Raw genomic sequence first — 47,485 nt, 5'->3', positions numbered from 1 at the left:
GTCTCCCTTTTGTTGTTTTTGCGTTGGCTCTCATTCTTGTCCGTCCGCGACGCGGTCCGCGTCTATTCGCAATAATATTCGTTATAAAATTTGCCCGACAAGGCATTCAGCGCGTCCCGCAGATCAATCAAATCAGCCGGAGAGCCGGGCACGTTGGTGAATGAAGGAACGCCGCCATAAAACAACAGCCAATGCCGGCTAATGCGCCGGCGGGCCTCCTCAACCTCGCTGGTCCGGGCTGTTTCATCAAAATCGCCATCATCCAGCGGATCCGTTTCATGCTCAATTTCCCACCCGTCGGACAGCCCGTCGCCATCGGTGTCGGCATTGAGCGGGTTTGCGCCGAGCTGATATTCCTGGAGGTTCGTTAACCCATCGCCGTCAGAATCCGGGTCGGCGTCATTCGCCAATGGGTTTAAGCCATTTTCCACTTCCCAGCCGTCCGGCATACCATCATCGTCCGTATCCGAATCCTGCGGGTACGTGCCGGCCAGGCATTCCCCGAGATTGCTCAGGCCGTCGCCGTCCGGGTCGTCATCCGCGTCATATTCCAGCGAGGCGAACCATTTCATTTCCCACCAGTCCGGCAATCCATCCGAATCCGTGTCCGGATCGGCCAGGACAATATCGGCGTTCACGACCGCGGCGGAGAGAGAAACCGGGTTGGAGAGGCAGTTGCCCTGCGCCTCCCAGAAATCATTGGAATTATTCCCGTTGGAATCGCGCCATGATGCCAGCCAGTAATCCCGCAGGGCGGGAAGGTTGGTGAAGGCAAACGCGCCGGGTTGGGCAAGTGATCCGGACTCCAGAACAGCGTCCTGGACAGAGTTCGTGGAAAGAACGACGTAAATGTTCCCGGTCTGCGGGCCGGAATATGTTACCGAACCGGAGATGGAAGCGCGGGGAAAAGACAAGGCCGAGAGGGGATCGGCGCTCCATTCAAATTCCACCAGGTCGGAATAACCGTCGCCATCGGTATCGGGGTTATGGGGGTCGGTCCCGAGCTGATATTCCTGGAGGTTGGAGAGGCCGTCGGAATCAGCGTCCTCGGAAGCGTCGGAAGGGTCCGAAGGATTAAAACCATGGGAATCTTCATATCCGTCAGTCAGACCGTCGCCGTCGGAATCAGGATTATATGGATTGATCCCGAGTTCCGCTTCCCGCCAATCGCCAAGGCCGTCCCCATCCGTATCTTTTGCCGAGTCAAAGCTGAACACATACTTGGCCTGGCCGATGTTGGCGACGGCAAAATCATTGGTTTGCGGCGCGTTGCCCCACGGATAATATCCCGGCATATTGGCCGGGAAGGTATTGGTCAGGTTCAATGCATACAGGCGGTCATAAAAGCGGCTGCCGACATATTTAAGCTGTCCGATATTGGCGAGACGGTATCCGTTCGTAGCGGAGAAGGTGTTGATCATGGCCATTATTTCCGTCCCGGCGCCCATGAGCGACTCCATTTCGCAGTAAGCGCAATAGGCCATCCACTGCAACTGTCCCTGCGCGAGCGGCGCGTAATTGTTGGGGACGGCATTGGATGAAATCAGGCCGCGGGTCTGCCACCAGGCCGGGGTCTGAGCGGAAAGAAAAGATGGCAGAAGGCAGAAAGCGGCAAACAACAGGATCAGAAGGGCCGAAGGAAAAACTGAAGCCGGAAGACGGAAGAAGGAAAACAAAAGACGAAAGGCAGAAACCAGGATAGGTTTATTTTTATTGTTCATTGGAAATTTTAACCCCGATCCTCTGATTTCTTTCTTCCGACTTCTTGATATTCACGGTCCGGAGTAAATGATGAAATTGACTTTCAGGTAAGGCGGCATGTTTTCATGGGATTGAGACCCGCCGGCGGTTTTGGCTTGCATATTTGCAAACCACGAATAAGACGAATCTCTATAACCATCCGAAGCAACATAATGATACCGCCAAGCATTAGTTCCTCCAGTGCGAGCATCAACACCAATAGGATGAGTATGTGCCGGCATTTCACTTGTTGTCAAAGTGACCCTTTCCACACCGCCCGTTCCTCCGAGGTTATTGACTGCTCCCAGGGCGAAGCGCTGGTATAGGTTCGGCACATTGAAGGTTGTGCTGCCATCTCCCGCGCCATAGCTCGTGCCGATGACGGCGAACAGATTGCTGTAGCTTGTCCTGCTTACGGCCGCGCCGTTGCACAAGAGCCATCCGGCCGGCGCATTGGCGGCGGCGAACATATGAATCGCCCCGATCGGACTGGCGCCGGGTATCATGGAAAGCGGGTTGGGAGAAGAACCGCCGCCGTACTGGTTCGTATAAGGCCCCATGGGCACGTCGCCGCCGGGCGCGTAGGAATTCACCTCTCCATAAAACGAGGCGTTTTCCTCAACCGCCAGATTGTCCACCGTCAGATCGCCCGCGAAAGCCGAGATGGCCGGCAGGAGAGCCGCTAAAATTATCATCTTTTTCATATTCTTCAGACCTTTCTTGTTTTACCCGCCAAACACGCCAATTGACTCTAAATTTTTCCGCCAGCGGCGGATCTGCCTGCGGCATGAAAAGACGAATATTTTCCGCAATTTTTCTTCTGCGCCAAGCACGGAAAATAAATTGCGGAAAAGGCTTAATTGCGCAACGTATAATTCGCGTCCTTTCGCGGGCTATCGCTTACAATCGCACCTTCCCTTCTATAATCACTTTTATGTTTTTGCCGGAAATATTCAGGTCTTCGCCATAATTCCCGGGCTTGATGACGAGAGTGTCGCCTCTTCCCGCAATCGCCAGGCCCGCCCCGACAGTCTTCTTCGGCCCCTTCGCCTGCTCGCGCGAAACCAGGCCGGACGAGCGGCCGGTGAATTGATCGTCGCCTACGGCCTGGTCCACGTAGATGATTTTCCCGCTTTTATCCGTATCATCCTCTTCGTCGTTCCCCTCATCATCGCCGTCCTCGTCCGGGTGGTTGGTGGAACTGCCGGTATTAAAACATTCGTCATAATCGTTGGTGCCGTTGTTATTACTGTCAAGACGGTAATCCGAAGTCCCAAGCTGGCGTTCCTGGTCCGCGTCCAGCCCATCCCCATCCTCGTCAATATATAACAGACCTTCATAAACAATAATCCCCTCTTCCTCCTCCGCGAGGGCCGCGGAAGATTCTTTTCCCGCGCAATAAGCTTTCAATTGAATCACGGCCGCCTCCGGAAATTCTGCGGTGGGAATGCTGAAAACAAGGGCTACTCTATTGGAATATGTTCCCGCATTCGAGGAAACAACGGCCCCGTTGCCGGCCTCCAGGAGGTTGCCAAAGAGATTTTCACCAGTCACGCCGTCGGCACAGCAGGCGAAATTGCCGTTCGTGTCAAGGAGATTAATGACAAGCGCTGCGCCAGAAACGGCGGAGCGGGCCGCCCCGGCCCTGCCATAAAAATAATGGACAGCATAGCGGAGATTGTTCGTCAGAAGGGTTCGGTCAAGGTCAACATTCAAACTGGCCGTTCCAACCGTTACGCGCCAGCACGACTGCGTTGTTGCCGCGTCAACAAACCATTCCCCGCCGGCCCTGTACGCGCCCAAAAGCCAGGCCGGGTGCGCGTATTCGTATTCGTCGCCGCTCGTGAATTGCGGGGCGCCCCACCGCAAATAAGCCCGGCTGATTTTCCCATCCAGGTTGTCCGAAAATCCGTCCCGGTCAGTGTCCCGGCAAAAGGGGTCGGTTAGCTTCCCGCTTTCTTCAAGGTTGGCAAGACCGTCGCCGTCATAATCAAAACCGGCGTCATCGGAGCAGGAGGGATCAAGCCCGAAGAAAATCTCATAAGCGTCATTCATGCCGTCGCCGTCCGCATCCCGGGCCGGCTCGGAACCGGAAAACGCCTCAAATTCCCGGGAGGAAAGCGCCGGATTAAGCAGGATAAAGGATAAGACCATCACCGGCGCGGACAGCAGCAACGCCCTTTTCCGCCCCGGTTTTAAAAACCAATGGATCATTATAAATCCCAGGCTTTACCACATTAAACAGCAACCTCCGCGCATCGGCGCCAGAATAATACGACACAAAATTAAACAGAATTATATTAAATACATTTCTCTACGGAAATGTCAATAAATTTTCCCGGTTTGTCTGATTATTGTCCGGTGAAATATTTGCCGCAAAAACATTTGACTTCCGGCCGTTTATGTAATAATTGTATGAGCGTTCGCTTAGTTAAATAAACATCAATATTTTACAGAGAGGGTGAGGACATTGTGGTTGAAATAAAACTTAAAAAAGGCGAAAGCGTGGAAAAAGCCCTGCGCCGGCTCAAGAAAAAAATGGACAAGGAAGGCACGATGAAGGAAATCCGCGGTCATCGTTACTTTGAAAAACCAAGCGAAAAACGGCGCAAAAAAGCGGCGCGCGCCAGGATAAATTCGCGCATTGCCGCGCGAATGAGTTATTAAACCGGGAATCAGAGTGGAACTCAGCGACCGGCGGACAGGGTGAAGTAAAAAACCGTCCTTTGGGCGCTCATTTTTTTGCCTTATGAAAGCATTAATCAGCGGCATTACCGGCCAGGACGGCTCCTACCTGGCGGAATTTCTCCTGGAAAAGGGTTATGAAGTCTACGGCATGGTCCGCCGCTCCAGCACCGAAAATTTTGAGCGGATCGCCCACCTGACCGGAAAAATCAAGCTCCGCCAGGCCGATCTGCTGGACCAGTTGTCCTTGATTGAAATGATGGCGGAAATTCGTCCTGATGAAATTTACAATCTCGCCGCCATGTCCTTTGTGCCGACCTCGTGGACGCAGCCGATGCTGACCGGCGAATTTACGGCCATCGGCGTTACCCGGATGCTGGAAGCCATGCGCCAGGTCTGCCCCAAGGCAAAATTCTACCAGGCATCCAGCAGTGAAATGTTCGGCAAAGTGCGTGAAGCGCCGCAGAACGAATTGACTCCTTTTCACCCGCGCAGTCCCTACGGGGCGGCCAAGGCCTACGGCCACTATATCACGGTCAATTACCGCGAAAGCTACGGGCTTTTTGCGGTTTCCGGCATTCTTTTCAACCACGAAAGCCCGCGGCGCGGAAAAGAATTTGTCACCCGCAAAATCACCGACGGCGTGGCGCGCATCAAGCTCGGGCTGGCCAAGGAACTGCGCATGGGCAACCTGGATGCCGCGCGCGACTGGGGTTTCGCCGGCGACTACGTCAAAGCCATGTGGATGATGCTGCAACAGCAAAAAGCCGATGATTACGTCATTGCCACCGGCATCGCCCATTCGGTGAGGGATTTTATTGAGCTGGCTTTTGCGCACGTCAACCTTGACTGGAAAAAATTTGTTGTCCAGGACCCGCAGTTCATGCGGCCGGCCGAAATTGATCATTTGCTCGGCGACAGCTCCAAGGCGCGCCGGGAGCTGGGCTGGCAACCCGCGGTTGATTGCACCGGACTGGCCAGGATGATGGTGGATTCCGACCTGGCGCGGCTCAAACAACAAGTCAATGGCCGTTAACAAATGCGCGTTCTGGTTACAGGTTCGCAGGGTTTCGTGGGCCGTCATCTGGTTGAAGAATTGCGCCGGCAGGGCTGGACAATCGGCGCTTTTGATCTTCCCGCGCCCGGCGGACTAGGCAATGAAATCCGCTACTACCAGGGCGATATCCAGGACCGGCAGGCCGTTGACCAAGCCGTCAAACTTTTTCTCCCCGAGGCCTGCATTCACCTGAGCGGGATAGCGTTTGTGCCCATGGGATGGACAAACGCCGAGACCCTTTTTGCAATCAACGTCTCCGGCACGATCCATCTGCTGGAGGCCTGCCGGAAACATGCGCCCGCGGCGAGGGTACTCGTGATATCTTCCGCGGAAGTCTACGGCCGGCAGACCGGCCGGGACGCGGCGGATGAGGACAGTCCTTTCCACCCCGAAAACCCCTACGCGGTTTCCAAGGCCGCGGCCGACCAGACCGCCCTGCTTTATGCCCGCCAATATTCCATGCCGGTCATGGCCGCCCGGCCGGGCAATCACATCGGGCCGGGCCAGTCCCCCGATTTTGTCGTCCCCTCGTTCGCCCGGCAGCTGGGAGAGATTGCCGCCCGCAGAAAAAAAGCGGTGATCAAGGTCGGCAATCTGGACAGCACGCGCGATTTTACCGATGTGCGCGACGTGGCGCGGGCTTACCGTCTGCTGATTGAAAAAGGGCGGGCGGGAGAAGCATACAACATCGCTTCAAACCGCGAAGTATCCATCCGTTTCATTCTGGACCGGCTCTGCCGCATAGCGGGCATTGACCCGGATATTGAGGTCGCGCCGGAGCGTTACCGCCAGCCGGAACAAAGGGCGCGGCTGGCCACCTCAAAAATCACGCGGGAAACCGGATGGAAACCTGAAATCAGCCTGGAAACGAGTTTGCGCAACATCATGAAGGAATATATCAACTCCGGAAATAAATAACACGGTTCATAGTTCAGATTAGCGGTCTTTGCGCTATAATTTTTCCGGGGCCGAAGGCCGCTTTTGGAATGAAAAAAACGATCAGAAAATTATCCGGCGGGCTGCTGCGGCTCGGACTCGGCCTGGGCATCATCCTTTTCCTCCTGTTCAAAATCAACCTGAAGGAGATGCTCTCCATTCTGCGCGAATGCCTCCTGCAATGGCCATGGCTGGCACTGGGCACGCTGTGTTACGCGGTCTGCGTCTGGATCGGCATCGGGCGCTGGAAAATAATCCTGAACGCCCAGGGACTGCGCATGGCGTGGTCGCGCGTCTTCTGCGTTTCATTCATCGGCCAGTTTTTCAATTCCTTCATGTTCGGCTCAACCGGCGGCGACCTGGCGCGGGCTTACTACGCGGCCAAGGAAACCCACCACAAAAAGACCGAGGCCGTGGCGACGGTGGTGATTGACCGGATGGTCGGGCTGGCGGCGCTTGATCTTATCGCCGGCGTTATGCTGCTTGCGCGCTTCAACTTTTTCAGACAACACTGGTCAACGCACCTGCCGGCGCTGATCCTGGTGGGGATGATTTTCATGACCATCGCAGCCATGCTGATTATTTTCAACATCAGGATATTCAAAAACTGGCCGGTTTTCAGGTTTGTTGCGCATCATCCCACGCTGGGGCCGCTGGTCCGCCGCCTCCTTATTTCAATTTATCTTTACCGCCGGCGCACAAAAATCCTGTTAAAAACGGCCTTGCTCTCGTTTGCAATTCATTTTCTGATCATTCTGCAATGCTACTGCCTCGGAAAAAGCCTGCAAATCAACATCACGCTTATTGATTACATCACCGTCATTCCCCTGATCATGTCCATCGCGGCCCTGCCGATCACACCGGGCGGACTGGGAATCAGAGAGGGGCTGGCCGTCACCATGCTGGGCGCCATGAACGTGAGCGCTTCCCAGGCCCTGCCGCTTTCACTCATGGTTTATTTCACCGCCGTCATTATCAGCCTGATTGGCGGCTTTATCTTTCTGGGGTATACCGCCGGGGCCGGCCGCACGGTGCATGATGAAATCGTTGAGCTTGAGGACGAAACCGCGGACGAAAACCGGTAAATCCGGGTCCCGGGCGCCCATGAATAAAACCGCGCCGCCGGCCGATGCCGATTCCAGCAAAACCGGAAGCAGCTCTTCATAATTTTCGGCATAGCCGGCCGCCACCCCGTTCCGCGCCAGGTCCTCAACCAGCATAGCCGCGGTAACTTCCTTGCGGGCCGTTCCGCCCGCGAAATAAACGCCCATGATAATGAGGCGGTCGCCCGGCCGGAGAAGTTTTGAAAATACATCCGCCAGTTCCCGGCGCATGAGCGCCAGCGGTCCGTACCCGTGCGGACGCCAGACCGCGGTTATTCTGCCGGCCAGCGGCTCCACCGCCCGCCAGGCCGCGGCTATCTTGGCCGGATTGTGGGCGTAATCATCAATCACGGCAACACCCCCGCTCCGGCCGGCCACCTCCAGCCGCCGCTCAATGCCGGCGAATTTTTCAAGAGCGCGGCTGACATTTCTTAAATCAAGGCCGAGCTTTTCACACAGCATGACGCAATGCAGGGCATTCTCGGCATTATGTTTTCCAAGCAAAGATAACTGGAATTTAACGTTCCGGTATTGGAACGCCACGCCGCGCTCCGTAATCTCGGGCTGAAAATCAATTGCCGGCTTCACGATGCCCATAAATGTAGGGGCCGCGCTTGCGCGCGCCCACCCGCCTGCAATGCTTCGCGTAGCAATGGGCAGGTCTTCGGAACGGTCTCCGACAAGCGGAGACCCTACAAAATTGTCCTCCGCAGGCGGATCCGCCTGTGGCGGAAAATTCCTATACGTTAAGGGATCATAACCGATAATCGGGTTTTTCACCTGCTTTGCGAATGCAGCAAACAGCGCCCTGACTTCATCCAGCTCAAAATGATCCTTGGAAACATTCGTGATGACGGCCCAGTCCGGGTGAAAATGCAGAAGGGAACGGTCGCTTTCGTCCAATTCCAGCACCCAGATATCCGAATTCCCGCCGCGGAAATTTCCGGGGCTTTGCCCGCTCACCCAGTTCAAGACGGCGGCGCCGTTGACCACGGTCGGATCCAATCCCAGCTCGGCAAGCGTCCAGCCGATCATGCCGGCGACGGTTGACTTGCCGGCCGTGCCCGTAACCGCGATGCATTTTTTACCGCGCGCCAGCGCGGCCAGCAGTTCGGCGCGATGCATCACCGGAATGGAAAGAGCGCGCGCGGCCAGGAGGTCGGGGTTATCGTCTTCCACGGCCGCACTGAATACGACCGCGGTCAAATCACGGCTGACCGCGCGGCCGTCCTGGGCCGTCAAGGCCAGACCCAGCGATTGCAGCTTCTTGATAAGCGGCAGGTCGCGCCCCTGGTCATGATAGCGGTCCGATCCTGAAACGCGGCAACCCGCGGCCAGCAGTAATTGCGCGAGCGCGCTCATCCCCACCCCGCCCGCGCCGACCAGATGGAACTTGCGCAAAGCGCCGTTCTTACCCCGTGAAACGCGATGCGTCACGAGATACGCTCCGCATTCTTCATGCTGTATCCTGACTGCCGGCTTCCGACTTCTTTTTTTGTCATGGATATTTAGGCGGCTGGCACAAGCCCTCGTTTTCCGCCAGCCCAAAGAGCAGATTCATGTTCTGCAGGGCGGACCCGGCCTGGCCTTTCAGCAGGTTGTCTATATGGGAGATGATTCTGACGCGGTTGGTCCTTTCATCCAGGTCAACAATCAGTTTGCAGAAATTCGTGCCGCGCGCGTGGGAACTGCCGATGCCGGAATCACGGTCATAAATCTGGACAAAGAAACTGTCCTTGTAAAAATCCCGGTAAAGATCAACAAGCCCTTTGCGATCGCAGGGGTTGTTCAATTCAGCGTAAAGGGTGGACATGATGCCCCGGCAGACCGGCACGACCTGGGCCGTGAAAGTGATTTTCACGCCCTGCTTTGCGAGCAGGGAAAGCTCCCGTTCAATTTCGCAGACGTGCTGGTGCCCGGCAAGTTTATAGACGTTCATGTGATCATAACGGGCGGGATAATGAAAAGCGGCGCTCGGTTTCTTGCCGGCGCCCGAAACGCCCGTTTTACAATCGCAGATAATGCTTTCCAGCCGCGCGATCCGCCGTTTGACAACCGGGGCCAGCCCCAGAATGCAACTGACGGCAAAACAACCCGGATTGCCGACAACCCGCGTTTTCCCGTTCAATTTATCCCGGTATAATTCGGCCAACCCATAGACCGCCTCCGGCAGGAGATGGGCGGAAGCATGGACGGGGTCGCGCCCGATTCTTCCGGCGTAATCGGCGTAAGCTTCCGGCGTGTTAAAACGGAAATCGCCGCTGTAATCAATAATCTTCGCGCCCCGCTCCAGTTCGGCCGCGGCCGCTTTCATCCCGACCCCGTCCGGCGTGGCAAAAAAGACAACGTCAACCGGCGCCGCCGTCTTGGCGTCCGAGACGGCCGTTATCGGCAAATCGCAGAACCCGGCCAGATGGGGATAGAGCCGGCTGATGGGCGCGCCCACGTCGTTGATATCGGCCAGGCAGGCGATCTCGGCCTGTTTATGCCCCAGCAACAGCTCAACAATTCCGGCGCCGCCGTAACCGCCGGCCCCGACTATTTTCACTCTGATCATCATAATTTCCTTTCATTTACCCCGACAGATTAATCCCCTGATCTTGTTATTGACAAAGCAACCGTTTCATACTACCAATATTCTCCATGCACGAACAAAAGACAACAAAAAAAATACTGGTAACCGGCGCAGCCGGTTACATCGGCTCCATCCTGGTGCCGCATCTCCTGCGCGAAGGTTACGCAGTCGTTGCGCTTGATAATTTCATGTATAACCAGACCTCCCTGCTTGACTGGTGTTTTGAGGAACGGCTGGAAGTGGTGCGCGGCGACGCGCGCGACAAAACTCTCGTGCGCAAGCTGGCTGCCGGTTGCGACTGCATTATTCCCCTGGCCTGCCTGGTCGGAGCGCCGGCCTGCGACGCAAAACCCGACGAGGCCCGCGCCGTGAATCTTGATGCGATCAAGATGCTGCTGGATATCGCCAGCCCCCGACAGGAGATCGTCATGCCGACCACCAACAGCGGTTACGGCGTGGGGCGCTCGGGCGCGTTCTGCACGGAAGAATCCCCCCTCAATCCCATCAGCCTTTACGGCCGGCTGAAAGTTGAAGCCGAAAAGGCAATCCTGGACTCCGGACACGGCATTTCTCTGCGCCTGGCGACCGCCTTCGGACTCAGCCCGCGCATGCGTCTTGACCTGCTGGTGAACGATTTCACCTACCGGGCCGCAACCGACCGTTTCATCGTTCTCTTTGAAGCCCACTTCAAGCGCAATTACATCCATGTCCGCGATATCGCCCGCGCGTTCTCGCATGCCCTCGCCAACTTCACGACAATGCAAAACAATGCCTTTAACGTGGGACTGAGCGACGCCAATCTTTCCAAGCAGGAACTCTGCGAGGAAATCCGCCGGCAAATTCCCGGCTTCACCTTTCTTGAGGCCAAAGTCGGCAAAGACCCCGACCAGCGGAATTATATTGTCAGCAACGATAAAATTGAAAAAACCGGCTACAAGCCCCTGGTTTCCCTGCCGCGGGGCATCGGGGAACTCATCAAGGGTTACCGGATAATCCGGAGAACACAGTTCAGTAACATCTGATGAAGTCAGAAGTCAGAAGTCAGAAGCCAGAATTTCACCGCATCCTCGTAACCGGCGCGGACGGTTTCCTGGGGCATCACATCGTCCCCGTTCTGCAGAACGGTTTTGCCACGGAGATTTTTACCCCGGGAAGGAGCGATTACGACCTGCTTTCTCCCGGGGCGCCGGAAAAAATGATGGCGGACCTCCGCCCGGATTGCGTCGTGCACCTGGCGGCCAAATCAGGCGGCATCATGGACAACCGCCGGCAGCAGGCCGATTATTATTTTGAGAATGTCGTCATGAACACGCACGTGTTCCACGCCGCTTTCCGCGCGGGCGTGAAAAAATTCCTGGCATTGATGGGCGGCTGTTCCTACCCGGCCGCGGCCGTTTCCCCGATCGGCGAGGACCAGATGTGGAACGGCTTTCCCCAGCCCGAGAGCGCCGGCTACTCAATGGCAAAAAAAATGCTGCTGGTCCAGTCGTGGGCCTACCGGCAGCAGCACGGATTCAATTCAATCACGCTGATCCCCGGCAACGTCTACGGCGAGTGGGACAATTTCAACCTGACGCGGGCGCACGTCATCCCCGCTTTAATCCGCAAATGCGTTGAGGCAAAGGAAAACGGTTCCCCCTTCATCGCCGCCGCCGGCACGGGCAAACCCGTCCGCGATTTCGTCTATGCCGCCGACGTGGCCGCCCTGATTCCCTGGTTCCTGGTCAATTATGACACAAGCGACCCGATAAACATTTCCACGGGAACGCGCACTTCCATCCGCGAACTCGCGGAAATTGTCAAAACAACCGCGGGTTATCCGGGCGAAATCCGGTGGGATTCATCCCAGCCGGACGGCCAGGCTGATAAAATATTTTCTCCCGCCCGTCTCCATCAGCTCGGCCTGCAATGCCCCACCCCGCTGGCGGAGGGCCTGCGCCGGACCGTTGCCTGGTTTCTGGAAAACCGGTCAAAAGGAACGGCGCGGCTCTGATTGTAATCCATGGTTTGCCGTGAAAAATCCCAAAAACTTTTCTTGCCTTAAATTTTGATTCTTTCATGAAAACAATCATTCTCGGCGGACACGGATTTCTCGGCTCGGCGCTTTGCGCCGAAGCGCAAAAACGCGGTTGGGATACCATCCCGGCCGGACGCAAGGAATATCCGCAACTGGTTGGAACGACCTGCGACGTGCTGATAAACGCCGACGGCAATTCCAAAAAGTACCTGGCCGACAAGGATGCCGGCCTGGATTTTGATCTGTCGGTCCGCTCGGTCGCCTTTTCCCTGCGCGATATCCGGGCAAAAACGTACGTTTATCTTTCCTCCGTGGACGTTTATGCCGACAAGAGCAACCCGGCCTGCAACCACGAGAAATCAGCCGCCATGCCTGAAAAAATCAGCTGTTACGGATTCCATAAACTTCTGGCCGAACAGATTGTCCGCCGCCAGGCCGGATCATGGCTGATCATGAGGCTGGGCGGGTTCGTCGGACCCGGCCTGAAAAAGAACTCCATTTACGACATGTTAATGAAACAAACAATCCGCGTGCACCCTGACTCGCGCTATCAATACCTTGACGTCGCCGCCATGGCCGCGATTGTTTTCAGCCTGATTGAATCCGGCCATCACAAGTCAATTTTCAACCTGGCCGGCGAAGGCACCGTCAGCCTGAAGGAAATCGCCGCCCTTCTGCCGGGAACCCCCCTTGCCGGCGCGCCCTGCGGCAATCCCCCCGAGCATTACGAGGTCAACATCTCAAAAATCAAAACAATCGCGGCCATCCCGGCCACCCGCCGGACCGTTGAAGAATTTATCAAGAGCGTCTTGTCCGGGGCGATAAAACTCAACCCGCAAACGGCCGCCCGATAATTATGATAATTTCCAGAACGCCATTCAGAATAAGTTTTTTCGGGGGCGGCTCCGATTTCCCGGAGTTTTATAAAAACCGCCGGGGATGCACCCTTTCCACCACCATTGACAAATACTGCTATATTTCCCTGCATTATCTTTCGCCCTTTTTTAAATTTAAGTTCCGCGCCAGTTACGCCATGACCGAAACGGTCCAGGAACCGGCCGAATTCCAGCACCCCCTCATCCGCGAATGCCTGCGCCATTTACCGACCGTCCACGGCCTTGAAATCGCGCACGTCTCGGATTTGCCCGGCCGCACAGGTCTCGGCACGTCTTCTTCCTTCACGGTCGGCCTTCTGAACGCCCTGCATGCCATCCGCGGCGAAAAAGCCGCGGCCGGACAACTGGCCCGGGAGGCTGTTTTGATAGAACGCGGGCGGGTCGGAGACCCCGGCGGACATCAGGACCAGTACGCCGCCGCATACGGCGGATTACTGCGCATTGATTATAACGGCAAAGATGTGCGTCCGCGGCGAATCCGCCTGAATCCGCGCCGGCTGGCCGCTTTCAAAAAATATCTCCAGCTTTTCTTCATGGGCATGGAACGGACTTCGGGAGAGATTCTGCGTGACCAGAAGAAACGCGCGGAGCTGAACGTGCCCGCGCTGGAACGCCTGGCCGCCATGGCGGAACGGGGGCAGACAATCCTGGAACGAGGAAAAGACATGCTTGAATTCGGAAAAATGCTCAACGAAGCCTGGGCCTTGAAAAAAGGCCTGGCAAACGGCATCAGCAATTCCGTTGTTGACCAGGCCTATGAAGCGGCGCAAAGCGCCGGCGCGCTGGGCGGCAAACTGCTCGGCGCGGGCGGCGGCGGCTTTATCCTGCTCTTCGTCCCCCCGGAAAAACAGCCGGCGGTGCGCGCGCAACTGGCAAATCTGATGGAAGTGCCGTTTGAATTCAGCCGGGAAGGCAGCCGCATTATTTTTAAAAACTCATGACGAATCCCGCCGCCAGCCCGCAAATCGCCTTCTGGTTCCGTTACGGGCCGGCCGAACACGCCGAGCTTTTCCACTGTTTACCCGGGATAATTGAGGCGCTTGCGCGCGATTGCACGGTTCATTATTACGGCCTGAAAAGTTCCAAGCCGGTCCCGGAGCAAATCCGGAAAAACGCCCGGCTGCACATCCTGCCGGTCGCCGTTGACCGCGCAAACACCACCGACAAAATAATTAAAACCGTGTTCTGGCTCCTGTTCATGCCGCTGATCGCGCTGCACTGCCGGCTGAAAAAAATTGACGCGGTTTATATTGACGAGACGCTCCCCCTGAGCGCCGTTCTGGCAAAAATCTTCTTCGGCCCGAACGTGGCCGTAACAATCACCGATTTTTTCCTGGATATCTACGCCATGAAAAGACCGTATCTCCGGCCGTTCTGCCGGGCCGTCAACAGGCTGGACATGGCCGCCTGGCGCAAACTGCCCCTCATCTTCACGCGCGCAAAAACCACGCGCAACTTCCTGGCCGGCTCCGGCGTTCCGCCGGAAATCATCCGTCCGGTCTACGACCCGTGCGACACCGCGCTCTATCATCCCGCCGACAAAACCGAATGCCGGCGCAAGTTCGGATTTGCCGCGGATGAAATCATCCTCGTCCACCACGGCATTCTTCATCCAAACAAGGGCAACGACCGCATTATCGGGGTTTTGCCGGACCTGCTGGAAAAATGTCCGCGCCTGCGCTTCCTGCTGGTCGGCGACGGCCCGGAAATGCCCCGGTTACGGCGGATGGTCAGGGAAAAAATGCTGGAAAAAATCGTGGTCTTTACCGGCTGGCTGCCGAAGCCGGAGGACGTGAATTGCGCCCTCAACGCCGGCGATATCGGCCTGGCAATGCGCACCGGGCTGGCGACCGACCATTTTGCCATGACAGGCACGCTCATTCACAACATGGCCTGCGCCCTGCCCGTGCTGGCGGCAAAACTGCGCAGTATTGAGGAAGTGATTCGGGACGGCGAAAACGGCTTCCTGTTTGAACCCGAAAACATGCCGGAATTCAAGAAAAAATTCCTGACGCTCGCCAATAATCCGGATTTAAGACGCGATTTCGGAAAGAAGGCGGCGGACGTTGTCCGCCAACTATTTGACATGCGGGCCGTAACCCGCCAAACCGTTGAACCGCTCCTGCAGTTATGCAAGCCGATAAAGCAATAATTTTGCTCGGAGGACAGGGCACGCGTTTGCGAGCCCTTTTCCCGGACCTGCCGAAAGCGCTCGTCCCCGTGGCCGGCCGGCCTTTCCTGGCATGGCAAACCGAATGGCTTTTCCGCAATAATATTTCCTGCGCGCTGCTGGCAGCCGGCCGGCTCGGCGAAATGATTGAAACCTGGGCCGGACAGCAGCCTTTTCACAAGCGCCTGAAAGTTTTAATTGAACCGGCGCCGCTCGGAACCGGCGGGGCAATCAAACATGCGCTTCCCGCCGCCGGAAAAACCCCCTTCTGGGTCCTGAACGGCGACAGCCTCCTGCCGGAACTTGATTTCGGCGGGATGGAAAAAGCGCATTGTCAATCCGGCGCCCTGGCAACCATCGCCGTCACCGCCATTGAAGATTCCGGAAGATACGGCGCCGTCCTGTTTGACGGCAACGGGAAAATCATCAGGTTTGAAGAAAAAAAAAGCAGGCAAGCCGGCTGGATCAACGCCGGCGTATACCTGATGGACCCGGCTGTTTTCTCGGTTATCGGCGCCGGCAAAAACACATCCATTGAAAATGAAATTTTCCCGCGGCTGGCCGCCGGCGGAAAAATCTTTGTTTTTCAAACCAACCCGCCCCTGCTGGACATGGGCACGCCGGAGGGGCTGGAAAACATGGCAGCTTATCTCGCAGAAAAAAGACCGTAAAGACAGATTTGGCCGGATTTTAAGCGCGCGGATTTCAACCGCGCGCAACGGGCTTTACGCTCAAATCGCGGTTGGGGAAAAAAAGCTCAATCCACCCGGCCAGGCCGTAACAGAGATGCATGCCCGGGACCATGAAAAAAATCAGGAGCGCCCTGAAATCGCGCTCATCGCGCCATTTAAGAAAAGCGCAGCCGGCCGCGAAAAAGAGATAAAACGCCGCGCAAACAACCAGCGCCGCCAGAAATATTTTTGAAAAAAAGGCGCCAATCGCCAGGATAGCCAGGGAGACAAGCAGGAACATCGGCGCCAGGGTCGCCGGCTCAATCTCCGCGCCGGCGCGGATGAGCCGGATGCGCGTCGCGCCATAGCCGAACATCTGTTTAAGGAACCCCCCGTAAGACGCGCGCGGATAATGATAAAGCATGGCCTGCGGCTGAAAAACGAGGCGCCATCCCTTCCGCGCGGTTGCGATATGGGCCGCGAGCATTTCTTCGCCGGGCCAGAAATTTGCGTCAAACCCCCCGATTTCTTCCAGCACCTTGCGGCGAAAAGCCATGTTGCACCCGATCAAGCGCGACCATTTCGCCGGCCGCGGGGCAATCCCGCCCTTCTGATAACGCTCCTGCACATAGCCGGCCGCGCGCGAAGCGAGCGTCCAGCCCGCGAGCCGTGCCACGAGCGGAATATCGTCCGGGACGAGCCCCGGACCGCTCAGCAAGCCGACCGCCTCATCCGCAAAAGGCTCCAGGACCGCGGCCGGCCAGTTCTTGCCAACCGCCACGTCATCATCCAGAAAGGCGATGATTCCGGCATGGGCGGCCTTCCAGCCGGCGTTTTTCTTTTCGCTGGAATCGCCGCGCGCGAATGAAACCGGCAGATGAATCACGTGCGGGTTGCGATTGAGCAGGTCTTTCAGCCGCTCCGCTACAAACTGATCGGGGACCGCGCCAACGACGATGATTTCCGGCGTGGACGCCCATTCCGCGGCCAGAAGCGATTCCACGGCCCGCAAAACATGCGGACGACCGATGGTGGGAATGACGACCGAAAGGATTGGCATGTTATTCATTATTTTCCACCGCCGCCGTGCTATGGCAGGACTGAAAACCATCTTTTGCGGCGCAGGATCAAAACGCAAACCGCCGCGGCAAACGCCAGCAACCCAAGCCCTTGAACGCAAAGCGGCCATTTTGGCGGCGCATATTCAAGAAGCACTTCGTGCACGCCGGGCTCCACATAAACGCCCTGGAAAATAAAATCGGCGCGCAGAATTTTTCCTTCTTTGCCGTCAATTCGGACGCGCCAATCAGGATCATATTTCTCGGATACGCGCAGGATGGCCGGGGTTACGGACGAGGTTTTCAGCTTTATCCTCCCCGGCCGGTATTCCAGCATCTGCGCTTGCCCATCCTCGCCGGCCCCGGAAGCATCCGGCAGTCCGGAAACGCATTCGGGGGCGATCATTACCTTCCGGGAAAGCTGATGTTTTTCCAAGCCGATCCGGCGCAAGGCTTCGGCGTCGGCAACAATCTCCCAGCAGCCGATCAGCGCAAAGCGCGGGGCCGGCTCCTTAAAACGCATAACCACGTGCTGACCCGGCTGTTCGGCCGTGGCCGGCACCACTTCCACCCCTGCCGATGCCTGGCCGCGCTGCCGGCCGGCGGGAAGCGGCCGGACATTATAAGCGTAGACAAGTTCAAAAATGTCCTTCATAGCCGGGTCGTTCTGAACCTGTCCCCAGAATTGCGCCGGCGCCAGCACGAACCCGACCGCCGAAAGCCGCCACAAGCGCAGGGGATTACGGCCGACAGCTTCAAAAAATCTTTTGTAATCGTCCGACATCCGGGGCATTTGGGTGACGTTTATAGTTTTAACGCCGTGATAGGGAAATAAATAAGTGAGCCAGAGGTTGTAAAAACCATCCTGAGTGACGCATGCCGTCCTGTTTTCCGGCAGAGTTTTGAGCAGGCGGATAACGTCGTTTTCCTCAAATGCCTTCAACGGCATGGTTTTTACGTAATGGCGCGAGAGGTAAAACGCGTCCACCGCAACGATTGTTACCAGGAGCCAGAGCGCCGCATGCAGAGCATATTTGTTCCGGATGCGGCGCGCGCAGAACAACCAGATGAAAAGAGCGGCGCAGACGGTCATGAAGGCGGCATGCCAGAGCGCGGCGACCTTGTTCCGGAGAATAACCGCGGCGAAATGGTCCCAGCCGGCCGCGGACAGGCGGTAGGCCAGCGCATTGAAATCCGTCATGATTCCAAGGGCGCGCAGGGCCATGACAAGCGCGGCGGCGAAAACACAGCCAAGAAAACACTTCACCCATAAAGGCGTTGCGTTTCCAGCGGGCACGGGCTCCGTTTTTTTTTCCATTCCCATTCCATCCTTTGCGTCCGGCATTCCTGTCCCAATATGCCAGCATGCGGAAGACATGTCAAACGGGTTTTGGAATCCCGCATTGACAACGAACATTTGCCGGAATAAGGTAAACACGGTTTGAATTAGGCGGTAAGTGTATTTGATCGATGTAGGAGCCGCATCCCTATGCGGCGATTCCGGGCGATCCGCATCCCTATGCGGCGATTCCGGGCGACAAAACATGCATCGCCGGACAGGGGGGCCGGCTCCTACCTTAATTTCACGCTTTTTTTGCGGCAAAATTGAAATTCTTATGTTGAATTTAGCCCTGAGTGATAAAAGTTTTACAAAACCGCCATGCGTCTCGGCGGAACGATTTAATCCATGAGCCTCAAAATGAAATTGATTTTCATTCCGGGAGCGTTACTTTCGGCGCTCTTGCTTTTCATCCAGGGGTGCGCCCCGGAAAAACACGCCGCCCCGCAGGTGAATTTGACCTCTCTGGCGCGCGAAATCTGCGATCTCGGCCGCCCGGCCCGGCTGGATTCACCCGGCACACAGATAACAACCTCGTTTGACCGTTCCGGCGGAAACACCGACTACAACAATTTTCTGCGGAAAGAAAAGGACGGTTGGGCGGTCATGGCGGATTTAAAAGGCCCGGGTTATGTCTCGCGTTTCTGGTTCACCGGCGCCGAAAACGGCAAATATCCGCTGCGTTTTTATTTTGACAATGAAAGAACGCCGCGGATTGACGCCACCTTGGAAGAATTTTGCGGCGGGAAAGCGCCTTTTCAGCCTCCGCTGGCGGCCTATGAACCTTTCTGCTGGTATTCTTTTGCGCCCCTGCCCTACCGGAAACGACTGGTGATTACGACCAAAGAAGGCGGTTACAAGCCGAACGGAGACCCAAAGATATTCTTCCAGATCAATTATTGTCCCCTTCCGAAACACACACGGGTTGAAAGTTTTCCGAAAATTCTCTCGCCGGCGGAGAGCAACGCGTTAATCCAGGCCGGAACGGCGCTTAAACAACTGCCGCAAGACCCCCTTCTGCCGCAAAACCTGCGCGCGGAGACAAACGCGGTTACCATCCCGGCCGGGCAGTCAGTCAACATTATTCGCCTGTCCGGGCCGGCCGTAATCCGGGAACTGCGCCTGACACCGGACGCGAACGCAATTACCAATGTTCTGAAACGCAACGAAATAATGTTCAAAACAGTCCTGCGCATGTATTGGGACAAAAACGAAGCCCCGAGCGTGGAAGTTCCGCTCGGCAATTTTTTCGGCAGCTTCTGGCAGATGCGGAGGTTCCAAAGCGCTTATTTCGGCGCCAGCAATCAAACATTTTACTCCCGTTTTCCGATGCCGTTTGCCGATTCGGCGCGGATTGAAATCCGGAATGAGATGGACATCCCGCTCTCGTTCCAGGCGTCCTGCGCGCTGGAAAAAATGCCGGTTTGGACCAACGCCTGGGGCTATTTTCATTCTGGCTGGACAAGAAGCTTCCCGCAGAACGCCGGGAAACCCCATCGTATCCTCAAAACGCAGGGACGCGGAAAAGTTGCGGGCTGCATCCTGGCGGTAACCAGCCTGGATCAAAGCTGGTGGATTCTGGAAGGCGACGAAACAATCCGGGTTGACAACGAGCCGTTCCCGGGCTGGCACGGCACGGGACTGGAGGATTACTTCAATGCGGGCTGGTATTACGGCAATGCCCTGATCCGCCCGTTTTACGGTCTGCCGCTGAAAGCCTTTTTCACAACCATTCAATACCGCGTCCACCAGACCGACCCGGTTGAATTTGCAAGGTCGGCCGCGTTTGAATTTGAGCGCGGCCCCGGCCACGCCAGCCGCGGATACATGGAGAGCGTTTCTTTTTATTATTTATCGGCGCCGGCCCGGGCCGATTCCGATATTTCCGCGAACATACCGCGGGCGCCGCCGGATGATCCGTTCGCGCCGGTTTCCGTGATGATGGCGCTGAACGATTTTGAGCGGCTGGGCGATTTCAACGGCGCGGTTGACCACATTGACGCCTTCCTGGAAAAACACCCGGATTATCCCTTCGCTTCCGTGCTGCGCCTGCGACGGATCGGTTATGAAGAAAGGGAGAAAGGATTTGCCGCGGCGCGCGGGCAATACGAAAAATTCCGCGCCGCGGAAACGAACGAGATGGCGCGGCGGATGGCGGAAATGATATTGTGGCACAACAGCAGCCCGTCCAACGTCATCCTCGGCGTTTATTGCAACATGCGGACCGGCGTTTACCTGGACGGCCGCTTCGTCGGCGAGGCGGGCGCGCCGGAACGGATGCGGTTTTTCGGCTTGCAGCTTCCGCCGGGAAAACATGCGCTCGCCCTGCAAACGGTGCACCGCGAATATCCCTCGTGGGCCCAGGCCTGCCTGCGCACGCACGCCGGAGACATTTGCACCTCGCCGCGCTGGAAATCCGCCTACGCCCCGAAAGGCAACTGGTCCGCCCCGGGTTATGACGACTCCGGCTGGGAAACAATCGGCGGCATTGAGGAAAGCAAGGGGCCGCCGATGGATCCCTACATCTGGCTGGAGCCGCACCCGTTTGTGGAGATGCAGTCAAAGGCGAAGGGGATCGGGCCCGCGGGCGAATGGAAAAACAAAAACGAGAAAGCCGTGCTCCGGACCACGTTTGAGACGCCGCTCAATTCAAGCCAGAGACATAATAATTGAAAATCGGCATTGACCAAACCGTATCGTTGTGATAATTGTTTTACAAAAAGGAGAACGATATGGATACTGTAACAGTATCGCCCAAGTATCAGGTGGTAATCCCGCGCCCGGTAAGAGAGCGCCTGCGCATCAGCCCGGGCGAACAGATGCAGGTCATCGGATTTGACGATCGGATTGAGATGGTTACATTGCGGCCCATAAAGAACACGCGCGGATTTCTTCGTAAATATGACCGGAGTTTCAGACGCGAAAAGGCAGACCGCGAATGAATCTGGTGGACACGTCCGCATGGCTTGAATACTTTTTTGAAGGCCCGAACGCGCAATATTTTGCCGCGCCTATTGAAGCAACCGACACATTGCTGGTTTCGGTGGTTTCGCTCTACGAGGTCTTCAAAAAAGTCAATACGGTCGCAGACGAGGACCGGGCATTACAGGCCGTTGCGCAAATGAAAAAAGGCCGGGTTGAAGAAATTACCGAATCAATCGCTCTCTCCGCGGCCCTGATCAGCATCAAACATAAAATCGCCATGGCTGACAGTTTGATTCTGGCAACAGCCCGGCAGTGCAAAGCTGTGTTATGGACACAGGATAAAGATTTCCGCGGCATGTTGGATGTGAACTTCAAGCCCGCCGCGCGCCGCCAGACGACCCCTTCGCGCCGGTCTCCGTGATGAACAACAGCAACCCGTCCAACGTCATCCTCGGCGTTTATTGCAACATGCGGACCGGCGTTTACCTGGACGGCCGCTTCGTCGGCGAGACGGGCGCGCCGGAACGGATGCGGTTTTTCGGCTTGCAGCTTCCGCCGGGGAAACACGCGCTCGCCCTGCAAACGGTGCACCGCGAATATCCCTCGTGGGCCCAGGCCTGCCTGCGCACGCACACCGGAGACATTTGCACCTCGCCGCGCTGGAAATCCGCCTACGCCCCGAAAGGCAACTGGTCCGCCCCGGATTATGACGACTCCGGCTGGGAAACAATCGGCGGCATTGAGGAAAGCAAGGGGCCGCCGATGGATCCTTATATCTGGCTGGAGCCGCACCCGTTTGTGGAGATGCAGTCAAAGGCGAAGGGGATCGGGCCCGCGGGCGAATGGAAAAACAAAAACGAGAAAGCAGTGCTCCGGACCACGTTTGAGACGCCGTAATCCGCATCATAAATTCAGAATAATTTGCCTTGCTATGGAGCTTTATCCGGATATAATTCTTAAAGAAAATTATCACCTATGCTCAACATGCAGTTCCAGCCCAAAATGCCTTATAACGGCCCGATTGCCCCGACATACACGGTTGGAGACTGCGCTTGAATATTTACCTCCAGCTCACGGATGAGTTTAACGCCGGCGGACTCAGGGCGATTATCTGTTCGGGGCAGGCCGCGGTTCTTCATCAGGTGGCCATTATGAGCAAGGACGGGGACTGGATTCTACGCGAGGACCAGGAATGCCTCGGCCATATTCTGGAAGTGCTGGAACAACATGGCGCCCATTACCGCTTCGGCGCCCCGTTGGATACGCGCTGGCTCGCGCAGGGCTGGAGCGCGCATTTTGAATTTCCTTGCGGCGCTATAAGGGTGCGGACTGATTTTTTCACGCGTCCTCCGCGTTTAAATGAACTGGAACTGAAAGCGCTCTGGGAAGAACAATCCGCAAGCCATCCTCCCTTTGTCAACCTCTCGCAACTGGCCCGCATGAAACAAACGGACCGTGAAAAAGATTACGTGATTATCGGAGAACTTGCCCGGCGGATGCGGGATCCGGCGGATCAAATCCGCTATTCCCGCAGCGCCTTGGATTTGATGCGTCTGAAAGAGCGTCATCCCGCATTGTTTGACCGGCTGGCCGGCGAACGCCCGGCGCTTCAGGCGGTTAAGGAAGGACGCGCACGGCTGGAAGCGGCGCTTGACGCAGAACGGCGCGAGTTAATTCATCTTAATGAAGAGCGGCTCTCCAGATATGAAGCGGCTTCCGGATTGTGGATGAAGCGCTGGCCGAAATTAGCGGAACAAATTCAACCTTTGCCGTTGCGGAAAGCCCATCGTATCGTCGCGCAGGAAGCCGAAACCCATTTGCCAATGCAAACGTCATGATTTCACCCCGCGCCGATCATTTTTTAAGCGAAGAAGATTTAGACCTGCGGAACATGACGCGGGAGGAATTGCTCGCGTGGTGGCAGTTATGGCTGGAGCAGGCGCAGGCAACGAATGACCTGGACCGGGACGAATATTCCCACGGCGTCTTCCGGCGCGGACCGCGCGCGAAGACCGGCGCCGATCAACACGATCCACCGCCGGCACGGAACCGGATTCATCCGGCCGGAGCCGCATCCGTTCGCAGAAATTAAGAAAGGAGAACATGCGGTCAAAATCCGAGATCATCGCCCGTGAATTGTATAACCTGCGCGTGCTTGATATCGGCGGGGCGGGATATGGCGGCGACAATCCGTACGAAAGGGAATTAAAACGCGCGTGGGGTCAATGCCGCTCGCGAACCACCGTGGACGCATTCGGCCAGCCGGATATATTGCTTGACTTGAACGCGCTTCCCCTCCCGGCTCTTGCGGGAACCTATGACATCGCAACGGCTTTTGACGTTCTGGAACACCTTGATCATCCGACGGAAGTGCTGCGCTGGATTCCGGCGCCAAGACTTATCATCTCGCTCCCCAACGCGCTTTCCTGGTTTGCGCGCAGGATTGAATGCCGGTCTGGCGTTCAACATTTGTATTCATTTACCCGCCGGACTGCCGCAAACCTGCTGCAACGGGGCGGTTGGAGGCCGACCCGTTTTGAATACCAGTTCGGCAAATGGTCGCCGGCGGCCCGATGCATAAATTTCATCGGTTCGTTATGTCCCGCGCTCACCGGCACGGGCATTATCATTTACTGCGAGCGATGAAACACGGCATGAAGATATTATTTACGAGCCCGTCGCTTTCCGTTCAGGCCGACGCGCCGCTCAATTCAAAAAACAGGGCCGAAGCGCTGCAAAAGACCGGGGCGCAGGTCGTGCTCCTCGGTTTTCCTGAAATTTATCCATTGCCCAATGTCCAGCTTCCCTTTCCTTACATAAGCCTTGAAAAACGCGCTTCATCAAGCACCTTGCGGCGATGGGAAAAAATGCGGAAATATTTCGGGATATGGTGGACTTTCCTTGCCGTTTCATTCCTTGTAAAGCTGGCGGCCTACCGCATTGCGCGGAAAGAAAAATTTGACCTTATATGCATGCACCACGCCGAACCATGCGTGCTGCTGCCCCTTGTTGCGTGGTTGCGCCTTATCCGCCGCTACACACCGACGGTTGTGATTCTCCCCATGGCATTTATTGAAGTGGGCGCAAAAAACATAACCAGGGCCAGAAGCCGCCTGCGCGGGATTCTCAATGCTTATGCGGCCCGGCGGCTGGCCGGTCTGGCGCATATTGTCATAGAAAACCGGCATTATGCCGAAGGCCTGCGGCTGACGCGCAAAAATAATGTTCATATCATTCCCGAAGGCTATACCAACAGAATGGCATCGTTTTCCCTTCCCGAAGCGCGCCGCAAACTTGGCATAGCCCCCGGCCAGAGAATGGTACTGCTCTTCGGCACAGCGACGGTCATGAAGGGCGCCGACCTGCTCATTAAAGCCCTTGAAGAGGTGCCGCCGGCTTTTCTGGTATATATTGCCGGCAAAACCGGCGGAATTTATGAATCGTCGTGGGGCCCGCTGGAACGCCTGCAAAATACCGGGTGGAAAGACAATCTGCGAATTGTTTCCCGATTTATCCCGGAGGATGAAATGGAGCTTTATTTTGCCGCCGCGCACGCCTGCATTTTTCCGTATCGGCGCGGGTTCTCCACCATCAGCAGCAACCTGCGCCAGGCCGGCGAGATGGGCAAGGCCATTCTGGCTTCGGACCAATATCACTTTACAGACATAGTAAAAAACTATAAGGTAGGACTGTTGTTTGAGCCGGAAAACGTGCCGGAGATTGCGCGTTGCCTGCGGGAGTTCGCCGCAAAGCCGGATGAATGGTTCGCTGAAATCCGCCGGAATTCCGAAATACTGGTCAAGGAAAGATCATGGGAAAAGATAGCCGCGCAATACCTGGCGCTGTTTCAACACATTCTTGATCATGAAAAAACCGGCCAAAAACATTAAATTTCAAACATCATGTCGCGACCCGAAAAACTGGTGATTATCGGCGGATGCGGCCACGTGGGGCTTCCCCTGGGGGTCAGGTTCGCCCAAGCCGGAGCCGGCGTATTGCTGCTGGACATCAACCGCCAGGCCGTTGAAATGGTCAACCGCGGCCGTTTCCCGTTTCTTGAAAAAGGCGGGGAAAAAGAACTGCGCGCCGCGCTGGCCGGAGGAATGAGAGCCGTCAGCGATCCGGCGGCCGGCCGGGGCGCCGACGCGTATATTATCGTTACCGGCACCCCCGTGGATGAACACCTTAATCCCAAGCTGGATGACGTTCTGAAAGTTTTTGACATTTATAAGGAATATTTCCGGCCGGGATCTCTGGTCATCATGCGTTCCACCCTCTTCCCGGGCACCATGGATTATTTGCGCCGGCGCCTGGCGCGGGAACGGATAAAAATCAAGCTGGCCTTCTGCCCGGAGCGGGTTGCCCAGGGCGCGGCCCTTGAGGAAATCAGCTCCCTGCCGCAAATCGTCTCGGCCTTTGACGAAAAGAGTTTCCGGGCCGCCTGCAAATTATTTGCGCGCATTGCGCCGGCAATCATACGGCTCGCGCCTTTGGAAGCCGAGCTGGCCAAACTGATGACCAACGCCTGGCGTTACCTGGAGTTCGCCATCGCCAACCAGTTTTATATCATCGCCGAAAGCAACGGGGTGGATTTTCATAAAATTTTTGAGGCCATGCGGCATGAGTATCCGCGCGCGCGCGGATACAAATCGCCCGGATTCACCGCCGGCCCCTGTCTTTTCAAGGACACCATGCAGCTGGCCAGCTATTTTGAACACCAGTTTTATCTCGGGCATTCCGCCATGCTAGTCAACGAGGGATTGGCAATGTTCGCCGTGAAAAGGGCCGGCGAACTGCTGGGCGGGCTGAAAAACAAAACGATCGGACTGCTCGGCATGTCTTTCAAGGCCGGCAATGACGACACGCGCGAATCGCTCAGTTTCCGTGTCAAAAAGACCCTGGAATTCCAAGGGGCCAGCGTCATTTTTCACGACCCCTATGTTGCGGGAGGCGTCCCGTTGTCATGCCTTGTAACGCGCGCGGACGCCCTGATTCTCTGCACGCCGCACGCGGAATACGCCCGTCTGAAAACAAACAAGCCCGTCGTGGACATCTGGGGATTCATAAAAAAAACGCAAGTTGCCATTTTACCCGGCCTGAAAAAAACGGGCCGGAAAACAAAAAAAGGACGTTCATCATGAAGGGAAAAATTCTGGTTACCGGTTCAGCCGGATTCATCGGCGGCTACGTTGTGGAAGAACTGCTCCGCAATGGGTGGCAGGTCGCCGGACTTGACAATTATTCCAAATACGGCCCCTTGAAAAAATCATACGACGCCAATCCCGCCTATCACTTCACGGAAGGCGACGCCAAAAACGCGTCTCTTCTCAAGGAGCTCCTCAAAGACTGCGACCACCTGCTGGCCGGCGCCGCCATGATCGGCGGCATCACTTACTTCCATGAGTTTGCCTATGACCTTCTGGCCGAAAACGAGCGCATTATGGCCGCCACTTTTGACGCCGCCATCCACGCCTTCCGCAACCACAAGCTGAAAAAAATCATCGTTCTGAGTTCCAGCATGGTTTTTGAATCCACCGCGGTTTTTCCGACCCCGGAAGGCGCGGAACTGCGGGCGCCGCCTCCCAAAAGCACCTACGGATTCCAGAAACTGGCCTGCGAATACTTCGCCCGAGGCGCCTGGCAGCAATACCGTCTGCCCTACACCGTTATCCGCCCGTTTAACTGCGCCGGGATCGGAGAAAAAAGAGCCCTGACCGACCGCGAGGTGCTTTCGGGTAATATCCGCCTGGCAATGAGCCATGTCATTCCGGACCTGGTCCAGAAAACAATCAAGGGCCAGGATCCGCTCCATATCCTCGGCGACGGGCGCCAGATCCGGCATTACACCTACGGCGCCGACCTGGCCCGCGGCATCCGGCTGGCCATAGAGCATCCCGAGGCCGTCAACAACGATTTTAATCTTTCAACGGCGCAGTCAACAACCGTCATTGAGCTGGCGGAACTTATCTGGAAGAAAATCAATCCGGCCAAGCCGTTCCGTTATTTTTCTGACAAGCCTTTTGAACACGATGTGCAGAGACGCGTGCCGGATGTGGACAAAGCGCGCCGCATTCTCGGGTTTGAAGCAAAAACATCTCTGAACGACATTCTTGACGAAGTGATTCCCTGGGTGCGCGAAGAAATCAAACAAGGCGCGATTTAAGTTGAAAGTCTTATTTTCCAATCCTCCCTGGTGGACCGGGAATCAGTTCAAATACGGTTTTATCCCCATGCGGCTGGCCGGAGTGCGGGCCGGCTCGCGCTGGCCTTTTACCTATCCCACTTTCAGCTTTCCGGGATGGCGCATGCCGTTTGAATATCTTCCGCTGCCGCTCTTCATGGGGTATGCCGCCTCCTTCCTGCAGCGAGAGACCGGCGCCGAAGTTGTCCTGCGCGACAGCATCGCCCGGCGCGAATCCTGCCGCCGCTATTTTGATTTTATAGACCAGCAGCGCTTTGATTATATCTTTATTGAAACCGCTACGCCAAGCTGGGAACACGACCGGAAACTGATCACGGAACTGCACCGCCGGCAACCCCGATTAAAAATAGTGATTTGCGGGCCGATTGCCGCGGAAAAGGCGGAGGAAATCATCGCCGCCTGCCCTGTAACCGCCTGTATCCGGGGCGAATACGACAAAAATTCGGTAAAAGCCGCCCGGGGCCAGACCGGCGTCATAGATTATGACTTCCTGACCGACGAGGAAATGAATGCCGCCCCGGCGCCAATGTGCGACGAAAACGTGATTCGGTCTTATTACGACCGCAATCCACGCGGCATCAAACTGCCCAATTTGCAGGTCTGGGCCAGCCGGGGATGCCCCTTTAAATGCATTTTTTGCGTCTGGCCCGCCACCATGACCGGCTGCGACCCCGATGGAAAGGGAAAACGCCTGGTTCGCTATTACACCCCGGCCCACCTTGAGCCTTATATCCGCGCAAGAACCGCGCGCTTCGGCTTCCGCTCAATTTATTTTGACGACGATACCTTCAACCTCGGCGCGCGCCATACGCTTGAAATCTGCGCCATGATGAAACGCATCGGGCTGCCCTGGAGCGCGATGTGCCGGACCGATACGATAGAAATGGGCGTGTGGGAAGAAATGAAAAAAGCCGGCTGTTACGGCGTCAAATTGGGATTTGAAAGCGGCAACCAGGAAGTGGTTGACAAAATCGTCAATAAACATCTGGACCTGAAAAAAGCGCGCGAAGTAGTTCTCCACCTGAAAAAACTGGGATTGACCGTGCACGGCACGTTCACCATCGGACTGCCCGGAGAAACCGGGGAACAGATGAAGGAAACTGTTTTTTTCGCCGAATCATTGCCGCTTGATTCCAAGCAGATTTCAGGCGCCGCCGAAATTGAGGGCACCCCCCTGCACCACCTGCGCAAACACGGCCGCCTTCCAGGCTTTGAAAACGCGGCCATTGACAAGCAATACCTGCCGGCCACGGACGGCCGCAAAAAATGGGAGCAATTAACCGCCGGGATGCGCGATTCATAAGGGAGGCATGGTTCGCGGTTCGCCTGTGTTTTATTCTGAATGCCGTCTCCTGAATACCTGATTATTACCATTTATTTGACGTGAAATCTGAAAAAAACAGCTCTGCATTTTTTGCTTCCTGGCTGGATTTTGATTCCGACAAACTCTTCCGGCACAGCCTGATTGTTTTCTTTTTCACGCACGCCGCCAGCGCCGCCAATATATTTTTCCAGATGGTCATGGGCTGGAACCTTTCCGTGGCGGAATACGGAGTTCTTTGCTCAATGCTGGGATTGTTGATGGTGGTTGCCACGCCTATGACCGCTGTTTCCAACACGCTGGCGCATTTCGCCGGCAACCTCATCCGGGAAAACAGAATCGGCAACGTTCATGCGCTTACGCGCCAATGGCTGAACCGTATTCTGCTGGTCAGCGTTCCGCTCATGGCCCTGCTGGTTATCCTGCGCCATCCTCTGGCTTCATTCTTTCATTTAGCAAGCCCCTGGCCGCTCCTGCTGGTCGGAGCGGCCCTCTTTCTCTCCGTCCTGGCGCCGGTCTTCGGGGGCGTTCTGCAGAGCATGCAAAAGTTTGTTTTGCTGGGTTTCCCCGGTCTGGCAAGCGCATTCACGCGCTTATTGCTGGGAGCGGCGCTGGTTCTCGCGGTAACTCCCCGAGCTGTTTCCGGCCTGGCGGCGCATGCCGCCGGCGCCTTGTGCGGCACCGCGCTCATTTATTTTTTTTACCGCCGGCAAATGCCAATCGCCGCGCCAACCGACGGTTCAAACGAAAAGACCGACAGATATTTCTGGGCGTCCGCAGCGGCATTATTCAGTTTCGCGGTGCTGATGAACATGGACGTTGTCCTGGTAAAACGTTATTTTACCGACCCGGAAGACTATGGAAATTATGCGCGCGCATCCACAATCGCCCGCACGCTTGTTTTCCTGGTGCAACCCATTGCCGGTGCCATGTTCCCGAAAGTGGTCTCGCGCGGCGGCCTGAACGGAGAACAGCAAGGGACACTCTTCAGGGCGCTGGCGCTGGCGGGCCTGATTATTGGCGGAGCGGTTTTCTTCTGCACTTTTTTCCCGCAAATCCCGCTTTTAATCCTTTACCGCGACTTTGCGCCGTCCCCGGAGATGCTCTCTCTCGTGCGGCTGGTCTGCTGGGCAATGGCACCGCTCGGGCTGGTGTTTATTCTGATGAATTTTGAACTGGCCCAGCACCGCCTGGCGTGCGTGTTTCCGCTGGCTGCTTGCGCCGCCGTTTTTATCGGCGGGATCGTTCTCTTTCACGATTCGCTTAGGCAGGTGGTGCAGGTATTTATCAGCGTATCGTTTTTAACCCTGATTATGTTTGTTATCATGTTCCTCTGGAAAAACAGGCTTTCCGGAAAACCGATGAGAAAGAAAGATGTGGTAACGCTGATTATTTTATTGTAACATTTCGCTCATTGAATGGCCTTCTGTTTTTCTGAAATTTTATTTTTTTTTATATGATCTGTCGGATATGCGATCACAACAAACTGTCGCTTGTGCTGGACCTCGGCATCCAGCCGTGGGGTAATCATTTCCTGCGTCCGGAGGAAGTCGGCCGCGAGCCACAATACCCCCTGCGCCTCGTCTGTTGTGAAAAGTGTCAGACAGCTCAACTTGATTATACCGTACCGAAAGAGGTGATGTTTTCAGATCACACGTACGTTTCGGGCACAACCGCCACCCTTACCCGTCATTTCGCTGAAACAGCCGCCTATGTGAATAAGACCTTTTTTGCCAGTCGCCCAGACAAAAGCGTCCTGGATATTGGGTCAAATGACGGCACACAATTGCTTGAGTACAAAAAAATTGGCTACGACATTCTAGGTGTGGAATCCTGCGCGCGCGTGGCCGCAATGGCGCAAAAACGCAACGTGCCAACTGAAATCGCTTTTTTCAACGAAGAACTGGCGCAGGCGCTTAACCGTCGGTTCACAGTTATTAACGCATCCGGCATTTTTTTTCATCTGGAGGATTTACATTCCGTTACGGCCGGCATCCGGACTGCCCTTCAGCCCAACGGCGTATTTGTTGTACAATTTCTCTACATGAAGCAGATAGTTGAAAACTGCGCTTTTGACCAGATTTACCACGAACACCTGCTCTATTATAATCTTAAAACGATTGAAACGCTCCTCAACCGTCATGGACTGGCCTCCTTTGACGCCTATTTTTCCCCAGTGCACGGCGGTTCAGTCATTCTGTTTGTTACGCATGCCGCGAGGGCCAAACCATCCGTGCGTCTTAGAAAAATGCGTGAAGCCGAAGATCACACCGGGGCTAATAATCCGAACACCTATCGCCTTTTTGCCGTGAGAGCCGCACAACTGCGCAAAAATATATGCGCTTATCTGGAGCGCATGCTTCAAAGCGGAAAAACGGTTTATGGACTCGGCGCACCGGTCAAGGGCAATACCCTGCTGAATTACTGCAATATTGACGCCGACCGCATTCGCTGCCTGGTTGAGCGCAATCCAATGCGGGCGGGACTGATCTCTCCTGGCATGCACATCCCGATTATTATTGAAAGCGAAGTAAAAATCCAACCAAATGTTTATTTCGTCCTGGCCTGGAACTTCAAACAGGAAATTTTAATCCGTTACGCCGCTCTGATCAAACAGGGCGTGGAGTTTTATTTTCCCATCAATCCCAAGGAGACGGCATGAAACTGCTTGTAACCGGCGCGAGCGGCTATCTCGGAACCCATCTTTGCGCGCGTCTTGAGCGGGAGCACCATGAGGTTTCACGTTTAAGCACCAGCAACGGCGACCTCCGCGATCCAAACGCTCTCAACCAGTTTAACGGACAAAAATTCAACCGCATTTATCATCTGGCGGCCTGGACCCAGGCCGGTGATTTCTGCCTCAAACATTCCGGCGACCAATGGGTTATTAATCAACAGATTAATACGCACGTGTTGTCCTGGTGGCTGGAACGCCAACCGCAGGCCAAGCTGATTGCCATGGGCAGCAGCTGCTGTTATGCTCCCGAAGCGGACTTGCACGAAGAAAATTTTATGAAAAGCGAACCGATTGACAGCCTCTTCACTTATGCCATGACCAAACGAATGCTTTACGCCGGCTTGATGGCGCTAAACCGTCAGTACGGCCTGAATTATCTATGCTTGGTGCCTTCCACTCTTTACGGTTCCGGCTATCACCTTGCCGGCCGGCAAATGCATTTTATTTTTGACATTATACGCAAAATTGTTGACGCCAAACAAAATGGGACTGAAGTTGTTCTTTGGGGCGACGGTTACCAGAAAAGAGAATTGATTTACATGGATGATTTCCTTGACGCCATGTTTTATCTTTCCGGCCATGTACAGAATGAACTGGTCAACATCGGCGGCGGCAAAGAATATACGATCCGCGAATTTGCATCCTTTATTTGCGAAATTGTCGGCTATGACCAGGAACTCATCCGATACGATCCCTCGCGCTATGTTGGCGCCAGATCAAAAGTGCTGATAATTGAAAAATTATTCAGCCTGATGCCATCCTTTCAACACACACCGCTGCAAAAAGGGTTAAGACAGACTATAGAATGGTACCTTAATGCCCGTCAATCCATTCAAGTTTAAGCAACGTAATAGTCCATCATTACAGGAATCACCCAAACTTGCATGACGCACCAGGCAGTAAAAAAATGCAACCTGATGATCTGTCCATCTTAATCATCTGCCCACGCGCTCACTTCAAAGGTCATTTTTGGAACAGCACAAAAGATATAGCCAATGCTCTGACTAAAAAGGGCGTTTTATACCATATTGTCATGCTTACCGCTGAAAACATGAAAACTGATCCGATATATATGCCGCATACCACATGCGTCTTTAAAAAAACCCCCTTCTGGTTCCGCGCGATCAATCCGGCAACCACCAAACAACAGTATAAATCACTGCAATCTTTTGAACATTTCTGGGACTTGGCACTTTCGTCGTTTGTCTGTTCAATCCGCGCTTTTTTTATGTTAAAGCACAGAAAATACTCCGGAGTTTATTTTAGCGATGGATTCAGTCCAATCAGCATTCTATTTGCCTTGTTGCGTCATACTGTTGTTTTACATCAATGCTGCACTTCTTATTTTCTTCCCAATTCAGGCTTAAAGCAAAAAATTTTAAGCTTGATGCAGCGATGGCTTACCTTTCAGGCCTTAAAAACAAACCGGATTTATTTCATTTTTGAAAACAAGCACACACAGGAAAACGACAGCGTAAACGGCTTGGGAAAATCTGCCGTTCATATTCCGGAGGCAATAACCGTACAGGACGTTTTGCCAGAAAAAAAGGCCTGCCGACGATGTCTTAACATCAAAGAAGACCAAGTCATTTTCCTTTTTTTTGGCGCACACCGTCTGTCAAAGGATTACGACACAGCGTTTAATGCCGCCCGTCAAATATTTCCTTCGCCATGTTTGCTTTTTGCCGGCCCAGTTGTTGATAATAATCCGCAAATCATTGCGAAAAAATATAATTATAATTCCGTTTTATTTTTTAATCAATTCGTTCCACATGAAGATGTTAAATATTACTTTTGCGCATCCGATGTCGTAGTTCTACCTTATGTGCCGGGAACAAATGATATTGGAGGTTCGAGCGTTTTTTTTCTGGCATGCCAATATAACCGACCGGTTATCACCACCTATTCTCCGTTTTTTAACGATTTGTTCGCGCATTATGACGTTGGATTTCAATATCATAATGCAAACGTCAAAAAGCTTGCGCAATGTATGCGTAATTTTCTTGAAATGAACAGCGATAAAAAAAAGCAGATTGAGACAGGACTGGACAGGATTAGAAGAGATTTTTCCTGGGATAACATGATAGCAAAATATTTGGATATTTTGAAAGTTCCGCTAAAAACATTAGAAAAACCAATATGCAATGAACAGTCTTAAAAAACATACGATAGGCATTGTAATTCTAATTATTGCTTTTCTTGTCCTGCTGGTCTTCCATCCCCTGCTCGGGCCGGGGAATGTCCTTTTTTCCACGGACGACAACCTCGGCGACGTTTCCCGAAACAAATCCCTGCTGAATTTTTTCGCCGGCCGCTGGTACGATACGCCGCTCTTCGGTTTCGGCGGCGGAAGAAACCTGTTTACATGGACCAATTTTTGTTTTTACATCCTTCCGGCAATTGCCTTCAAAAACTGGTTTCAAGCCGTTAACCTGGCCGGCGCTTCCCTGTTTCTGGCAATGTTCCTCCGTGAACGAAAACTCGGCCTGCCGGCGCAGATTTTGGCGGCTCTGACCGCCTTCTGGCTGGGCTCAAATTTTACCCTCATTTACGCCGGCCATATTTTAAAATACGCCACCATGTTCCTGGCCATGGTTTCGCTCTGGAGCCTTGACCGCGCCATTCAACAGCGCAGTTTTTTATGGTCGTTCGTTACCGGGGGAACGATTGGATTCATGATGCTGGAACAGCAGGACGTGGCCTTGTTCATTGGCATCTTTCTGGCCGCCTTCGCGCTTTATGAGTTTTACCGTTTTGAGAAATTCAATCTGCCGCTCTTTCTCAGAATTTTCGCGCCCATGGCGCTCTGTGCCCTGATGATCGGCGGACCGAACGCCCTGTCGGTCTACGCCGCCAATGTCGGCGGCGCTAAAAAATCAGAAGCCCAGACAACGCCGGACGAGCGCGAATCGCCGGCGCAGCAATGGGAGTTTGCCACGCAATGGAGCTGGCCGCCGGAGGAATGCGTTGATTTCATCGCGCCGGGTTACACGGGCTGGCGCTCAGGCGAGCCGGAAGGCCCCTATTGGGGGCGGATGGGGCGTTCCGCCGGCTGGGAAAGAACCGGGCAGGGGTTCATGAATTTCAAGCTGGAAAATCATTACCTCGGCGCCATCCCGGTTTTCCTGGCGCTTTTCGCAATCGCTGCCGCGCTGGTCCGGCAACAAGCAAATGCCCATTCAATATTGAACCCTTCAGACGGAAACCGTGCGGAGATTATTTTCTGGGCCGGTGCGGCCGCGGTTGCGCTTCTGCTGTCCTTCGGCAAATATTTTCCGCTTTACTATCTTTTCTACCAATTGCCGCTGGTAAACTCCATCCGCAACCCGAACAAGTTCCTGCATGTTTTCCAGATAGCCCTTGGAATTCTGGCAGCCTATGGACTGGACATCATCATCAAAAGAAAAATTGCAGCCATCAACGTTAATTCCTGAATAAGGGCGGTTTACCATGTCATACACCCGGCCAGTTCCAGCGAAAACCTCTGCGGCGCAAAGCCATCCGGGCTGGGATCACATACCTGGCGTTGCCGGGGTGGACATGAAGTAAGTTCGCCCGGTTCAGCGGACGCCGTAGCACGTGCCGGCGTGAATGCGCTCATAGGCGCCCATGTCCACCCGGCCGTAGCGGATGCGCGTACGGCCGTCCAGGTCAACCGCGTTCGTCATCCAGTCCCGGTTGTCGCCCGCGTTCACGCAGGGTGAACCGGCCGCCAACCGGTAATCCCCGGCATCAAAATTCTTGAAACGCGGATCAGTCACAATGATCCCCGCCCCGGTAAAGCCGGGGTTGGTCCCGACGCACGAATATTGGAGATTGTCGGCATTGACTCCGGAAGCGTCAAACACGTCGTCCGTTCCCCCCGCTCCGTTGGAATAAATAATGCAGGAAGAGTATTATCCACACAGACGGCATAGGTTACGGCATTAGGCCGCATATAAAGAGCCCCGTAAGTTACACGCCTGGTATTGTATGAAATCATTTTACAAGAATAAACAAACACACCGCCGCCAAATGATTCACCTTGGGTAAAAATTCTATTATTACTGACAATACAATCGGATATAAAACATCCCCCTCCCTTGGCATAAATTCCACCGCCGGCGCCGGCGACCCCGGTTGAAAGATTAGTTACCGTATTGCCGTTCACCCGGCAGGCCGTAACCGTGCCGCCATCCCGCAAATAAATGCCACCGCCCCCCGCTTCGCTCACGCCGGACGGCACAAAGACTTTATTATTACACACAATACAATTGCTCACAATTCCGGAACGCAACTGCACTCCTCCGCCATAACCCAGGGAGGCGCCGTTGGAAAAGGTGAAACCGTGGACAAACGACGGCGCATTGGTCACGAAAAGACAACGGTTATTGGTGGTCGCTTCCGGTGTTCCGGGCATATATCCGCCGTTGACAATTGTTACATCCGGCCCGTTGGGGCTTCGCAGGTTAATGACAAAGGTGTTGGTAATTTCTATCTGATTGGTGAGCACATACACTCCATTGGAGACCCAGACCGTATCGTTAGCAGTATCGGCCACATCCACCGCCCATTGAATCTGCGTGGCGGCGATTGACCAATCGGTATAAACCCCGCCGTGGCCGACGGCGATCGTCCCCGGCTCAACCACGTAGCGATCCGCGGCCTGCAGGACAAAAACACCGGACCAGAGCAAGGCAACGTACAAAACCAAAACACGCTTGATGAAATGAAGCATTCTCACCTCTGGTTTATCTTTCGGTTAACTGAAGAACACGGCTTTAGTTCTTCGATCCCGGCCATTTTCAATATTGCGCGGCACAGTCCCGGTTTCAGGCTTTGATTACCGTGCACCGGCACGGTTATTATCCAGCGTTCGCCGGGTTTCGAGTAGATATGATGACTGCCTTTTATCCGGCGCAAGGACCACCCCTGATGTTCAAGCAACCGGCACATGTCCTTTCCGGAATAGACCCGGTTCACACCAGCACCTCGTCAAGTTTCACGCTGGCTTCAGGCTTTCTGCCTTCATCCTGCATGACTTCCAGGTAGCCTTCAATGGCCTCGCGCATGTTGGCCTTGAGTTCATCAAGCGTTTCGCCCTGCGATACGCAGCCGGGAAGCTCCGGGGCTTCAGCCCAGTATCCGCCGTTAATATCCTCATGTATTACGATCATGTATTTCATAATGGCAGTATAGTCTTTAACCAGGTTCAATGGCAACTGTTTTTTCAAGCGTCTTAACAACAGATCGGGGACAGCCCTTAAATATTAAATTTAAGAGCATTCTGATTTTATCATATTGCCAATTGCGTCCGCGCGTTACGCACGATATCATCCAATTCATTTGCGACCTTGCCGTTCAGCGGCAAAGACTCATATCCGGCAAGCGTTTTAGCCTTGAATTCAGCACATCTTTGCTCCATCGTCTTTGCGCCGGAATCCATCCAGGCCTGGTAATATTGCCGGTCCAGCAGGCGCGGGAAATGCAACTCCCTGCGGAAATGTTCCGCCGTATGGTCGCGGTCAATAAATGTCCCACCCGGGCCGACTGCCTCAATTTCCTTCAAGCCGACGGCATCATCCGTGAAATCAACTTCCCGCATCATGCTTTCCGCGTATGCAATGACCTGGCACTGGAAAACCAGCATGTCAAGAGAAGTTGCCTGATCCACGCCACAAATGCCCATGTGCCCGAAAATATCCGCGCCGGCCGCCGCCCCCATCGCCAAAGTGATGCCGGCCTCCAGACCGGCCTGTCCATCGGGACGTTTGGAATCCGTCAAACCGACGTTGATATAAACCGGCAGGCCGTAAAATTTGCCCATCTGGGTCATGGCCGCGCCAAAAATCGCCTGTTCCGGCCCGCCGAAGATCATCTGGGTTGTGCCCATGTCAAACGCATGGCAAATGCCGCCGTAACAGACCGGCATGCCCGGCCGGACCAACTGGGTGATGCAGATTCCCGCCAGGATTTCCGCATTTTCCAAGGCCATGGTCCCGGCCAGCGTGGCCGGGGCGGAAACCCCCATCTGCGCCATGGGGCCGATGGGCACGGGCAGGTTCAAGCGGGCGGTTTCAAACAACAGGTCAATCCCGTCAAATGGAAAGCGCAGGGGACTGATCGGCTCCAGGAACGGATAACACAGCGGTTTTTCCGCCGCCCGTTTTTCATCACCCCGCAAGGCAATCAGCATTTCAATAATATACTTTGCGGAAGCCCGATCATGGAACCAGAAGGTAATTGGCTTAGTGGTGTTCTTGATCATGGTTGCCGCGACTTCCACGCAGCGATATGCCGATGGTATCTCGTGCGGGTCCGCCATGGCGCCGACAATCGTCAATTCGTCCAGCGCGTCGCCCAATCTGGCTGCCGTTGCCACATCCTGCAAAGTCGCATAACGCCGCTGTCCGCCGACCGTATCCAGCCATGATGCTTCCCCGGCAATGCTGTTGTAATTCCGTTTCCCCTGGCCGAAGCGGGCAGTTTTGCCTGGATCGCGACCGTATAACGTAAAACTTTTCCCGGCCGTATTCAACATACTGCTGACGAATTCCGGCGGAATACGGACGCGTTTCTTTTCCCAATCAACTTTTGCGCCGGAATCCGCAAACCTTTGCAGTATTTCGTCATGCGGCACTTCCACGCCGACTCTTTCCAAAATGGCCAGGGAGGACAAATTGATTTTATCTATTTGTTTTTTGGACAGCATTTCTGTTTTCATGATTTTTTCCCATACCTCGTTATGCGTTATGTCCTCCGGCAATATGCGTCAAAAACCAAACTGACGCTTTATTTTTTGATCTTCACTGGAGCTTTTCGGACAAATAAACAGGAACTGTCCGCCACCCGGGCGGACAGATATGGAGAACATGTCATTTTCATCCATGGCGATGAAATCACCGGTTGCCAAGTCAACACATTTCATATCCCTCATTAACAAGGCGCATTCCAAATATTGTTCGCGCACGAAAGGTTTATAATCCACGAGGTTGCCATTATCATCAATTCTGAACCGGTCATGTTCAGACAGCATAAATGGCGAACGCCCTTTACACCATTTTCCCACCGAGGTGTTCACAATCATAATCACTCGTCCCTGGTAGCCGGGTATGCGGAAAGACCGCCAGACAGCGTCAGGATTCCTGATCTTGAACGGCGGGCTGACAGGTTCTTCCATCCGGACAATCTCGTGCCCAAGCGAATTGCCAACAAGAGGGGCAATCTCCTTCATCATGGAACGGATCAGCTTGCCATATCGTTGGATTTCAGAAGCAAACTCCGCATATTCGTCCAGTTGGGGAGATCCCTTGCCATCCCAACCTGTAATAGACACAAGGCTATCCTTCCTTTCAATGCGTTTTTTACGGTTTATTTCTTCAACTCCAGGCCCCCAATACCATACGGCAACCGATTTTGCGCCTTCCATCACGGAGAGCCAGCTCATGGCGCGCACACAATTTGCCGGCGGCGTGTAATATTTCCAGAATCGAAACAGATCCGGTTCCTCCCTGTTCCACCCCTGATTCTTTTTCTCCGCCAATCGGATCACCATTTCAGTCAACTCTTGGCGGCGGCTATCCGTGATTGTTTCGGGATAGAACTGCGAACGAAGCTTTTCTTCAGAAGTAAACATCTCAAGAGGACTGGGGTTGAATATCGCCTGGAATTCGGCGTTTTGTTGAACTGCATGTTGATAATAAAAATCCAACTGGGTATGATACCATTTTAAGGCGGAAGCCGGAGTTGCCCGATTGTTTCCCCCTGCGCCGCATTCCCACCAAAAGCCGTAGCGATCCGCCCCGGCAATTTGCGGATAGGGCGGTGTTTTCAGAAAATGATTAACATATGTGAGATGCAACGGCGCGTCAGGAACTTCTTTTAATATGCCTTGATAATACTGCGTAAGCAACGGGAACATCTTCTCGTTGGGTTCCTCCTTTACGCTGAATGCAATGACGGCGGGATGATCCTTGTATTTTCTGATGAAAGGCATGGCGCGTTCAAGCAGAGAGTTAATCTGGGAATCGGGGCGAAAGTAGGCGAAATTAAGTTGTGGAACCATCGCGATATGACGAGTCGTGCAAAGCTCAAGCAGGTTATCCCAATCATGGTCGTCCGGTAAGCCAATATACAAATAGTTAAACCCCAAATCAGCGATGCGATTGATTGCTTCATCCAAATCACGAACCGTTGGGTCTGTAGATTGCTTGAAGTGGTACGGGTAAATATAAAAACCGACTGGAAATTGCCGTCCCAGATAACGGTCAAATCGTTCATGGCGAACCAGGCAATTAGTGGTTGCCATGGAATCCTCTGGGGCGTTCTTTATATCTTCTCCCGGCCCTGCAATTGGAGTTGTCAAAATAATACAGAGCACCGAACATTGAAATAAGGAACGCATAATGAACCTCCTGTTTGTCTCGATATTTTCCTTTCGCTGATAACACTCTCATTTGGCCGAAAGAAAAGGGGCAAAATGAACGTCCTTGATTTTTTCGTATAACGCCTTAACTTCCTCCGGCGTTTGGGCGGAAAACACCGCCATTTTGTATTCCAAGGCATCGTATTTTTTTACATTTTTTGTTTCATATCCCCAGAAAAGACGGTTGGGACCGCTGAGGCAAAACCTGGTGGGCGCAAAAGAGATGATCCCCAGGCCTTTCTTTTCTTCCGCCGGATTGCCGGCGGCGAGCTTTATCCAGATCCAGTTTCCCTTGAAAAGGGTATGCCATTTCTTTTCCGTCTGATCAACCGATTGGACGGCGCTGTCCGGACCGGCGTAGCACAAGATATCGCTGATATAATTTCCATAGCAGAGTTTCTGCGGCGGCTCCGCCGGATTGACAATCCGCTGGTAAACAAAAAGACAGGGAATGTCTTTCCTGACGGTCAGATTGACTTCCAGGCAATAGACCACGACATCCTCTTTTTCATGATACCACCGTCCGTTTTTAATTTTCAGATATACCGTTTTTTCGTCCGCGGCATCTTTGACCACCTGCATTTTTTTGATATTTTTGGCATCAAAATGAGTCCATTTCTTGTAGCTGAAATCCTGCAGGTTGGAGTTCAGGGTGTTCTCCGGTTTTTCGGCGGCCGGGGCAATATGGAGCCATCCCGGAATTTCCGATTTGCTGTCAGCGTCAAACTGCTGGCCGCCGGATGCCAGGATAACGAGGTTATCCTGCTGCCGGACCCCAAAATCTGCGGCAGAAACAAACTGCCGCGCCGGCGAAATGCTGGATGATGTGAGAATATTCGTTTTCATGGCGTTTTTTTCAACCGCGACAACCGCCGCCGGAATTCCTATCAACGACACAATAATATTCGCAATAATTGTCCGGATCATGGCTTTTTCTGTTTTCCTCCTGTTTTTATGCGGCCCCGGCAGCGTATCGTATCAGATTCTTGCGCTTTACGCGTCACGAGGAACGCTTCACACCCTTATAAAACTGCGGCAGCAAATCCCTGGAAGCTTTCAACAATTCATCCAGCATTTTCCCGGCCTTATCGGGCCAGATGGCCATTTCATCCGACATTAACGCCTGTAACGCAATTTGGCGGTCGCCCTTGACGGCGGCATCGGCCACCAATTCCTGCCACACAAACCGCTTTTCCAATATGCCTTTCAACACCAGCGGCGCCTCGCCGACGTGGATGGGGCGCACGCCGTATGAATCCGTTACCGCTTCCGTTTCAATTTCGGCGCTGAACGGCAGATTGGAAACAGCGCCCTGGTTGGCAATGTTTGCGATGCAGACTTCACGTCTTCCATGGGCAATGGCGCTGATCATGCCCGCCAAGCCTTCCCCGGCAATTGAATCGGATGATTGTTTTGGCAATGGAATTTTATCCAAAGCGGCCTGATATTTTTTCATAAACTCCGCACGAACATTTGTCGCTGATGCTTCCACGTCGCGGATTGCGCCCGCTTCCCCATTGAATTTCCGGTCACTCTCGGCGAGACCTTCCGGCAAATCATCCCTGCCGCGCGGAACATGGGCCAGGAAAGGATAAAACTCAATGACATGGTCATCTTCGGGATAAACGATCTGATAGCCGTAAATTCCGGATAATTGCGCGCTCAATACGCCTCCCTTTTCCGGAGGTTGGACCGCAATCCGTTTCATCAGTTCAGGATACACGTCTTTTCCATTGTGCCTGATTTGGGTGAACCAGTAGTAATGGTTGGTCCCGATCCAGACACATTCCAATTCCCGCGCCGGTATCCCAAGAATTTTCGCCGCATGCCCAATCCCGGCCTGCACGCCATGACACAATCCGATGATGGTTATTCGGGTATATTTCCGCATTGCACGGCACAAGACCGCCATGGGATTGGAATGGTTGATCAGAATTGCGCGGGGACAGCGCTTTTCCATCTCCCGGCAAATCACCAGATAGGCGGGTATTGAGCGAAAAGCCATCATCATGCCGGCCGGACCGCAGGTGTCGCCCACGATTTGATTGATCCCGTATTTCCGCGGAATTGAAATATCGGCCTCATGATAGGTTGAGCAATACACCTCCGTGGTGATTTCAGCGCCGCTCCCGCCGATTGAGGTAACCACAAAATCCGCAGAATCCAGCGCTTTCCCAAGGCTTGACACGGCCCGGATGGTCAGGGTTGCGCCGGCCGGGCGGACGTAATCCTGTCCTTTTTTTGCCATACGCACGGCCTTTTCCTCGTCAAGATCATAAAGAACAATTTCCGAGCCGGAAAGGTCTTTCCTCCACGCCAGGTCGCCCAATACCCGCAGAAAATAAAGACTGCCACCGCCCAAACAAGCTATTTTCAATGATTTCATGAACAGATCATTTCCTCCAATTGACTCTTCTTGCCGACTAATTTGGACACATAGACCGATTCATATGCTTCCGCAAATCTACAACCACATTGCGTACCCCGGTAGACGGAAAGCGCCAGCTTGACTTCGCCGTAATGCCAGAGTTTTACTTCCTCTTCCTGATCGCCCAGGCATATGCGGCTCCGCATTTCGGCGCTATGTCCTCCGTAAATTTCGCGTCCAAAATAATCAATATTTTCAACCGTCGGCCGGATAACGTCGCCGATATCAATATATGTGTCAGGATTAAAAGGCGAGCGCGGATAAACCTCATACGCATACATCTCCCCGGCGTAAGACGTGCGAATACCGCCCAAAACCGTCGCGGCTGTTCCAATGGCATACTGAACGATTTCTCCCACGACCGCATGATCCGCCGGCCCCGGCTCGCGTTCCCGCCTGCTATGAAAAAGAACCACGTCCGGTTTGACGTCCACGGCGATCCGCGCCACTCGCCGGATTGTATCCAGCGTGTTCGGGATTGATTGATATCCATAACCAAGCAGATGTTTTTCCACTCCCATGGCCTTGGCCTTATCCATTACCCTGGATTTGACCTCATCTTCCCGGCCTTTGGTGGAACACCAGGTGGAGTAATCACTGCAGAAAACCACGAGAACCACCTGATGCCCCTTTGCCAGCGCCTTGCAAATCAATCCGCCGGCGCCGATCTCGCAATCATCCATGTGCGCGCCGAAAACCAGCAGTGTTTTTTTTGCCATTTTTCCCTCCTCCTTAACTGAAAGGCTTTTTACCAAATCATGAAATAGGCCGCCAAAGGCGGCAATTGCATTTGATCGATGGAAGGAGCCGCATCCCTATGCGGCGATTCCGATACATCGCCGAACAGGGGTTCGGCTCCTACCTTGATTGCGCGCTTTTTTGCGGCAAGATTGAAATTCCTATGCTTTGAATTTATCTTTTTCTGATCAGAACTGTACCAGAAGAATCTTGCAATTCAAGCCGTCCAGCGTGTATTATCTGCCGTAAAAAATTGTATAGAACAAGAAGAATGGCAGAGCGGCAACCATGAAACAAACTGTTCAGCCGTTGCATATCAACCGGATGAACGTGCCGGTTACCCCGGATGAGCCCATTATCGCCTTTTGCACAAAATATCTGCATCCCCAGAAACGCCTTATTTACGACATGCATTTCGCGCTGGAACTGGGCATTGTTTTGCGCGGCCGGATGGAACGGCGTTGCCGGCAGCGGAAAGAAATTCTGAAACCGGGCCAAATATGGCTGTGCGGGGTCTGGGAACCGCATGGCTGGGCCATCCTTGAGACGCCGTGCGAAGTGGCGGTTTTCGTCATCCGGCCGGCCGCGCTGATGGAAATGGCCTGTCCGGAAGCGCCGCATTTTGACTGGCTGGCGCCGTTCATCGCCAACATTAAAGACCGGCCGCGCATCCATGATTTCCTTCGGCGGCCGGTGATTGCCCTCGGGAAACGCATGGCGGCGGCGGTTAAAGCGCAAAACGCGCAGGACGCCGCGAAAAATCCGGAAATCAGGGAACGCGCAAGATTGAAACTGCGCGTCTGCCTCATGGAGACACTGCTGATGCTGACAGAGAAGTGGCGGCCGCCATCAGGCAATCCGCGCCCTTCCACGCTTTATGACCGGATCAATCGCGTCGTTGAGTTAGTGTTTCATCAACGCCGGTTTATCACGGCGGCTGAGGCGGCCAAAGCCTGCGGCATGGCTTACGATTCTTTCTGTGAGGCGTTTCGTGAAGTCATGGGCTTGAATTTTGGCGATTTTGTCATGAGCAACCGCATGGACGGCGCGCGCAATCAACTGCTGGCCACGCCGGATCCCATCAAGAAAATCGCCGCGGATTGGGGTTTTGTGGATCACAGCCACTTTCATCACGCGTTTTTGCGCCATTACGGATGCAAGCCATCCGTTTATAGAAAGCAAATTTTGGGCAATAATCGCCGGCAAAATGACAGCGGCTGAAGTGGCCGTCGGCCACTTTTTTCATCTCCGGGGCTTCTTTTCAGCCAGCCGGCCTGCTTTCCAAACGGCGCGCTGTTGCCCAACTTCCTTCCTGACTGAATGCAGAACTATCGGGAGACACCTGGCAAAAAGAGAAAAGTCCTGATCGGTCGTGAAAATGGAAAAATCACGTCTTACAGTCACAGAACAAATCAGGAAATCCGTATTTGAGCCTTGGATGCCTTTTGACCGGCACAGGTTAAAGCATTTGGCCGCGGTTATGTAGTCTTCGGTCTGAATACTTACATCCGGGAAAGCCGCGAGATGCGATTCAAGACGTTCAAACTGGGATTGCTCCCTGACTCCGGAAAGAATTTCCTGCCGGATGGGGCCCATGATCTCAACCAGATGCTCCGTAATAAGCTGGCGGAGTTCCTGCGCCTCAGGACACCGGTGCTGTTCCGTGCGGCGCAAAGCAAGCGACCAGATGCTTGTATCAACCAGGACTCTCATCCCCTTGCCCTTTGCCGTTTATAGTCATAGCCAGGGTCAATATCCACTCCGCCAAACAGAGCAAGAATTTTTCCCTGTCGCAGATGATGGATATAGTTTGTTAATGCTTGATTTACGGCCGCCTTTTTCGTCCTGTGACCGCCAAGTTTTACCGCCTGCCGAATTAACCGGTTATCAAGTTGTAAATTCGTTGCCATATTGATCAATCACCTCCACACATAGAATGACACAATCTAATGTGTATATGCAATCTTTTTCTGATATGGGAAGTTGGCAATGTTACCCCGCAAAATGACAGCGGCTGAAGTGGCTTTTACCGGATTTTTTCATCTCCGGCGGTTTTTCCGTGCAAATCCGGCCAGCCAGCGGACAGCGCGGGCAAAAAGGACAGCCGCCGGAGCGCGTTGACAACGGCGGCATTTCCCCTTCAGGCGCCGGCCGTCCGGAACCCTGTCCGGACCCGGCCAGGGCACGGTCTATATCGGGAACCGCCTCAAGCAGGGCGCGCGTATAAGGATGGGCGGGACGGGCATAGACTTCCTCCGTCACGCCCGCTTCCATTATCCGGCCGCGGTACATCACGTAAACGCGCGCGCACATGTAGCGCACCACGGCGAGATCATGGGCGATAAAAAGAAACGAGAATTTTTTTTCTTCCCGCAGATCCTTCAGCAGGTTCAGGATCTGGGCCTGGATGGAGACATCCAGCGCCGAAACCGGCTCGTCGGCGATGATGAATTCGGGATTGACGGCCAGCGCCCGGGCAATGCCGATGCGCTGGCGCTGGCCGCCGCTGAATTCATGCGGGTAACGGGCGGCGTGTTTGCCCTGTAAACCCACCGTCCGCAGAAGCTCCCCCACCCGCTCCCGCCGCTCCGCGGGCGGGCAGATGCCGTGCACGGCCAGGCATTCCGCCAAAGCCGCGCCGACCGAAAGACGAGGATTGAGCGACCCGTACGGATCCTGAAAAACCATCTGCATCTTGCGGCGATAGGCGAAAAGCTCCCGGCCGCACAATTTCAGCGCGTCTGCGCCGCCATACCAGACCGCCCCGCCCGCGGCCGGCACGAGGCGCAGGACGGCCGCGGCCAGCGTGCTCTTCCCGCAGCCGCTCTCGCCGACCAGCCCGACGCTCTCGCCCTTTTTCACTGCCAGCGAAACATTGTCCAGCGCCCGGAGCTTCCGGCCGCGGCCAAGGGAAAATTCCACCGACAGATTATTTATTTCCAGTAATGACATTTTACGGCGTGTGTTTCCGAAACATTTTCCTCCTCCGGCTCGTTTTGCCGGCAGATTTCCCCGGCCAGCGGACAACGGGGATGAAATTTGCAGCCCGTGGGAAGCGCGGACGGGTCGGGCACCGTTCCGGGAATGCCCGGCATCCGTTTCACGGCGGCGCGCAGGCGCGGCACCGCCGAAAGCAAGCCGCGCGTGTAGGGATGTTTGGGTTCCCGCAACAGCTCTGCCGTCAGCCCCCGTTCAATAATACGGCCGGCATACATGACGTTCACGCGCCGCGCCAGTCCGGCGACAATGCCGAGGTTATGGGTGATCAGCAGAACCGCCATGCCCAGCTCTTTCTGCAGGCGCGCCAGCAGGTCAAGAATCTGCGCCTGGACTGTAACATCCAGCGCGGTGGTGGGCTCGTCGGCCACGAGCAGTTTCGGGCGGCAGGCCAACGCCATGGCAATCATGACACGCTGCTGCATGCCGCCGCTCAATTCATGCGGATAGGAACGCAGGCGATGGCGCGCGTCGGCAATGCCGACCATATCCAGCAGGCGTTGCGCCTCCTCGCGGACATCCAAACCGCGCCGGTGCAAACGCAGGGCCTCGGCAATCTGGTAACCGACGGTAAAGACCGGGTTCAAAGAACTGGAAGGATCCTGAAAAACGTATGACATCTCGGCTCCGCGCAGTTTCCGCAGTCCGGCCTGATCCAGGCGGCCGATGTTTCGGCCGGCAAAAAATATTTCCCCCCCGGCAAAATAACCCGGCGCGGGAAGCAGGCGCGCCAGCGCCAGCGCGGTTATGGTTTTACCGCTGCCGCTTTCGCCGACGATCGCCGCGGTTTCGCCGTCGGTTACATTGAAACTGACGCCATCCACGGCGCGAATCGGCTCATGGCGCGTGCGGAAATAAACCTTCAATCCGTTGACCGCCAATAATATTTCGTCCCTTTTTATCACTTTGTGCCTTCTGCTTTTGTCCCTTTGTGCCTATCAAAGAAAATCCCCCGCAATTCATCCAGCCGCCGGACCGTGAAATCGGCGGGCGGTTCCGGCCATTTGGCGGTATGGGCGCTTTCCAGGAAAACGGTCAGGGCCCCGGCCTTCCGGCCGGCCTGAATGTCATAAATATAATCGCCGACCATCATCATTTCATCCGGCGCGGCGCCGAACATGCGGCCGGCGGCAAGCACTCCGTCCGGGTGCGGTTTCAGCTTCAAATCGTGCTCGCGGGTGATGACAACGGAAAAATCCTCAAGCCGCACGCGGCGGAAACTTTTCAGGGCGGTTTTGACCGAGTCAAGGCTGTTGCGGGTCAGAATGCCCAGTTTCAGTTTACGGCGTTTGAGGTAAAGCAATGTTTCTTCGGCGGCCTCGTTCGGTTCCGCCATTTCGGCGGCTTTTCTTTCGTGCGCGGCAAGCACGGCACGCGCTTTTTTCTGTTCCTTTTCCGATGAAAGCCCGACGATGAATTCAAGAATCGTTGAATTATCGGGGCACCCGATCGCCCGCTTGATCGCGATGAAATCAAGCAAGCCCGG

General features: G+C 54.6%; 46 protein-coding genes and 2 pseudogenes. 27 read left to right on the top strand and 21 right to left on the bottom strand.

From position 1 onward, the window contains the following. Window positions 1-62: 62 nt before the first annotated feature. The 3 genes from PHP98_04195 to PHP98_04185 all read right to left on the bottom strand — a co-directional run bounded on the left by PHP98_04195 (window position 63) and on the right by PHP98_04185 (window position 3,954). Complete coding sequence (locus tag PHP98_04195) at window positions 63-1,721, bottom strand: hypothetical protein (GenBank protein ID MDD5482834.1); 1,659 nt, start codon at window positions 1,719-1,721, stop codon at window positions 63-65. Window positions 1,722-1,772: 51 nt separating this feature from the next. Beyond that, window positions 1,773-2,444 carry a tail fiber protein gene (locus PHP98_04190; GenBank protein MDD5482833.1) on the bottom strand — a complete coding sequence of 224 codons (672 nt, stop codon included), beginning with the start codon at window positions 2,442-2,444 and terminating at the stop codon, window positions 1,773-1,775. Between the two features lie 196 nt (window positions 2,445-2,640). Next, a complete protein-coding gene (locus PHP98_04185) occupies window positions 2,641-3,954 on the bottom strand; it encodes a hypothetical protein (protein ID MDD5482832.1) in 1,314 nt (437 codons plus the stop codon). A gap of 258 nt (window positions 3,955-4,212) precedes the next feature. Here PHP98_04185 and rpsU point away from each other — a divergent pair, with 258 nt between their 5' ends. The 4 genes from rpsU to PHP98_04165 all read left to right on the top strand — a co-directional run bounded on the left by rpsU (window position 4,213) and on the right by PHP98_04165 (window position 7,503). Further along, window positions 4,213-4,407, top strand: coding sequence for a 30S ribosomal protein S21 (gene rpsU / locus PHP98_04180; GenBank protein ID MDD5482831.1), 195 nt, complete (start codon window positions 4,213-4,215; stop codon window positions 4,405-4,407). Between the two features lie 82 nt (window positions 4,408-4,489). Further along, entirely contained in the window at window positions 4,490-5,461 is a 972-nt protein-coding gene (gene gmd, locus PHP98_04175) for a GDP-mannose 4,6-dehydratase (GenBank protein MDD5482830.1), read from the top strand. A 3-nt stretch (window positions 5,462-5,464) separates the two neighbouring features. Beyond that, on the top strand, window positions 5,465-6,400 hold the full coding sequence (locus PHP98_04170) for a GDP-mannose 4,6-dehydratase (protein ID MDD5482829.1): 936 nt from the start codon (window positions 5,465-5,467) through the stop codon (window positions 6,398-6,400). 68 nt (window positions 6,401-6,468) lie between these two features. Next, a complete protein-coding gene (locus tag PHP98_04165; protein MDD5482828.1) occupies window positions 6,469-7,503 on the top strand; it encodes a lysylphosphatidylglycerol synthase transmembrane domain-containing protein in 1,035 nt (344 codons plus the stop codon). A gap of 171 nt (window positions 7,504-7,674) precedes the next feature. Here the strand turns inward: PHP98_04165 and PHP98_04160 are convergent. Next, window positions 7,675-8,958: pseudogene (locus PHP98_04160) on the bottom strand (Mur ligase domain-containing protein). Window positions 8,959-9,019: 61 nt separating this feature from the next. Continuing rightward, window positions 9,020-10,081: an N-acetyl-gamma-glutamyl-phosphate reductase gene (gene argC / locus PHP98_04155; protein ID MDD5482827.1), complete on the bottom strand. Its 1,062-nt coding sequence runs from the start codon at window positions 10,079-10,081 to the stop codon at window positions 9,020-9,022. 83 nt (window positions 10,082-10,164) lie between these two features. On the opposite strand from argC, the gene PHP98_04150 reads away from it, so the two are divergent. The 6 genes from PHP98_04150 to PHP98_04125 all read left to right on the top strand — a co-directional run bounded on the left by PHP98_04150 (window position 10,165) and on the right by PHP98_04125 (window position 15,850). Then, window positions 10,165-11,118: an NAD(P)-dependent oxidoreductase gene (locus PHP98_04150; protein ID MDD5482826.1), complete on the top strand. Its 954-nt coding sequence runs from the start codon at window positions 10,165-10,167 to the stop codon at window positions 11,116-11,118. Beyond that, the gene (locus tag PHP98_04145; GenBank protein ID MDD5482825.1) at window positions 11,118-12,089 is read left to right on the top strand and encodes a GDP-L-fucose synthase; all 972 of its coding nucleotides are present in this window, start codon (window positions 11,118-11,120) and stop codon (window positions 12,087-12,089) included. Before PHP98_04150 ends, PHP98_04145 begins: the two co-directional genes overlap by 1 nt. A gap of 65 nt (window positions 12,090-12,154) precedes the next feature. Continuing rightward, window positions 12,155-12,967: an NAD-dependent epimerase/dehydratase family protein gene (locus PHP98_04140; protein ID MDD5482824.1), complete on the top strand. Its 813-nt coding sequence runs from the start codon at window positions 12,155-12,157 to the stop codon at window positions 12,965-12,967. Between the two features lie 2 nt (window positions 12,968-12,969). Next, window positions 12,970-13,950 carry a kinase gene (locus PHP98_04135; protein MDD5482823.1) on the top strand — a complete coding sequence of 327 codons (981 nt, stop codon included), beginning with the start codon at window positions 12,970-12,972 and terminating at the stop codon, window positions 13,948-13,950. After that, complete coding sequence (locus tag PHP98_04130) at window positions 13,947-15,161, top strand: glycosyltransferase (protein MDD5482822.1); 1,215 nt, start codon at window positions 13,947-13,949, stop codon at window positions 15,159-15,161. The genes PHP98_04135 and PHP98_04130 overlap by 4 nt, the downstream gene beginning before the upstream one ends. Then, entirely contained in the window at window positions 15,140-15,850 is a 711-nt protein-coding gene (locus PHP98_04125) for a nucleotidyltransferase family protein (protein MDD5482821.1), read from the top strand. Before PHP98_04130 ends, PHP98_04125 begins: the two co-directional genes overlap by 22 nt. Before the next feature lie 34 nt (window positions 15,851-15,884). On the opposite strand, the gene PHP98_04120 is transcribed toward PHP98_04125, so the two are convergent. Both PHP98_04120 and PHP98_04115 read right to left on the bottom strand, forming a co-directional pair. Next, window positions 15,885-16,919 carry a glycosyltransferase gene (locus PHP98_04120; protein MDD5482820.1) on the bottom strand — a complete coding sequence of 345 codons (1,035 nt, stop codon included), beginning with the start codon at window positions 16,917-16,919 and terminating at the stop codon, window positions 15,885-15,887. A 20-nt stretch (window positions 16,920-16,939) separates the two neighbouring features. After that, on the bottom strand, window positions 16,940-18,226 hold the full coding sequence (locus PHP98_04115) for a hypothetical protein (GenBank protein ID MDD5482819.1): 1,287 nt from the start codon (window positions 18,224-18,226) through the stop codon (window positions 16,940-16,942). 369 nt (window positions 18,227-18,595) lie between these two features. Here PHP98_04115 and PHP98_04110 point away from each other — a divergent pair, with 369 nt between their 5' ends. From PHP98_04110 to PHP98_04035, 16 genes are all read left to right on the top strand, one after another. Further along, on the top strand, window positions 18,596-20,920 hold the full coding sequence (locus PHP98_04110; GenBank protein MDD5482818.1) for a DUF2961 domain-containing protein: 2,325 nt from the start codon (window positions 18,596-18,598) through the stop codon (window positions 20,918-20,920). A 59-nt stretch (window positions 20,921-20,979) separates the two neighbouring features. Continuing rightward, window positions 20,980-21,189, top strand: coding sequence for an AbrB/MazE/SpoVT family DNA-binding domain-containing protein (locus tag PHP98_04105; protein ID MDD5482817.1), 210 nt, complete (start codon window positions 20,980-20,982; stop codon window positions 21,187-21,189). Next, entirely contained in the window at window positions 21,186-21,593 is a 408-nt protein-coding gene (locus tag PHP98_04100) for a type II toxin-antitoxin system VapC family toxin (GenBank protein ID MDD5482816.1), read from the top strand. Before PHP98_04105 ends, PHP98_04100 begins: the two co-directional genes overlap by 4 nt. After that, complete coding sequence (locus PHP98_04095) at window positions 21,593-22,069, top strand: hypothetical protein (GenBank protein MDD5482815.1); 477 nt, start codon at window positions 21,593-21,595, stop codon at window positions 22,067-22,069. The genes PHP98_04100 and PHP98_04095 overlap by 1 nt, the downstream gene beginning before the upstream one ends. A 155-nt stretch (window positions 22,070-22,224) precedes the next feature. Then, the gene (locus tag PHP98_04090) at window positions 22,225-23,010 is read left to right on the top strand and encodes a hypothetical protein (protein MDD5482814.1); all 786 of its coding nucleotides are present in this window, start codon (window positions 22,225-22,227) and stop codon (window positions 23,008-23,010) included. Continuing rightward, on the top strand, window positions 23,007-23,264 hold the full coding sequence (locus PHP98_04085; GenBank protein ID MDD5482813.1) for a hypothetical protein: 258 nt from the start codon (window positions 23,007-23,009) through the stop codon (window positions 23,262-23,264). The genes PHP98_04090 and PHP98_04085 overlap by 4 nt, the downstream gene beginning before the upstream one ends. An 11-nt stretch (window positions 23,265-23,275) precedes the next feature. Beyond that, window positions 23,276-23,818, top strand: a complete 543-nt coding sequence (locus tag PHP98_04080; GenBank protein MDD5482812.1) for a hypothetical protein — start codon at window positions 23,276-23,278, stop codon at window positions 23,816-23,818. Between the two features lie 8 nt (window positions 23,819-23,826). Continuing rightward, window positions 23,827-25,062, top strand: a complete 1,236-nt coding sequence (locus tag PHP98_04075) for a glycosyltransferase family 4 protein (protein ID MDD5482811.1) — start codon at window positions 23,827-23,829, stop codon at window positions 25,060-25,062. 12 nt (window positions 25,063-25,074) lie between these two features. Further along, window positions 25,075-26,313, top strand: coding sequence for a nucleotide sugar dehydrogenase (locus PHP98_04070; GenBank protein ID MDD5482810.1), 1,239 nt, complete (start codon window positions 25,075-25,077; stop codon window positions 26,311-26,313). Next, entirely contained in the window at window positions 26,310-27,335 is a 1,026-nt protein-coding gene (locus PHP98_04065; GenBank protein ID MDD5482809.1) for an NAD(P)-dependent oxidoreductase, read from the top strand. The genes PHP98_04070 and PHP98_04065 overlap by 4 nt, the downstream gene beginning before the upstream one ends. A gap of 1 nt (window position 27,336) precedes the next feature. Then, window positions 27,337-28,677, top strand: a complete 1,341-nt coding sequence (locus tag PHP98_04060; GenBank protein ID MDD5482808.1) for a B12-binding domain-containing radical SAM protein — start codon at window positions 27,337-27,339, stop codon at window positions 28,675-28,677. An 80-nt stretch (window positions 28,678-28,757) separates the two neighbouring features. Beyond that, window positions 28,758-30,098, top strand: coding sequence for a hypothetical protein (locus tag PHP98_04055; GenBank protein MDD5482807.1), 1,341 nt, complete (start codon window positions 28,758-28,760; stop codon window positions 30,096-30,098). Between the two features lie 53 nt (window positions 30,099-30,151). Further along, on the top strand, window positions 30,152-31,357 hold the full coding sequence (locus PHP98_04050) for a class I SAM-dependent methyltransferase (GenBank protein MDD5482806.1): 1,206 nt from the start codon (window positions 30,152-30,154) through the stop codon (window positions 31,355-31,357). Next, window positions 31,354-32,274, top strand: a complete 921-nt coding sequence (locus PHP98_04045; protein MDD5482805.1) for an NAD-dependent epimerase/dehydratase family protein — start codon at window positions 31,354-31,356, stop codon at window positions 32,272-32,274. The genes PHP98_04050 and PHP98_04045 overlap by 4 nt, the downstream gene beginning before the upstream one ends. A gap of 65 nt (window positions 32,275-32,339) precedes the next feature. Then, complete coding sequence (locus PHP98_04040; protein ID MDD5482804.1) at window positions 32,340-33,590, top strand: glycosyltransferase; 1,251 nt, start codon at window positions 32,340-32,342, stop codon at window positions 33,588-33,590. After that, complete coding sequence (locus tag PHP98_04035) at window positions 33,577-34,866, top strand: hypothetical protein (GenBank protein ID MDD5482803.1); 1,290 nt, start codon at window positions 33,577-33,579, stop codon at window positions 34,864-34,866. Before PHP98_04040 ends, PHP98_04035 begins: the two co-directional genes overlap by 14 nt. Window positions 34,867-34,992: 126 nt before the next feature. Here the strand turns inward: PHP98_04035 and PHP98_04030 are convergent, their stop codons facing one another. The 9 genes from PHP98_04030 to PHP98_03990 form a co-directional block, all read right to left on the bottom strand. Next, window positions 34,993-35,193 (bottom strand): choice-of-anchor Q domain-containing protein, encoded by a 201-nt coding sequence (locus tag PHP98_04030; GenBank protein MDD5482802.1) that lies wholly within the window; start codon window positions 35,191-35,193, stop codon window positions 34,993-34,995. Continuing rightward, window positions 35,190-36,149 carry a hypothetical protein gene (locus PHP98_04025; protein ID MDD5482801.1) on the bottom strand — a complete coding sequence of 320 codons (960 nt, stop codon included), beginning with the start codon at window positions 36,147-36,149 and terminating at the stop codon, window positions 35,190-35,192. The genes PHP98_04030 and PHP98_04025 overlap by 4 nt, the downstream gene beginning before the upstream one ends. 2 nt (window positions 36,150-36,151) lie before the next feature. Next, window positions 36,152-36,367 (bottom strand): type II toxin-antitoxin system HicA family toxin, encoded by a 216-nt coding sequence (locus PHP98_04020; protein MDD5482800.1) that lies wholly within the window; start codon window positions 36,365-36,367, stop codon window positions 36,152-36,154. A gap of 23 nt (window positions 36,368-36,390) precedes the next feature. Next, window positions 36,391-36,597, bottom strand: coding sequence for a type II toxin-antitoxin system HicB family antitoxin (locus PHP98_04015; protein ID MDD5482799.1), 207 nt, complete (start codon window positions 36,595-36,597; stop codon window positions 36,391-36,393). Window positions 36,598-36,707: 110 nt separating this feature from the next. Continuing rightward, a complete protein-coding gene (locus PHP98_04010) occupies window positions 36,708-38,177 on the bottom strand; it encodes a trimethylamine methyltransferase family protein (GenBank protein ID MDD5482798.1) in 1,470 nt (489 codons plus the stop codon). A 6-nt stretch (window positions 38,178-38,183) separates the two neighbouring features. Continuing rightward, entirely contained in the window at window positions 38,184-39,815 is a 1,632-nt protein-coding gene (locus PHP98_04005) for a hypothetical protein (protein MDD5482797.1), read from the bottom strand. A gap of 48 nt (window positions 39,816-39,863) precedes the next feature. Next, window positions 39,864-40,763, bottom strand: a complete 900-nt coding sequence (locus PHP98_04000) for a hypothetical protein (protein MDD5482796.1) — start codon at window positions 40,761-40,763, stop codon at window positions 39,864-39,866. Window positions 40,764-40,836: 73 nt separating this feature from the next. Then, a complete protein-coding gene (locus tag PHP98_03995) occupies window positions 40,837-42,222 on the bottom strand; it encodes a hypothetical protein (protein MDD5482795.1) in 1,386 nt (461 codons plus the stop codon). Further along, window positions 42,219-42,983 carry a PIG-L family deacetylase gene (locus PHP98_03990; protein ID MDD5482794.1) on the bottom strand — a complete coding sequence of 255 codons (765 nt, stop codon included), beginning with the start codon at window positions 42,981-42,983 and terminating at the stop codon, window positions 42,219-42,221. The genes PHP98_03995 and PHP98_03990 overlap by 4 nt, the downstream gene beginning before the upstream one ends. 307 nt (window positions 42,984-43,290) lie before the next feature. Between PHP98_03990 and PHP98_03985 the strand changes: the two genes are divergently transcribed. Then, complete coding sequence (locus PHP98_03985) at window positions 43,291-44,223, top strand: helix-turn-helix transcriptional regulator (protein ID MDD5482793.1); 933 nt, start codon at window positions 43,291-43,293, stop codon at window positions 44,221-44,223. 102 nt (window positions 44,224-44,325) lie between these two features. Here PHP98_03985 and PHP98_03980 read toward each other — a convergent pair. The 5 genes and pseudogenes from PHP98_03980 to PHP98_03960 all read right to left on the bottom strand — a co-directional run. Then, window positions 44,326-44,715 (bottom strand): annotated as a pseudogene (locus PHP98_03980) (PIN domain-containing protein). Continuing rightward, on the bottom strand, window positions 44,712-44,912 hold the full coding sequence (locus tag PHP98_03975; GenBank protein ID MDD5482792.1) for a type II toxin-antitoxin system VapB family antitoxin: 201 nt from the start codon (window positions 44,910-44,912) through the stop codon (window positions 44,712-44,714). The pseudogene PHP98_03980 and the gene PHP98_03975 overlap by 4 nt, the downstream one beginning before the upstream one ends. A gap of 82 nt (window positions 44,913-44,994) precedes the next feature. Then, on the bottom strand, window positions 44,995-45,954 hold the full coding sequence (locus PHP98_03970) for an ABC transporter ATP-binding protein (GenBank protein MDD5482791.1): 960 nt from the start codon (window positions 45,952-45,954) through the stop codon (window positions 44,995-44,997). Continuing rightward, entirely contained in the window at window positions 45,936-46,904 is a 969-nt protein-coding gene (locus PHP98_03965; protein ID MDD5482790.1) for an ABC transporter ATP-binding protein, read from the bottom strand. Before PHP98_03965 ends, PHP98_03970 begins: the two co-directional genes overlap by 19 nt. Next, window positions 46,901-47,485 (bottom strand): HAD-IA family hydrolase (locus PHP98_03960; protein MDD5482789.1); only part of this gene is annotated, 585 nt, incomplete at its 5' end. The genes PHP98_03965 and PHP98_03960, both read right to left, overlap by 4 nt.

The organism is Kiritimatiellia bacterium (assembly GCA_028715905.1).
Lineage (GTDB): Bacteria > Verrucomicrobiota > Kiritimatiellia > JAAZAB01 > JAAZAB01 > JAQUQV01.
Note: the sequence above shows the minus strand (reverse complement) of the source record. Positions and strands in the feature narration are given on the sequence as shown.

What these genes read in the sequence shown, in the direction of transcription:
- PHP98_04170 (MDD5482829.1), top strand. Translation starts at nt 5,465, where the DNA reads ATGCGCGTTCTGGTTACAGGTTCGCAGGGTTTCGTGGGCCGTCATCTG.
- PHP98_04115 (MDD5482819.1), bottom strand. Translation starts at nt 18,226, where the DNA reads ATGGAAAAAAAAACGGAGCCCGTGCCCGCTGGAAACGCAACGCCTTTA.
- PHP98_04110 (MDD5482818.1), top strand. Translation starts at nt 18,596, where the DNA reads ATGAGCCTCAAAATGAAATTGATTTTCATTCCGGGAGCGTTACTTTCG.
- PHP98_04125 (MDD5482821.1), top strand. Translation starts at nt 15,140, where the DNA reads ATGCAAGCCGATAAAGCAATAATTTTGCTCGGAGGACAGGGCACGCGT.
- PHP98_04075 (MDD5482811.1), top strand. Translation starts at nt 23,827, where the DNA reads ATGAAGATATTATTTACGAGCCCGTCGCTTTCCGTTCAGGCCGACGCG.
- PHP98_04195 (MDD5482834.1), bottom strand. Translation starts at nt 1,721, where the DNA reads ATGAACAATAAAAATAAACCTATCCTGGTTTCTGCCTTTCGTCTTTTG.
- PHP98_04150 (MDD5482826.1), top strand. Translation starts at nt 10,165, where the DNA reads ATGCACGAACAAAAGACAACAAAAAAAATACTGGTAACCGGCGCAGCC.
- PHP98_04080 (MDD5482812.1), top strand. Translation starts at nt 23,276, where the DNA reads ATGCGGTCAAAATCCGAGATCATCGCCCGTGAATTGTATAACCTGCGC.
- PHP98_04185 (MDD5482832.1), bottom strand. Translation starts at nt 3,954, where the DNA reads ATGATCCATTGGTTTTTAAAACCGGGGCGGAAAAGGGCGTTGCTGCTG.
- PHP98_04040 (MDD5482804.1), top strand. Translation starts at nt 32,340, where the DNA reads ATGCAACCTGATGATCTGTCCATCTTAATCATCTGCCCACGCGCTCAC.
- PHP98_04000 (MDD5482796.1), bottom strand. Translation starts at nt 40,763, where the DNA reads ATGATCCGGACAATTATTGCGAATATTATTGTGTCGTTGATAGGAATT.
- argC (MDD5482827.1), bottom strand. Translation starts at nt 10,081, where the DNA reads ATGATGATCAGAGTGAAAATAGTCGGGGCCGGCGGTTACGGCGGCGCC.
- PHP98_04070 (MDD5482810.1), top strand. Translation starts at nt 25,075, where the DNA reads ATGTCGCGACCCGAAAAACTGGTGATTATCGGCGGATGCGGCCACGTG.
- PHP98_04095 (MDD5482815.1), top strand. Translation starts at nt 21,593, where the DNA reads ATGAACAACAGCAACCCGTCCAACGTCATCCTCGGCGTTTATTGCAAC.
- PHP98_04140 (MDD5482824.1), top strand. Translation starts at nt 12,155, where the DNA reads ATGAAAACAATCATTCTCGGCGGACACGGATTTCTCGGCTCGGCGCTT.
- PHP98_03990 (MDD5482794.1), bottom strand. Translation starts at nt 42,983, where the DNA reads ATGGCAAAAAAAACACTGCTGGTTTTCGGCGCGCACATGGATGATTGC.
- PHP98_04065 (MDD5482809.1), top strand. Translation starts at nt 26,310, where the DNA reads ATGAAGGGAAAAATTCTGGTTACCGGTTCAGCCGGATTCATCGGCGGC.
- PHP98_03970 (MDD5482791.1), bottom strand. Translation starts at nt 45,954, where the DNA reads ATGTCATTACTGGAAATAAATAATCTGTCGGTGGAATTTTCCCTTGGC.
- PHP98_04005 (MDD5482797.1), bottom strand. Translation starts at nt 39,815, where the DNA reads ATGCGTTCCTTATTTCAATGTTCGGTGCTCTGTATTATTTTGACAACT.
- PHP98_04120 (MDD5482820.1), bottom strand. Translation starts at nt 16,919, where the DNA reads ATGAATAACATGCCAATCCTTTCGGTCGTCATTCCCACCATCGGTCGT.
- PHP98_04135 (MDD5482823.1), top strand. Translation starts at nt 12,970, where the DNA reads ATGATAATTTCCAGAACGCCATTCAGAATAAGTTTTTTCGGGGGCGGC.
- PHP98_04130 (MDD5482822.1), top strand. Translation starts at nt 13,947, where the DNA reads ATGACGAATCCCGCCGCCAGCCCGCAAATCGCCTTCTGGTTCCGTTAC.
- PHP98_04050 (MDD5482806.1), top strand. Translation starts at nt 30,152, where the DNA reads ATGATCTGTCGGATATGCGATCACAACAAACTGTCGCTTGTGCTGGAC.
- PHP98_04025 (MDD5482801.1), bottom strand. Translation starts at nt 36,149, where the DNA reads ATGCTTCATTTCATCAAGCGTGTTTTGGTTTTGTACGTTGCCTTGCTC.
- gmd (MDD5482830.1), top strand. Translation starts at nt 4,490, where the DNA reads ATGAAAGCATTAATCAGCGGCATTACCGGCCAGGACGGCTCCTACCTG.
- PHP98_03975 (MDD5482792.1), bottom strand. Translation starts at nt 44,912, where the DNA reads ATGGCAACGAATTTACAACTTGATAACCGGTTAATTCGGCAGGCGGTA.
- PHP98_04045 (MDD5482805.1), top strand. Translation starts at nt 31,354, where the DNA reads ATGAAACTGCTTGTAACCGGCGCGAGCGGCTATCTCGGAACCCATCTT.
- PHP98_04105 (MDD5482817.1), top strand. Translation starts at nt 20,980, where the DNA reads ATGGATACTGTAACAGTATCGCCCAAGTATCAGGTGGTAATCCCGCGC.
- PHP98_04100 (MDD5482816.1), top strand. Translation starts at nt 21,186, where the DNA reads ATGAATCTGGTGGACACGTCCGCATGGCTTGAATACTTTTTTGAAGGC.
- PHP98_04190 (MDD5482833.1), bottom strand. Translation starts at nt 2,444, where the DNA reads ATGAAAAAGATGATAATTTTAGCGGCTCTCCTGCCGGCCATCTCGGCT.
- PHP98_04035 (MDD5482803.1), top strand. Translation starts at nt 33,577, where the DNA reads ATGAACAGTCTTAAAAAACATACGATAGGCATTGTAATTCTAATTATT.
- PHP98_04145 (MDD5482825.1), top strand. Translation starts at nt 11,118, where the DNA reads ATGAAGTCAGAAGTCAGAAGTCAGAAGCCAGAATTTCACCGCATCCTC.
- PHP98_04020 (MDD5482800.1), bottom strand. Translation starts at nt 36,367, where the DNA reads ATGTGCCGGTTGCTTGAACATCAGGGGTGGTCCTTGCGCCGGATAAAA.
- PHP98_04165 (MDD5482828.1), top strand. Translation starts at nt 6,469, where the DNA reads ATGAAAAAAACGATCAGAAAATTATCCGGCGGGCTGCTGCGGCTCGGA.
- PHP98_03985 (MDD5482793.1), top strand. Translation starts at nt 43,291, where the DNA reads ATGAAACAAACTGTTCAGCCGTTGCATATCAACCGGATGAACGTGCCG.
- PHP98_03995 (MDD5482795.1), bottom strand. Translation starts at nt 42,222, where the DNA reads ATGAAATCATTGAAAATAGCTTGTTTGGGCGGTGGCAGTCTTTATTTT.
- PHP98_04085 (MDD5482813.1), top strand. Translation starts at nt 23,007, where the DNA reads ATGATTTCACCCCGCGCCGATCATTTTTTAAGCGAAGAAGATTTAGAC.
- PHP98_04015 (MDD5482799.1), bottom strand. Translation starts at nt 36,597, where the DNA reads ATGAAATACATGATCGTAATACATGAGGATATTAACGGCGGATACTGG.